The organism is Campylobacter sp. IFREMER_LSEM_CL2090, from assembly GCF_025771865.1.
Classification (GTDB): Bacteria; Campylobacterota; Campylobacteria; order Campylobacterales; family Campylobacteraceae; genus Campylobacter_D; species Campylobacter_D lari_D.
Genome location: NZ_JAKMRA010000001.1, coordinates 57,672 through 115,342, shown reverse-complemented (window position 1 = coordinate 115,342; position 57,671 = coordinate 57,672). Strand labels below are relative to the sequence as shown.

General features: G+C 29.4%; 63 protein-coding genes, 1 pseudogene and 1 riboswitch (2 of these 65 cut by a window edge). Of the genes and pseudogenes, 16 read left to right on the top strand and 48 right to left on the bottom strand.

Annotation, left to right across the window (positions count from 1 at the left end; genetic code table 11):
- The 3 genes in view from L8V85_RS00600 to L8V85_RS00590 are tightly spaced (at most 16 nt apart) and all read right to left on the bottom strand, a layout consistent with a single transcriptional unit that may run on beyond the window.
- A protein-coding gene (locus tag L8V85_RS00600) for a Na+/H+ antiporter NhaC family protein (RefSeq protein WP_263737227.1) crosses the window boundary here: on the bottom strand, positions 1–94 show its 5' end (the start). It extends 1,619 nt beyond the left edge of the window; only the first 94 of its 1,713 coding nucleotides appear in the window; it begins with the start codon at positions 92–94; the stop codon falls past the left edge of the window.
- 16 nt (positions 95–110) lie between these two features.
- Entirely contained in the window at positions 111–857 is a 747-nt protein-coding gene (locus tag L8V85_RS00595; protein ID WP_263669812.1) for an SDR family NAD(P)-dependent oxidoreductase, read from the bottom strand.
- Positions 854–2,101 carry an ankyrin repeat domain-containing protein gene (locus tag L8V85_RS00590; RefSeq protein ID WP_412175240.1) on the bottom strand — a complete coding sequence of 416 codons (1,248 nt, stop codon included), beginning with the start codon at positions 2,099–2,101 and terminating at the stop codon, positions 854–856. The genes L8V85_RS00595 and L8V85_RS00590 overlap by 4 nt, the downstream gene beginning before the upstream one ends.
- Positions 2,102–2,209: 108 nt before the next feature.
- Here L8V85_RS00590 and L8V85_RS00585 point away from each other — a divergent pair, with 108 nt between their 5' ends.
- Positions 2,210–2,662, top strand: a complete 453-nt coding sequence (locus L8V85_RS00585; RefSeq protein WP_263660973.1) for a methylated-DNA--[protein]-cysteine S-methyltransferase — start codon at positions 2,210–2,212, stop codon at positions 2,660–2,662.
- Between the two features lies 1 nt (position 2,663).
- Complete coding sequence (locus L8V85_RS00580) at positions 2,664–3,542, top strand: EamA family transporter (RefSeq protein WP_263669813.1); 879 nt, start codon at positions 2,664–2,666, stop codon at positions 3,540–3,542.
- On the opposite strand, the gene truA is transcribed toward L8V85_RS00580, so the two are convergent.
- From truA to glmU, 7 genes are read right to left on the bottom strand one after another with little or no spacing between them, the layout of a single operon-like run.
- Positions 3,496–4,230 carry a tRNA pseudouridine(38-40) synthase TruA gene (gene truA, locus L8V85_RS00575; RefSeq protein WP_263737226.1) on the bottom strand — a complete coding sequence of 245 codons (735 nt, stop codon included), beginning with the start codon at positions 4,228–4,230 and terminating at the stop codon, positions 3,496–3,498. The two genes, L8V85_RS00580 and truA, sit on opposite strands and share 47 nt — an antisense overlap.
- On the bottom strand, positions 4,230–5,255 hold the full coding sequence (locus L8V85_RS00570) for an LptF/LptG family permease (protein ID WP_263737225.1): 1,026 nt from the start codon (positions 5,253–5,255) through the stop codon (positions 4,230–4,232). Before L8V85_RS00570 ends, truA begins: the two co-directional genes overlap by 1 nt.
- Positions 5,252–6,001, bottom strand: coding sequence for a prepilin peptidase (locus tag L8V85_RS00565; RefSeq protein ID WP_263737224.1), 750 nt, complete (start codon positions 5,999–6,001; stop codon positions 5,252–5,254). The genes L8V85_RS00570 and L8V85_RS00565 overlap by 4 nt, the downstream gene beginning before the upstream one ends.
- Positions 5,998–6,666 carry a polyprenyl diphosphate synthase gene (gene uppS / locus L8V85_RS00560; RefSeq protein ID WP_263660975.1) on the bottom strand — a complete coding sequence of 223 codons (669 nt, stop codon included), beginning with the start codon at positions 6,664–6,666 and terminating at the stop codon, positions 5,998–6,000. Before uppS ends, L8V85_RS00565 begins: the two co-directional genes overlap by 4 nt.
- A gap of 1 nt (position 6,667) precedes the next feature.
- Positions 6,668–7,288, bottom strand: coding sequence for a hypothetical protein (locus L8V85_RS00555; RefSeq protein ID WP_047208387.1), 621 nt, complete (start codon positions 7,286–7,288; stop codon positions 6,668–6,670).
- Complete coding sequence (gene coaBC, locus L8V85_RS00550; RefSeq protein WP_263737223.1) at positions 7,285–8,448, bottom strand: bifunctional phosphopantothenoylcysteine decarboxylase/phosphopantothenate--cysteine ligase CoaBC; 1,164 nt, start codon at positions 8,446–8,448, stop codon at positions 7,285–7,287. Before coaBC ends, L8V85_RS00555 begins: the two co-directional genes overlap by 4 nt.
- The gene (glmU, locus tag L8V85_RS00545) at positions 8,445–9,737 is read right to left on the bottom strand and encodes a bifunctional UDP-N-acetylglucosamine diphosphorylase/glucosamine-1-phosphate N-acetyltransferase GlmU (protein ID WP_263737222.1); all 1,293 of its coding nucleotides are present in this window, start codon (positions 9,735–9,737) and stop codon (positions 8,445–8,447) included. Before glmU ends, coaBC begins: the two co-directional genes overlap by 4 nt.
- A 162-nt stretch (positions 9,738–9,899) precedes the next feature.
- Here glmU and L8V85_RS00540 point away from each other — a divergent pair, with 162 nt between their 5' ends.
- From L8V85_RS00540 to L8V85_RS00520, 5 genes are all read left to right on the top strand, one after another.
- A complete protein-coding gene (locus L8V85_RS00540; protein ID WP_263737221.1) occupies positions 9,900–12,236 on the top strand; it encodes an autotransporter outer membrane beta-barrel domain-containing protein in 2,337 nt (778 codons plus the stop codon).
- 144 nt (positions 12,237–12,380) lie between these two features.
- Entirely contained in the window at positions 12,381–13,115 is a 735-nt protein-coding gene (fliP, locus tag L8V85_RS00535; RefSeq protein ID WP_133318758.1) for a flagellar type III secretion system pore protein FliP, read from the top strand.
- A gap of 65 nt (positions 13,116–13,180) precedes the next feature.
- Positions 13,181–14,929 carry a bifunctional anthranilate synthase component I family protein/class IV aminotransferase gene (locus tag L8V85_RS00530; protein ID WP_263737220.1) on the top strand — a complete coding sequence of 583 codons (1,749 nt, stop codon included), beginning with the start codon at positions 13,181–13,183 and terminating at the stop codon, positions 14,927–14,929.
- The gene (locus L8V85_RS00525; protein WP_263737219.1) at positions 14,926–15,492 is read left to right on the top strand and encodes an anthranilate synthase component II; all 567 of its coding nucleotides are present in this window, start codon (positions 14,926–14,928) and stop codon (positions 15,490–15,492) included. Before L8V85_RS00530 ends, L8V85_RS00525 begins: the two co-directional genes overlap by 4 nt.
- Before the next feature lie 94 nt (positions 15,493–15,586).
- Entirely contained in the window at positions 15,587–17,899 is a 2,313-nt protein-coding gene (locus L8V85_RS00520; RefSeq protein WP_263737218.1) for an autotransporter outer membrane beta-barrel domain-containing protein, read from the top strand.
- Between the two features lie 52 nt (positions 17,900–17,951).
- Here the strand turns inward: L8V85_RS00520 and L8V85_RS00515 are convergent, their stop codons facing one another.
- From L8V85_RS00515 to L8V85_RS00430, 18 genes are all read right to left on the bottom strand, one after another.
- Entirely contained in the window at positions 17,952–18,281 is a 330-nt protein-coding gene (locus L8V85_RS00515) for a Spx/MgsR family RNA polymerase-binding regulatory protein (protein ID WP_263665222.1), read from the bottom strand.
- Positions 18,275–19,615 carry a class II 3-deoxy-7-phosphoheptulonate synthase gene (locus L8V85_RS00510; protein WP_263737217.1) on the bottom strand — a complete coding sequence of 447 codons (1,341 nt, stop codon included), beginning with the start codon at positions 19,613–19,615 and terminating at the stop codon, positions 18,275–18,277. Before L8V85_RS00510 ends, L8V85_RS00515 begins: the two co-directional genes overlap by 7 nt.
- A 53-nt stretch (positions 19,616–19,668) precedes the next feature.
- Positions 19,669–20,022, bottom strand: a complete 354-nt coding sequence (locus L8V85_RS00505) for a cupin domain-containing protein (RefSeq protein WP_263737216.1) — start codon at positions 20,020–20,022, stop codon at positions 19,669–19,671.
- Position 20,023: 1 nt separating this feature from the next.
- On the bottom strand, positions 20,024–20,380 hold the full coding sequence (gene rplS / locus L8V85_RS00500; RefSeq protein WP_012661698.1) for a 50S ribosomal protein L19: 357 nt from the start codon (positions 20,378–20,380) through the stop codon (positions 20,024–20,026).
- Positions 20,381–20,391: 11 nt separating this feature from the next.
- Positions 20,392–21,096, bottom strand: a complete 705-nt coding sequence (gene trmD, locus L8V85_RS00495) for a tRNA (guanosine(37)-N1)-methyltransferase TrmD (protein ID WP_263660985.1) — start codon at positions 21,094–21,096, stop codon at positions 20,392–20,394.
- The gene (gene rimM, locus L8V85_RS00490) at positions 21,093–21,617 is read right to left on the bottom strand and encodes a ribosome maturation factor RimM (protein WP_133318751.1); all 525 of its coding nucleotides are present in this window, start codon (positions 21,615–21,617) and stop codon (positions 21,093–21,095) included. The genes trmD and rimM overlap by 4 nt, the downstream gene beginning before the upstream one ends.
- A complete protein-coding gene (locus tag L8V85_RS00485) occupies positions 21,607–21,852 on the bottom strand; it encodes a KH domain-containing protein (RefSeq protein ID WP_043019956.1) in 246 nt (81 codons plus the stop codon). Before L8V85_RS00485 ends, rimM begins: the two co-directional genes overlap by 11 nt.
- A 2-nt stretch (positions 21,853–21,854) precedes the next feature.
- Complete coding sequence (rpsP, locus tag L8V85_RS00480) at positions 21,855–22,082, bottom strand: 30S ribosomal protein S16 (protein ID WP_012661702.1); 228 nt, start codon at positions 22,080–22,082, stop codon at positions 21,855–21,857.
- Between the two features lie 71 nt (positions 22,083–22,153).
- Positions 22,154–23,491: a signal recognition particle protein gene (ffh, locus tag L8V85_RS00475; protein WP_220566836.1), complete on the bottom strand. Its 1,338-nt coding sequence runs from the start codon at positions 23,489–23,491 to the stop codon at positions 22,154–22,156.
- A gap of 64 nt (positions 23,492–23,555) precedes the next feature.
- Entirely contained in the window at positions 23,556–24,308 is a 753-nt protein-coding gene (locus L8V85_RS00470; protein ID WP_263737215.1) for a pseudouridine synthase family protein, read from the bottom strand.
- Positions 24,289–25,473, bottom strand: a complete 1,185-nt coding sequence (waaA, locus tag L8V85_RS00465; RefSeq protein WP_263737214.1) for a lipid IV(A) 3-deoxy-D-manno-octulosonic acid transferase — start codon at positions 25,471–25,473, stop codon at positions 24,289–24,291. Before waaA ends, L8V85_RS00470 begins: the two co-directional genes overlap by 20 nt.
- Positions 25,470–26,189, bottom strand: a complete 720-nt coding sequence (locus L8V85_RS00460) for a zinc ribbon domain-containing protein (RefSeq protein ID WP_258107572.1) — start codon at positions 26,187–26,189, stop codon at positions 25,470–25,472. The genes waaA and L8V85_RS00460 overlap by 4 nt, the downstream gene beginning before the upstream one ends.
- An 11-nt stretch (positions 26,190–26,200) precedes the next feature.
- Positions 26,201–26,926 (bottom strand): Nif3-like dinuclear metal center hexameric protein, encoded by a 726-nt coding sequence (locus tag L8V85_RS00455; protein ID WP_258107573.1) that lies wholly within the window; start codon positions 26,924–26,926, stop codon positions 26,201–26,203.
- Positions 26,916–27,776 carry a glycine--tRNA ligase subunit alpha gene (gene glyQ / locus L8V85_RS00450; protein WP_258107574.1) on the bottom strand — a complete coding sequence of 287 codons (861 nt, stop codon included), beginning with the start codon at positions 27,774–27,776 and terminating at the stop codon, positions 26,916–26,918. The genes L8V85_RS00455 and glyQ overlap by 11 nt, the downstream gene beginning before the upstream one ends.
- Entirely contained in the window at positions 27,773–28,279 is a 507-nt protein-coding gene (locus tag L8V85_RS00445; protein ID WP_220566839.1) for a DUF3972 domain-containing protein, read from the bottom strand. The genes glyQ and L8V85_RS00445 overlap by 4 nt, the downstream gene beginning before the upstream one ends.
- Positions 28,280–28,288: 9 nt before the next feature.
- The gene (purE, locus tag L8V85_RS00440; protein ID WP_133318743.1) at positions 28,289–28,783 is read right to left on the bottom strand and encodes a 5-(carboxyamino)imidazole ribonucleotide mutase; all 495 of its coding nucleotides are present in this window, start codon (positions 28,781–28,783) and stop codon (positions 28,289–28,291) included.
- Positions 28,780–30,036, bottom strand: a complete 1,257-nt coding sequence (locus tag L8V85_RS00435) for a peptidase U32 family protein (protein WP_263660113.1) — start codon at positions 30,034–30,036, stop codon at positions 28,780–28,782. Before L8V85_RS00435 ends, purE begins: the two co-directional genes overlap by 4 nt.
- Positions 30,033–30,740 (bottom strand): protein phosphatase CheZ, encoded by a 708-nt coding sequence (locus tag L8V85_RS00430; protein WP_263659057.1) that lies wholly within the window; start codon positions 30,738–30,740, stop codon positions 30,033–30,035. Before L8V85_RS00430 ends, L8V85_RS00435 begins: the two co-directional genes overlap by 4 nt.
- A gap of 215 nt (positions 30,741–30,955) precedes the next feature.
- On the opposite strand from L8V85_RS00430, the gene glnA reads away from it, so the two are divergent.
- Complete coding sequence (glnA, locus tag L8V85_RS00425) at positions 30,956–32,386, top strand: type I glutamate--ammonia ligase (protein ID WP_263659056.1); 1,431 nt, start codon at positions 30,956–30,958, stop codon at positions 32,384–32,386.
- Between the two features lie 24 nt (positions 32,387–32,410).
- Here glnA and purU read toward each other — a convergent pair whose 3' ends face one another.
- The 14 genes from purU to L8V85_RS00355 all read right to left on the bottom strand — a co-directional run bounded on the left by purU (position 32,411) and on the right by L8V85_RS00355 (position 44,270).
- On the bottom strand, positions 32,411–33,238 hold the full coding sequence (purU, locus tag L8V85_RS00420) for a formyltetrahydrofolate deformylase (RefSeq protein ID WP_133318739.1): 828 nt from the start codon (positions 33,236–33,238) through the stop codon (positions 32,411–32,413).
- Positions 33,239–33,240: 2 nt separating this feature from the next.
- The gene (locus L8V85_RS00415) at positions 33,241–34,344 is read right to left on the bottom strand and encodes a CCA tRNA nucleotidyltransferase (RefSeq protein ID WP_263737213.1); all 1,104 of its coding nucleotides are present in this window, start codon (positions 34,342–34,344) and stop codon (positions 33,241–33,243) included.
- The gene (gene ciaD / locus L8V85_RS00410) at positions 34,313–34,750 is read right to left on the bottom strand and encodes an effector protein CiaD (RefSeq protein ID WP_263660994.1); all 438 of its coding nucleotides are present in this window, start codon (positions 34,748–34,750) and stop codon (positions 34,313–34,315) included. Before ciaD ends, L8V85_RS00415 begins: the two co-directional genes overlap by 32 nt.
- Complete coding sequence (locus tag L8V85_RS00405) at positions 34,747–34,995, bottom strand: hypothetical protein (protein ID WP_087691144.1); 249 nt, start codon at positions 34,993–34,995, stop codon at positions 34,747–34,749. Before L8V85_RS00405 ends, ciaD begins: the two co-directional genes overlap by 4 nt.
- A 61-nt stretch (positions 34,996–35,056) precedes the next feature.
- Positions 35,057–36,229: an MFS transporter gene (locus tag L8V85_RS00400; protein ID WP_263737212.1), complete on the bottom strand. Its 1,173-nt coding sequence runs from the start codon at positions 36,227–36,229 to the stop codon at positions 35,057–35,059.
- A 2-nt stretch (positions 36,230–36,231) separates the two neighbouring features.
- Positions 36,232–36,399 carry a hypothetical protein gene (locus L8V85_RS00395; RefSeq protein WP_087699327.1) on the bottom strand — a complete coding sequence of 56 codons (168 nt, stop codon included), beginning with the start codon at positions 36,397–36,399 and terminating at the stop codon, positions 36,232–36,234.
- 2 nt (positions 36,400–36,401) lie between these two features.
- Entirely contained in the window at positions 36,402–36,737 is a 336-nt protein-coding gene (locus L8V85_RS00390) for a chaperone NapD (RefSeq protein WP_263737211.1), read from the bottom strand.
- Positions 36,724–37,650, bottom strand: coding sequence for a WD40 repeat domain-containing protein (locus L8V85_RS00385; RefSeq protein ID WP_263737210.1), 927 nt, complete (start codon positions 37,648–37,650; stop codon positions 36,724–36,726). The genes L8V85_RS00390 and L8V85_RS00385 overlap by 14 nt, the downstream gene beginning before the upstream one ends.
- Positions 37,651–37,654: 4 nt before the next feature.
- The gene (locus L8V85_RS00380) at positions 37,655–38,173 is read right to left on the bottom strand and encodes a nitrate reductase cytochrome c-type subunit (RefSeq protein ID WP_133318733.1); all 519 of its coding nucleotides are present in this window, start codon (positions 38,171–38,173) and stop codon (positions 37,655–37,657) included.
- Complete coding sequence (gene napH, locus L8V85_RS00375; protein ID WP_133318732.1) at positions 38,163–38,954, bottom strand: quinol dehydrogenase ferredoxin subunit NapH; 792 nt, start codon at positions 38,952–38,954, stop codon at positions 38,163–38,165. Before napH ends, L8V85_RS00380 begins: the two co-directional genes overlap by 11 nt.
- Positions 38,951–39,700, bottom strand: coding sequence for a ferredoxin-type protein NapG (gene napG, locus L8V85_RS00370; protein WP_263737209.1), 750 nt, complete (start codon positions 39,698–39,700; stop codon positions 38,951–38,953). The genes napH and napG overlap by 4 nt, the downstream gene beginning before the upstream one ends.
- Positions 39,701–39,702: 2 nt before the next feature.
- Positions 39,703–42,477 carry a periplasmic nitrate reductase subunit alpha gene (gene napA, locus L8V85_RS00365; RefSeq protein WP_263737208.1) on the bottom strand — a complete coding sequence of 925 codons (2,775 nt, stop codon included), beginning with the start codon at positions 42,475–42,477 and terminating at the stop codon, positions 39,703–39,705.
- A 168-nt stretch (positions 42,478–42,645) separates the two neighbouring features.
- The gene (gene flgG, locus L8V85_RS00360; RefSeq protein ID WP_133318729.1) at positions 42,646–43,440 is read right to left on the bottom strand and encodes a flagellar basal-body rod protein FlgG; all 795 of its coding nucleotides are present in this window, start codon (positions 43,438–43,440) and stop codon (positions 42,646–42,648) included.
- 17 nt (positions 43,441–43,457) lie between these two features.
- A complete protein-coding gene (locus L8V85_RS00355) occupies positions 43,458–44,270 on the bottom strand; it encodes a flagellar hook-basal body protein (protein WP_133318728.1) in 813 nt (270 codons plus the stop codon).
- Between the two features lie 134 nt (positions 44,271–44,404).
- Here L8V85_RS00355 and rpoD point away from each other — a divergent pair, with 134 nt between their 5' ends.
- A complete protein-coding gene (rpoD, locus tag L8V85_RS00350; protein WP_263737207.1) occupies positions 44,405–46,282 on the top strand; it encodes an RNA polymerase sigma factor RpoD in 1,878 nt (625 codons plus the stop codon).
- 21 nt (positions 46,283–46,303) lie between these two features.
- On the opposite strand, the gene L8V85_RS00345 is transcribed toward rpoD, so the two are convergent.
- Positions 46,304–48,397, bottom strand: coding sequence for an RNA degradosome polyphosphate kinase (locus tag L8V85_RS00345; protein WP_263664387.1), 2,094 nt, complete (start codon positions 48,395–48,397; stop codon positions 46,304–46,306).
- A 227-nt stretch (positions 48,398–48,624) separates the two neighbouring features.
- Here L8V85_RS00345 and nrfH point away from each other — a divergent pair, with 227 nt between their 5' ends.
- Together nrfH and L8V85_RS00335 are read left to right on the top strand one after the other, a co-directional pair.
- On the top strand, positions 48,625–49,119 hold the full coding sequence (gene nrfH / locus L8V85_RS00340) for a cytochrome c nitrite reductase small subunit (protein WP_039618639.1): 495 nt from the start codon (positions 48,625–48,627) through the stop codon (positions 49,117–49,119).
- 16 nt (positions 49,120–49,135) lie between these two features.
- Entirely contained in the window at positions 49,136–50,953 is a 1,818-nt protein-coding gene (locus tag L8V85_RS00335) for an ammonia-forming cytochrome c nitrite reductase subunit c552 (RefSeq protein WP_263737206.1), read from the top strand.
- 27 nt (positions 50,954–50,980) lie between these two features.
- Here L8V85_RS00335 and thiC read toward each other — a convergent pair whose 3' ends face one another.
- From thiC to rpe, 3 genes are all read right to left on the bottom strand, one after another.
- On the bottom strand, positions 50,981–52,279 hold the full coding sequence (thiC, locus tag L8V85_RS00330) for a phosphomethylpyrimidine synthase ThiC (protein WP_263737205.1): 1,299 nt from the start codon (positions 52,277–52,279) through the stop codon (positions 50,981–50,983).
- 43 nt (positions 52,280–52,322) lie between these two features.
- A riboswitch (TPP riboswitch) is annotated at positions 52,323–52,427 on the bottom strand.
- Between the two features lie 32 nt (positions 52,428–52,459).
- Positions 52,460–53,224 (bottom strand): 3'-5' exonuclease, encoded by a 765-nt coding sequence (locus L8V85_RS00325; RefSeq protein ID WP_220566853.1) that lies wholly within the window; start codon positions 53,222–53,224, stop codon positions 52,460–52,462.
- Positions 53,221–53,868 (bottom strand): ribulose-phosphate 3-epimerase, encoded by a 648-nt coding sequence (gene rpe, locus L8V85_RS00320; protein WP_263737204.1) that lies wholly within the window; start codon positions 53,866–53,868, stop codon positions 53,221–53,223. Before rpe ends, L8V85_RS00325 begins: the two co-directional genes overlap by 4 nt.
- A 142-nt stretch (positions 53,869–54,010) precedes the next feature.
- On the opposite strand from rpe, the gene rpmB reads away from it, so the two are divergent.
- From rpmB to L8V85_RS08390, 5 genes and pseudogenes are all read left to right on the top strand, one after another.
- Positions 54,011–54,205, top strand: coding sequence for a 50S ribosomal protein L28 (gene rpmB / locus L8V85_RS00315; protein ID WP_012661734.1), 195 nt, complete (start codon positions 54,011–54,013; stop codon positions 54,203–54,205).
- 25 nt (positions 54,206–54,230) lie between these two features.
- Positions 54,231–55,358, top strand: a complete 1,128-nt coding sequence (locus L8V85_RS00310) for a potassium channel family protein (protein ID WP_220566855.1) — start codon at positions 54,231–54,233, stop codon at positions 55,356–55,358.
- Between the two features lie 52 nt (positions 55,359–55,410).
- Positions 55,411–55,626 (top strand): YdcH family protein, encoded by a 216-nt coding sequence (locus L8V85_RS00305; RefSeq protein WP_133318720.1) that lies wholly within the window; start codon positions 55,411–55,413, stop codon positions 55,624–55,626.
- A gap of 431 nt (positions 55,627–56,057) precedes the next feature.
- Positions 56,058–56,342: pseudogene (locus L8V85_RS08395) on the top strand (methyl-accepting chemotaxis protein); the annotation flags it as partial.
- Positions 56,328–56,789, top strand: a complete 462-nt coding sequence (locus L8V85_RS08390) for a CZB domain-containing protein (protein WP_412175241.1) — start codon at positions 56,328–56,330, stop codon at positions 56,787–56,789. The pseudogene L8V85_RS08395 and the gene L8V85_RS08390, both read left to right, overlap by 15 nt.
- A gap of 12 nt (positions 56,790–56,801) precedes the next feature.
- Here L8V85_RS08390 and L8V85_RS00295 read toward each other — a convergent pair whose 3' ends face one another.
- Positions 56,802–57,371, bottom strand: coding sequence for an NUDIX domain-containing protein (locus tag L8V85_RS00295; RefSeq protein ID WP_133318718.1), 570 nt, complete (start codon positions 57,369–57,371; stop codon positions 56,802–56,804).
- 119 nt (positions 57,372–57,490) lie between these two features.
- Positions 57,491–57,671, bottom strand: partial view of a chaperonin GroEL gene (gene groL / locus L8V85_RS00290; RefSeq protein WP_070256698.1) — the 3' portion only. The gene runs 1,457 nt beyond the window's last position; the window shows 181 of its 1,638 coding nt (coding positions 1,458–1,638); its start codon lies beyond the right edge, outside the window; it ends in the stop codon at positions 57,491–57,493.

Here is a 57,671-nt window from a genome sequence, read left to right as displayed (position 1 = left end):
GTGGTAAAAGCGTCCAAGCTCCAAAAAGTTCTGCATTTACTTGTGCATCAGCAAATAACAACAAAGGAGCTAATAATAAATAAAAAATTTTCATAATTATCCTTAAGTTTTTATATTTTTTCGCTAAAAGTTCCTGCCCATGTTTGAGTCACAGGCATAAGCTCTATTTCGTTAATATTAATATGCTCAGGTAAGCTAATGATAAAAGTAATAATTTTTGCTATATCTTCAGCTTTGATATATTTAGTATTTTCATAAACCTCATCAGCTTTTTTAATATCACCTTTAAATCTCACTTCACTAAATTCAGTTTTACAAAGCCCTGGAGCAATATTTGTTACTTTTATATTACTTCCGCGCAAATCCGTTCTTAAAGCTTTGGAAAATTGTGCCACAAAAGCCTTAGTTCCACAATAAACATTACCTCCATAATAAGGCACATTAGCTGCAATTGAGCCAAGATTAATTATGTGGGCATTTTTTGCTTTTCTAAGTAAAGGTAAAGCAGCTCTTGCTACATATAAAAAGCCTTTGATATTAGTATCTACCATGGCTTCAATATCTTCAATATCCAAAGAATCAAATTCATTTAAACCTAAAGCAAGACCTGCGTTGTTAATAAGCAAAGAAATATTGCCAAAATCTTGAGGTAAATTTTCAATTGATGCAAAAACTGCTTGTTTATCTCTAACATCAAGTTCTATGGGATAAATTTTATCCCCATAAAGCTCTTGTAGTTTTTCTAATCTATCTTTGCGTCTTGCTATAGCTATAACTTTATAATCAAGTTCTATTAAAGCTTTTAAACTCTCTAGTCCAAAACCTGAACTTACTCCAGTTATTAAAGCAGTTTTCATGGTTGTGTCTCTTCATATAGCATCAAATTCTCATTTTCCTTTAAACCAAGTTTTTTTAGATATTTAATATTTTGTTCTTTTTTTGCAATTATGGCAAAATCAAGAGCGTTAAATCCCAAATCATCAATTTCTTTATAATTTGCTTTGTAATCTATAAGTAGCTTAAGCATTTTTACATCTGCATAGTTTGCTCCATGCATAAAAATATTTTTAGAAGTATGCTCAAGTGCACATAAAGTAATGAAATATGGCGTATTACTTCCCATACTAGCAATAGAAAGTTTTTCATTATCGTTAATGTATTTTTGATTTACATTAGCTCCATTTTCTAATAAAACTTTTGCAACCTTATAATTGTTGTATTCAACTGCATAAAACAAAGGTGTTTTTCCAAAAGAATTTCTATAATCAACAATAGCCCCATTTTCTAATAAAAGCTTGACATTATCTGCACTATCTAATGCAAAAAACAAAGCAGACTCATAACCTTCATTTATTTTTACACCTAATTTTATAAACTCACTTATAATTTGACTTTCTCTATTGTTTAACAAAGCAGATTTAAAACCATTATTTAATTCTAAATTGCTAATTTTTTTAGAATAAATATATTCTTTTATTTGTTCTAAAGAGTTGTTTTTATTAGCCAAAAATTTTTCAAAGTCCGAAATATCTTTAAAGATTTTAGTCTCGCCAACTGCCCAATTTAAAAATTCATTCAAAGCATTACTAGCAAAGTAAATAGCACTTGCTTTATCTAGATTAAATTCGTTTTGAAAATATTTTGTTAAAGGATTAATCGCATTATTATATTCTTTCCAAAATTCCTTAAAGAGCTTAAAATTTCCTATACTTTGATAAGCCCAAAATCTAAAATAAGCTTTTAATTTTGCAAATTTTTCTTCAAGTATTATAGGATCTTGTAAAGTTTTTTGATAAACTTGCGGATCAAGCGCAATTTCTAATAATTTAAAATCAAATTTTCTCAAATCGCTAAAATATTCCCCTCCCATGCAGGCACTATTACTTCCTCTAATTTCATTAGCAAGCTCATATAATCTTTTTGTAATTTGACTATTTTTTAAAGAAAAATCGCAATTTAAATCTACTTGAGCAAAATCTTGAGAAACTTGTGGTTTAAACTCTTTAAAAAAATCCATCTTATTTTCTTTGACATACCCACAAGTGTAATCTAAAGCTAATGCATTTAAACTTATAATCAAACTAAATAATAAAATCCTCAAATATTTTCCTTTGATATAAATTAAATCACTATTTTAACTAAATTTTTGCTTTAATAACAATTAATTAATTTAAAATTCATACAATGATTATTTTAAAATGAGGAAAAAATGTATCAAAGTTTTTACAAAGCTAGTTTTGCTTATATTCTTTTGCAGAGCAATGAAAATAAACTTATCAATGTTGATTTTATAACATATAAGCCCAATTTTACTAAAGATAAACACACTATTTTAGAACAAGCCTTAGAAGAGTTAGACCTTTATTTTAATAAAAAACTTTTTTTCTTTAATACACCCCTAGCTCTTCAGGGGAGCGAATTTGAGCAAAAAGTATATAAAGCTTTAATTAAAATTCCCTATGGACAAACTAAAACTTATCAAGAAATTGCTTCTTTTGTCAATCATCCAAAAGCTTTTAGAGCGGTAGGTAATGCAAATTCTAAAAACAAACTTGCAATTTTTATACCTTGTCATAGAGTGGTAGCTAAAAATCACTTAGGCGGATACAATGGTGGTTTATTTATCAAAGAAGCTTTACTTAAATTAGAAGGTGTGCTTTAAAATGCCAAGTTTATTACTAGCAAGTTTTATTTGGGCTTTTTCTTTTCCATTAATTGGGCATTTTATAACCTTAGAAATGGATAGTTTTTTTGCTGCATTTGCAAAAGTTTTTTTGTCTTTATTAGTATTTTTACCTTTTTTAAATTTTAAGCTGAATTTGCATTTAAAACTAAAACTCATAAGCATTGGAGCTTTACAACTTGGTGTGATGAATTTATTTTATTATCATTCTTTTTTATATTTAAGTGTAAGCGAAGTGGCACTTTTTACGATTTTTACACCTTTTTATGTTGTACTTTTTTATGGGCTTTTTTCAAAAAATCTTAGATATTTATATTTTATAAGTATTTTTATATGTATTGTAGGTGCTTTTGTAGTTAAATTTGATAATATTAACTCTAATTTTTTATATGGCTTTTTACTTATTCAAGGAGCTAATTTAGTATTTGGCACTGGACAAAGTTTTTATAAAATTTTATTAGAAAAAAATACAAATTTAAATCAAAAAGAAGCTTTCGCTTATTTTTATTTAGGCGCAACCAGTATAACCTTACCTGCTTTTTTATTTTTTGGAGATTATAATAATTTACCATCCAATTTAAGTTCTTGGATAGCTTTGATTTATCTTGGGACTATTGCTTCAGGACTTGGATATTTTTTATGGAACAAAGGCTCCACTGAAGTAGATAGCGGGGTTTTAGCTTTGATGAATAATGCCATTATACCTATAAGTATTTTTATCAATATGAGTATTTTTGGAGTAGATGTAGAGCTACTACCTTTTTGTATAGGGACCTTGATCATTCTTTTTTCATTTTTTATACATAAAAAAATCATGCATTATTATAATAAGAAATCTTACTCAAATACAAACCACTAGCAGGAGCTAAAAATCTACAATGAGCTTTTTTGGCATTGATTTGATCTAAAAGCTCATTTTTGCTCATTTTTCCTTCTAATACTTTTAAAATACTTGCCATCATCATTCTAATTTGAGATCTTAAAAAACCATTTGCTTCAAAATAAAACACAGTGTAATTTTTATAAGCATAAACTCTAGTTTTATACATTTTTCTTATACTTGTTTTATTATCAGAGCCTTCTTTTTGAAAGAGTTTAAAATCATGCTCTCCTTCAAATAAAAAAGCAATTTCCTTGGCTAATTTAATATTTATTTTTGGATAAAAATGCACATATGAGGCTAAAAAGGGATTATATTTTTCATGACTTATAATATAGCGATATGCTCTTTTTTGCACATCAAAACGCACTTGGAAATTTTCTTGCATTCTTTGGATATGCTTTATATGTATAAATGGGTGTGTAAAATGATTGATTTTATTTTTTAAATATACAAAATCTTTAAAATGTTCTCCTACTTTTACACAAGCGACTGCATTAAATGCATGCACACCTTTATCAGTTCTTGAAGCAAATAAAGGTTTTTCATAAATACCCAAATGCGACAAGGCCTGCGCTAAGGTATCTTGGACACTAAGCTTATGTGGTTGGGTGGCTGAACCTTGAAATTTAGAACCATCATAAGAAAAAGTTAATTTTAAAAGCATTAATACTTACTTGCAATTTTTGCTTTAAAATAAAACAAAGAAGTAATTAAAAAGCTTGAAAAAATCACAGCAATAGCTACATAAGGAGGATTATAAAAACTAATCAAAAGCATAAAATAAGCAAAAATAATCACAAAAATTCCAAAATAAGCAAAACCTTTTTCATAACGATAAGTTACTATACCAAAAGAGAGTGCAAAAAGCACGCTAGCTAAAGGAAATAAAGCTATAAGAATATAAATAACAAATTCTTTTGCTTTTTCTTTATTGCTTGTTACATCAGACCAATACCCATAAAAACTTTGAGTATTTAATTCTTTAGAAGAAAGTTTGCTTTTAATTAATAAATTTTTAAAACTAGAAATATGCCAATCTTCTTCTTTAATCTCATAAGCTTTTCCTTCATCTAGTTTAAAAGTAATAACACCATCATTTGTTTCTAACTTTCCTTCTTTGGCTAAAATCACTTGTTCTTTATCTTGTGGGTTTTTCTTTGGATGATACATTATGATATTTTTATAAGTTTCATCAGAATTTTTGGCATCGATAAAAACAAGCCATTCTCCATATCTTTGTCCAAATTCCCCTGTTTTTATACTTACTTTAGCACTAATTTTTTTATAATCTACAAAATTATCAAAAAGTTCAAAAGATATAGGTATAAAAACCAAAACCACCACAAGCATAAAAGCACTTACCAAAGCTGCAATTTTTGCAAAAAAACTTGCTATCATGCTTGGAGCTATACTCAAAGCAAATAACACTGTGCTTTCATTTTCCCTAGAAAGCCTATAAAAGGCCAAAGTCAAAGCTATGAAAAAAGATATGGGTAGAGTAAAAATTAATATCTTTGGTAAAAGAAAAATATATAATTTGATTAATTCAAAAAAAGTAATTTCAATATAAGCAGTAATTTTAGCAAGTTGTATAAAAAAAATAATCGAAACAATAATAAATAAAGTAAAAAATAAAGATAACATTGTACTTAAAAACTGATTAAGCAAATACTTATAAACTAGTTTCATAATATACTTTCTATACTTAGATTAATCAAAATTCCACAAAATAAAAAAGGAATCATAGGCATTTGATAATCTTTCTTGGCTATTTTTATAAACATCAAAAGACTTAAAAAACTTGCAATAAATAAAATCAAAAAGCCTTTTTCATAGCCAAAAATTCCAAAAATCAAAGCTATTATTATAACATCACCTTCCCCTAAACTTTCTAAAATTTCATCTCTTTTTTTAAAATTTTTAATAAAATTAATCACACTTTTTAGTATAAAAATTAACCCCGCTCCAAAACACACTCTAAATAAAAAGCTATCTTGAAAATCCTCTAAATTTAAACCATTTTGCAAAAAATCAAAACAAAAAGCTAAAATAAATAAAATCCAAAGCCAAAGCTCACTCACTGCTTTTAGATAATAATCCATCCAAGAAAGTGCTAATAATACAACTAGCATACAAGCAAAAATTAAAATTTGAAAAACATCTTCGATTAAATAAAAAGCAAAGACAAACAAACACGCACAAATAAATTCATTAAAAGGATAAATCAAAGAAATTCTTTCCTTACAAAAAGCACATTTGCCTTTTAAAAATACAAAAGATAGCAAAGGAAAAAGATGATAAAATTTCAAAGTTTTAAAACACTTAGGGCATTTTGATCTTGGGCTTATTATGCTTTCTTTATTAATCGTTCTTAAAATCAAAACATTGACAAAAGAACCCACACAAAACCCTAGTAATAAAAATAAAAATATCATTTACCAAAGGTTCTTTTGCGTTTTTTAAACTCAGTAATGATATTTGTGATTTCTTTTTTAGTAAGTGCAGGAAATAAGGTTTGACTAAAATAAATTTCTGCATAACTTGATTGCCATAATAAAAAATTTGAAATTCTTTTAGCACTCCCTACCCTTAAAAACAAATCCACATCTTCACTTAAGTCAAGATTTGCTTGTATATTTGCTTCATTAATTTCAAGATTTTTTTCAATCACCTTTTTAACCGCTCTAACTATTTCATCCTTGCCTCCGTAAGAAATAGCTAAATTTACGCATAATTTTGTGTAATTTTTAGTTTGTTCTTGAAAATTTTGTATTTTTTTTAAGGTTAATTCATCTAAAAGACTTAAATTTCCTATGGCTTTAAAACGCACTTCATTGGCTATAAATTTATTTAAAGATTCATCAAGATATTTATTTAACAGCTTAAAAAGAAACTCCACTTCTTCTTTTGGTCTTTGCCAATTTTCTGTACTAAAAGCATAAAGGGTTAGATTTTGAATTTTTTCATCTATACATACTTCTATAATTTTTTCAACAACTTTAGCACCTTGACTATAACCAATTTTTTCTAAAAGTCCATTTTTTCTAGCCCATCTTCTATTGCCATCCATTACTACAGCAAGATGCTTTAACTCATTCATTCTATCCCTTTATATCCATCAATCTTTTAAAAACAAACATAGGATTGAGCGTATTAACTACTTCAAATTTAAAATACTCGTTTAAAAAATGTGCTACTTTGGCAAAAGGTGTTTGTATGCGTGTGATTTTACCATTATCAATTATAATTTTTAAAGCACCAAAAATTTCAAAATACAAATACACCTCTAAAATATTTCCATTTTTCTTAGCTTCAAACAAAGCTCTATTTCCCTCATAAACAAAAGGTATATGATAAATTCCTTCAAAAAACGCAAAAAACATTTCCTTATAAATTTCAAACTCATATGCGCTTTTGCTTTCCATAAGTCTTTGGATAATGAATTTTTTATACCAAGCTTTTTCATCACCTTCTTGCAAAAGCTTTTCTATAAGTTCAGTCCCTTCTTCAAAAAGTCTAATTTTAGGCTTTTTCAAAAGATTTTTAAAAGAAATCACGCCTTTGTCTTCATAAACTTCAGCTAAATACTCCTCCCCTACTTCAAGCTCTATCATACTTTTTGTTTCAAGCTTTTTAGTGTTTAAAAGCAATACATAGCGATTATATGCGCGTTTTTCTAAAATTTGCATTCTTACAGGTAAGGTTGAGTTGATGATATTCACCAAAGCTTCCTTAATTCTTGTGCTAAAATAAAACCAAGTTTTTCTTTACTTTGTTTAGAACTTTGAGAGATACTATCTTTAGTGATAAAACAAATGCTATTTTCATCACTTCCAAAGTTCATTTGCTCATTTAAGACATTTAAACACACCATATCTAAATTTTTACCAACTAAAGATTTTTTAGCATTTTCTAAAGCATTTTGCTCATCAAATTCCATTTTAAAGCCTATTTTTTTGCCTTTAAAATCTAAATTTTTTAAGATGTCTTCATTCAGCTTTAATTTTAAATCAAGTCCGTTTAAATGCTCATTTTTCTTAATCTTACCCTTATAAGCCTCAAGAGTAAAATCACTCACAGCAGCAGCCATAATTAAAGCATCAAAATCTTTGTATTTTTGCAATTTTTCTTTTAGTTCTAAAGAAGATTCAAATTTTTCTAATTTATAAGGTGTTTTAAACTCTATTGAGCTAACTAACACTACTTTAGCACCTAAAAAATACAAGGCATCAGCAATTGCCTTTGCCATTTTTCCACTTGAAAAATTACTAATACATCTTACATCATCAATTTTTTCTTTAGTCCCGCCACCGCTTACAATAAAACTTTTATCTTTAAAAAAATCTTCTTGCATTAGACTTCTTTTTAAAGCATTTATAATACTATCAAGCTCAGCCAAAGCTCCCAAGCCTTCATCTTTACAAGCTAGAGTTTTAACTATAGGATCAATGATAATATAACCTTGCTCTTTTAAATTTTTTAAAGAATTTTGAGTACTAAAATGCAAATACATGTTTGTATTTGCAGCGGGTGCGATTAAAAATGGTTTATTTTTATCTACTGCTATTAAAGTTTGAATAAATAAATTATCTGCTATACCATAGTTTAATTTATTGATAGAGTTTATACTAGCAGGCGCAAAAAGCACACAATCACAAGTCTTGCTAAAGGCTATATGATTATTAGTATTTTGCCAACTTTCATTATCTTCACATAAGATTTCATCTGCTAAAGCTTCAAAGCTAAGCTTAGTGCCAAATTTTAAAACTCCCAAACTTAGCAAAACTTTAACCCTAAAACCTTCTTTTTTTAATAAAGAAATCAGCTCATAAGCTTTATAAAAGGCTATGCTTCCACTTACTGCTAGTAAGATTGTTTTCATTTTTTACCTAGTTTTTTATAATAAAAATCTTCTATGATTTGTACTTTTGCCCTATTGATATGTAAAGAACCTTTTTCTACATTCTTACACACGGTGCTTCCTGCTGCGATGATTACTTCATCTTTTATCTCAACCGGAGCGATAAATTGCGTATCTGAACCCACAAAAACATTTTTACCTATTTTGGTCTTATGCTTTTTAACCCCATCATAATTACAAGTGATAGTACCACAACCTATATTAGTTCCCTCATCTATCTCACAATCACCCAAATAACTCAAATGTCCTGCTTTAACTCCATTTAATAAAGCATTTTTACATTCTACGAAATTTCCTATATGGGTATTTTTAAGCTGACATTTTGGACGCAAATGCGCTAAAGGTCCTACATCACTATTTTCTACTATACTATCTTCAATCACACTTGAACTTTTAATGATAGAATTAATGATTTTTGATTTTCCTTCTATACGCACATTTTCATATACTTCACACTCGCCTACAAACTCAACCTCATCTGAAATAAAAGTCGTCGCAGGCATGTGAAAAATCACTCCTTGCTTCATCCATTCTTTTTTAATCGCTTCTTGCATAAGATCTTGAGCTAAGCAAAGCTCAATTTTATCATTTACCCCCATAAAATCTTGCTCATTTACAAATACCGCATCGATTTCATAGCCCTTTTCTTTTGCTAAATAAACCGCATCGGTTAAATAATACTCTTTAGCTTTATTATCATTTTTTATCAAAGGCAATACTTCTTTTAAGATTTGTGCTTTTATAGCATAAACGCCACTATTACAAATGTTTATAGCAAGTTCTTCTTTGCTTGCATCTTTTGTTTCTACTATTTTTTGAATTTTATTTTCTTTTAATACTATTCTTCCATAACTTTTTGGATCTTTTGCCTCAAAAACTGCCACATTAAAATCACTCTCATTTAAAGCTATTTTTTCTAAATCATCTGCTTTAACCAAAGGCATATCGCCACATAAAATCAACACTTTTTCATGCTTACTCTCATAACCCCTTAAAGCCCCTGCAGTACCTGGAAAATTTTGCAAGTCTTGTTCTAAAAAGCGTGTATTTGGAAAATACTCTAAAACAACTTGTTCAACCTTTTCTTTTTGATGAGAAAGCACCACACATACATCATCACTAATTTTATATGCTTGTTTTAAAATATGTAAAATCATTGCTTTTGAGCAAATTTTTTGAAGCACTTTTGGATTTTGTGATTTCATACGCGTGCCAAGTCCAGCAGCCAAAATAAGCACAGAAATTTTCATAATTTACCTTTGTTTTAAAAATTATTGCTTATTTTAACAAGCTAAAGTAAAAATTCTTACTAGTTGTTATTTGTTTTTTACAGATTTTCATTTACTTTAAACTTAAATTTATGGGGGGGGGTATAATGCTTTTTTCAATTTAAATTTACAAGGAGTAATCAAATGAAACTTTCTTATTACACAAGTAAAGTTTTAATGGGAGTTAGCATTAGTGCTTTATTAAGCAGCGCCGCTTTAGCTCAAGAGATAAATCATGGAAATTTTTCTGATTTTTTTAACTATAAAGATGGAATTTGGAGTTTAGATTCTAAAGAAAATATAGAATTAAAAATAAGTCCTTCAGATATTCAATCATACTATGGTGGAGAAAATAATGATAAACCTATAAATGAATTTAACATCAAAACAAGTGGCGTTTTAACCATAGGATCTGATTCAGACTGGATAGATGTAGGTAGCACTTCAACTAATGAAGCAAAATATGATTTATATAGTGTTAATTTAGAAGCAAAAGAAATCATTTTAAATTCTGATAGAGCTACCTTAGAAGCAAATAAAGCTTTTAATATAAAAGGAAATGTTACACTTAATGGTAGCTCACCTATAACAAATGATAATATAAGCAACGAAGAACTTGATAGACCTAGTTTAGATGTATGGAATGGATATGGCGAAAAAGATGGCTATATGAGCATACAGGGAAATTTAAATGTAAATAATTCTTTTATTGGTATATTTGATGCAAATAAAAAAGGTGGCTTAATCTCTGTAGATGGAGATGTAAATATAAAAGATTCAGCTATAGGCATAAGCACAAATAGTGTTTCAAATTTAGGTATAAACAACTATGTAGCTATAAAAACTACAGGTAGTTTTAACCAAGATATAGATAAAAACTTAGTAACGGCACTATATACTAAAGATATAACAAGCATGCTTGAAACAAGCAATTTACTACCAAAAAATGTATTTTTTGAAGATACTGATTTGGCTCAATTTACAGATTATAAACTTAGTGTTTCTAATGATGGCAAAAGTCTTTTAATTAGCGGTGGTGCTAATGAAAATGTAAGAGATTTATCAAAAATATTAAAATCTGAAATTGATATTAGAAAAGAAGCCTTAGATACTTTTGAGAATATAAAAAAGAATATAAAATATGATGAAGAATATAATAAAAATTCCTACCAAAAACCAGGATATATTGGCGATGATGCTATGCTTGAAGCCATAGCACAAGCAGAAAAAGAACTACAGGACCAAATTAAAAAATTAGAACAACAAATCCAAGATATACAAGATAATGGTGGAAAATTTGATGGTAGTGATTTAGTTGAAAATATGAAAGATGTTAGCTTAGAAAATAAAAATTTAGCTGTAAATATGCTAAATAGTATTTTAGATTCTAAACTTAGCAATGATGCTATCGCAACACTCACTCTAGATACCACAGGAAAAAATCTAAACACACTTACCACAAATACAAAAGCAAGTGCAAAAGCTATAGTAAATAATGCTCAAAATTCTTCTGTTAATTCATCTATAGGTGTAGCAAATGACCTAGCAATTGGAACAAGAATAGCAAAACTTTCAAATCCTTATCAAGATAAAGCTTTAGTAGAAAAATTTGCTACAACCCATATAGCAGCACTAGCAAGCGATGTTTATAATTATTATGGAAATTCTTCATTTAATAATAGCTTTTGGGGTAATGTTTTTGGTGGTGCAAATATCATAGATGGAGATAGTGGTGCTTTATATGGATTTACACTAGGTGCTGATAGAAAAATCAATGATAATGCTTTGCTTGGTTTTTACTTTACTTATGCTGATTCAACTATCAAAGATGGAGTTATGGAACAAAAATCAGATAACTATCAATTTGGTATTTATTCTTTAATTAATCCAAACGATCAATGGGAAATTAATCTAAGAGCTTACGGGCAAATTTCTCCAACAGATCAAAGTGTTGTAATGTTAAATGATTCTAATAAGGCTGATTTTGATAGTAAATTCTTTGGTTTAAGTGCTAATGCCGGTAGAATTTTTAATCCAAATTCATCATCATTATTCATCAAGCCTTTTGCTGGTATAAATTACTACTACGCACACACTCCAAGTTATAAAGAAAGTGGTATGTTTGCAAAAGATGTTCAAAGTATGACAAATAATTCCATATCTTTAGAACTTGGTGCTGAATTTAGAAAATATATGAGCGAAACATCGTATTTATTTATCACTCCAAAAATAGAACAATATGTAATGAATAATGGAGATGATTATGTAGCTGGATTTGTTGGATCAAATTCAAATTTTATCATCAAAGGTAATGATAAGAAAAAAACTTATGGACAAATCATCATAGGTGGAAATGTAGATATTAGTGAGCAATTTAGCCTAAATGCAGGTATTGGAGCTAAACAAATACTAGCTGGTAAAACAGATGGTAAAAATGAAACTTATGTAAGTGGTCAAGTAGGTTTTAAATACAAATTCTAAAAAAATATTTTTTGAGAAACTCCTAAATGCTAGAGTTTTTCACTCTAGCATTTTAAAAATAAACCATTAATTCAATCATATAAATTGCATTTTTAAGAGTAAAATTGCTAAAATAATGCTTTTAATTTTAACCAAGGAAATATTTTGAGGGTTTTACTAGTTTTATTTTTATCAAGCCTAGCTCTTTTTGGCGCTGAAGCAACTATACCAACTGTAAATTTAAGCCTTAGTGCCCCAAATAGCCCTCAACAGCTCGTAACAACTTTAAATATAATTATAGTTTTAACTATACTAGCACTTGCTCCAACTATCATCTTTGTAATGACTTCATTTTTAAGACTTATAGTAGTTTTTTCTTTTCTAAGAACTGCTCTTGGCACACAAACCATGCCTCCAAATACTATCTTAGCGACACTAGCTTTGATTTTAACTTTTTTTATTATGGAACCTGTTGCTACAAAATCATACAATGAAGGCATAAAACCCTATATTGCTGAACAAATAGGCTATGAAGAAGCCTTTGCTAAAGGCGTTAAACCTTTTAAAGATTTCATGTTAAAAAATACCAGAGAAAAAGACTTAGCACTTTTTTATAGGATCAGAAATTTAGAAAATCCAAAAACCATAGATGATGTTCCTTTAACGGTTTTAGTGCCTGCTTTTATGATAAGTGAACTCAAAACTGCTTTTGAAATAGGCTTTTTACTTTTCTTACCATTTTTAGTTATTGATATGGTAGTAAGCTCAGTGCTAATGGCTATGGGTATGATGATGTTACCACCTGTTATGATTTCCATGCCTTTTAAATTGCTTATTTTTGTTTTGGTAGATGGATGGAATTTGCTTATACAAAATCTCGTCAAAAGCTTTTTAACTTAGCAATTTAGAGCAAAAATATGTGTATTATTAGCTTTATTTGTATTTTTCCAAATCAAAGATTTTAAATGGCATTTGCTATATTTGGAAAATACCTTTATGATGATCTTGCCTTCACTCTTAAAGCTCACACTCAAAAAGAAAGTAAAAAAGCTTTTAAAATCATAGAAAAATATAAAAATCAATATTATTTTTTAGGCTATATTCAATATGAATTCTATAAATATCTAGAAAATAAAAATTATAAAAGCAAAGAGCCTTTTTTATATTTTTTTGCTTTTAAATCAAAAAAAATCTTTACAAACGAAGAAAAAAATTTAGACTTTTATCCAAGTTTTTCATCCAATTTAAACCAAGAAAAGTATTTTGAAAACTTTGACAAAATCAAAGAAGCCATAGCTAAAGGTCAAAGTTATCAAGTTAATCTTACTCAAGAACTACATTTACAATCAAATCTTAATGTATATGAGAGTTTTTTAAGCCTTTATCCTAAACAAAATACCCCCTATAAAGCTTATATGAAAAATGAATTTTTAGAATTGGCTTCATTTTCACCTGAACTTTTTTTTAAAATCAAAAATAAAAAAATCATCACAAAACCCATGAAAGGCACAATCAAACGCTCAAATAATCCAAAAGAAGATGAAAATCTAAAAAACTTTTTAAAATGCGATGAAAAAACTATTAGCGAAAATGTAATGATAGTTGATTTATTACGCAATGATATTTCAAAACTCATCAAAAAACATTCTTTAAAATGCAAACTTTTTAAGGTTAAAACCTACCCTACCTTACACCAACTCATTTCAAAAATAAGTGGGAAATTAAAACAAGAAAATGATTATTTTAAAATTTTCAAAGCCCTTTTTCCATGTGGATCTATCACGGGTGCACCCAAAATAGAAACTATTAAACTCATAGAAAATTTAGAGCAAAGAAAACGCGGGATTTATTGTGGAGCAATAGGTTTAATCCATAAAGATAAAGCAAAATTTAGCGTAGCCATACGCACTTTAGAGAAAAAAAATAATGATGATTTTTTAAGATATGGTGTAGGAAGCGGACTTGTGTGGGACTCACAAAAACAAGATGAATTTGAAGAATTAAAACTAAAAAGTAAAATTTTAAAACCTAACTTTTATTTATTTGAAACAATGTATTATAAAAATCATTCTATTTTATTTTTCAAAGAACATTTGACAAGAATTTTAAACTCAGCTAATTTTTTTGGCTTTGATACTCAAAGATTAAAACATGATTTTAAAAATATACTAGAGAGTAAAGATAAAAAATTCCATTTTAAATCTTTACAAAATTTTAACAATTTTGTTTTCAATCATCATCATTTTTTTACAAAAAGTAATTTTACTCAAAAATGCTCAAAGGCTATTAAATTAAAACTTTTTAAAAATGGCCTTTATGAGTTTGATTTTAGCAATATACAAGAAAATTCAAGCAAAAAACTACTCATAAGTAAAGACATCATAAAAGTAAATCTTTTAACACACCATAAAACTTCTCTGCGTAGTTTATATGAAGCAAATTCTTATCTATGGAAAGAAAATATTTGCTATGACATAGTTTTTTTTGATGAAAAAGGCATACTTTGTGAGGGTTCAAGAAGTAACATTATTATAAATTTAAATGATGAGTATTTTACCCCTTATGCTAAAAACTGCCTAAATGGTATTTATAGACAAACACTCTTAAAACACAAGCTCATCAAAGAAAAAGATATCACTAAAGATGAGCTTTTAAATGCTAAAGAAATTTATGCTATTAATTCTTTAAGAGGCTTAAAAAAGGTATTTTTGTGAAAGTTTTGATTATAGATAATTATGATTCTTTTACCTACACCATAGCCTTTTATTTAAAAGAATTAAACATTGCTTATAAAATTATTAAAAACGATAAATTCAAAAATCCAAAAAAGCTTAAAAAATATGATTTTACTCATCTTTTAATCTCCCCTGGACCAAATTCTCCAAAAGAATCAAAGTTAAGTTTAAAAGCTATAAAATATTTTAAAAAAGATAAAAAAATTCTTGGAATTTGTCTAGGACACCAATGTATAGCACATGTTTTTGGTGGTAAAATTTCTAAACTTCCAAACCCAACTCATGGTAAGGTAAAAACTATAAAATTTAAACCAAACCCACTTTTTAAAAATCTTAAACAAAATTTTAAAATTTGTTTATATCACTCTCTTTATGTTAATCATATAGGTGAAAAATGTGAAATTTTAGCCCATAGTGAAGATAATATCATCATGGCTTTAAAACATAAAAAATACGATATTTATGGAGTTCAATTCCACCCTGAAGCCATACTGAGTCAAAATGGCAAAAAGCTACTTAAAAACTTTCTTACTTTACAATAATCTAATATTTATATTTTTTTCATTTACTTTAAACTTAAATTTATGGGGGGGGGTATAATGCTTTTTTCAATTTAAATTTACAAGGAGTAATCAAATGAAACTTTCTTATTACACAAGTAAAGTTTTAATGGGAGTTAGCATTAGTGCTTTATTAAGCGGTGCTGCTTTAGCTCAAAATATTGACATACAATATACAGGTTTTGATCAAAATAATGCTAAGAATTATTTTAATGAAGAAACCAATGGAAATTTTACATTAAAAAATGAATACACCAATAATGATTTAACATTAAATATTAAAATATGGGATATTCCAAATGAATTATTAGAAAAAAACTCTCAATTATATGATAAAGCTGGTGTTAAAATTGACTTGGGAAATAACGATCTTACAATCAACAACATAGATATGCATTCTAACACTTCTACAGATGAAGATAAAGCTGCTTATATAGGAAATTTCAATATTAGTGCAAAAAATATTTATGCAAATGATATTATTTTTCAAGCATTACATAAAGAATCTGTTATCAATGGAAATATCTATTTACAGGGAAGTAAAGATGTTGATATAAAAAATATAGCTGGTGCTCATGATGATAGACGAGGTTCTACTATTTTAATAGGAAATGGTATAGCTGGAACAAGTGGCTCCTTAAGTATAAATGGAGATCTAAATGCAGATAAGACTGGTTTTGTTTATCAAAGTGATAATAGAAATCAAGTAGCTATAAAGGTTAATGGCAATGTTAATATCACAAATTCTATTTTTTCTGTGGGAACATCTAGCTTTAGCAATCTAAAATTAGATAACTTTACCTTTATACAAGCAGACAACTTCAATAAAAACATCATAGAAAATCAAATAACAGCTAGCCTTGGTAAAGATATTTATAGTGTTTTAGAAAATAAAGAAAAACTTGAAATAGATGAAACACTTGTGCATATATTAGATTTAAGTAAATTTGTTAATTACAACCTTTCTATTTCAAATGATGGAAAACATCTTTTAGTAAATGGAGGAGCCGATGATAATATAAACAATAACAAAATGATTTTAGAATCTGAAAAAGAATATTTATCTTATTTCAAAGAAAGACTAAAAGAAGAATTAGAAAGTGATAAATGTAATAATGATATAAAAAAATGTGAAAATATTTATAACGCACTTAATGAAATTAAAAATAAAATACAAAATATTAATGAAATTATAGCAAGCAATAGCAATGTTGGAAGTGGAGAAATCTCTAATGATGATTACATTAAAAACGATTCTAGTGTTTCAGCTTCTAACAAAGACTTTGTTTCTAAAATTTTAGATGGACTTATACTCGGTAAAGATTTAAATGCAATAGGTAGTATTAAATTTGATAAAGTCGGGGAACAAGTAGCAAATGATATAAAAGATTCAGCTAAATCTATCTCAAATGTAAATCAAGCCTCATCAGGTATAAACTCAACTATCAATGTATCAAATGATGTATCTATAGGTTCTCGTGTAGCTATGTTAAATAATCCTTATGGAAATTACGCTACAAAATTATCTCAAATAAGATTTGCTACTAATGATTATAGAGGAAATTATGTTGATAATTATAATAACAGCATTTGGGGTAATGTAATAGGCGGTGCAAACATCATAGATGGAGATAGTGGTGCTTTATATGGAGCCACTATAGGTATGGATAGAAAAGTCAATGATGATGTTATTATTGGTGCTTATTTTACTTATGCAAACGCTGAAATAAAAGATAATCTTTTAACCCAAAAATCAGATAATTTCCAATTTGGTGCTTATTCTAATATCCATATAAGTCCAAAGGTAGAAGTTAGTGTTAAGGCTTATGCTCAAATTTCTCCAACAGATCAAGATATTGTAAATAGAGGATTTAACACTACAAATAGTGCTGACTTTAATAGAAAATTCCTTGGTTTGAGTGCTAACATGGGATATATTTTTGATTTTAGTAATAATACCTTATTTATCAAACCTTTTGCCGGAGCAAACTACTACTATGCACATACCCCAAGCTATAAAGAAAATGGAATTGCAGGAAAAGATGTCAATAGCGCTAGTAATAATTCTATTTCTTTAGAACTCGGTGCTGAATTTAGAAAATATATGAGCGAAACATCATATTTATTTATCACTCCAAAAATAGAACAATATGTAATGAATAATGGAGATGATTATGTAGCAAGTTTAAATGGAGTAGCACTACCTAGCGTAAAAAGTGATGATAAGAAAAAAACTTATGGACAAATCATCATAGGTGGAAATGTAGATATTAGTGAGCAATTTAGCCTAAATGCAGGTATTGGAGCTAAACAAATACTAGCTGGTAAAACAGATGGTAAAAATGAAACTTATGTAAGTGGTCAAGTAGGTTTTAAATACAAATTCTAAAAAAATATTTTTTGAGAAACTCCTAAATGCTAGAGTTTTTCACTCTAGCATTTTAAAAACTCTCATATTCTTTAGCTATAAAAACTTCATCATCTTTTACAATTAATGGGCGTTTTATAAGCGTTGGATTTTGCAAAATCATCACTTTAATTTCATCTTGGTTTAAATTTTGAAGTTTTTCTTTATTTAACCCTAATTTTCTAGCACTCATACCCGCTGCATTTACAAGCTCTAAAACACTCCTTTTACTAAGCCAAAAATTTAAAGTTTCTTCATCTAGCTTTTTAATATCTAAAAATTCAAATTCAATTTGCTTAGAATTTAAATAATCCATGGCCTTTTTAACACTATTACAATTTTTAATACCATAAAATTTTAACATTTTCTTGCCTTTTTAACTAAGTCTGCTATGATAAATGCTAATTCTAAAGCTTGGTCAGCATTTAATCTTGGATCACATTGTGTTTCATAGCGTTTAGAAAGTTCTTCTTGAGTGATATTTAAAGAGCCTCCTACACATTCTGTTACATTTTGCCCTGTCATTTCCAAATGTACCCCACCAGGATACACTCCTTCACTCATAGCTATCTCAAAAAACGCACGCACTTCTTGAATAATTTTATCAAATTCTCTTGTTTTAAAATTACCTGATTTAACCGTATTTGCATGCATAGGATCTATGCTATAAAGTATATTAAACCCTTCTTGTTTTAACTCTTTAAATAATTTTGGCAAGGCATTTTCTATCTTATCACATCCCATACGGATGATGAAATTTAATCTTCCTGCTTCATTATGTGGATTTAAAATACTTACTAGCTTTTTTATCTCACCTAAATCATAATTAGCACTAAGCTTAACACCGAGTGGATTTTTTACTCCACTTAAAAAATGCACATGTGCTTCATCTGCTTTTCTAGTACGCTCGCCTATCCAAAGCATATGTGCTGAACAATCATAAATTTCCCCGCTTAAACTATCTACTCTAGTTAAAGCTTCCTCATAAGGCAAAAGCAAGGCTTCATGAGAAGTATAAAAGGCTGTTTGAGAAAGATTTGGGGTATCAGTGATACCACAAGCTTGCATAAAAGCTAAAGCTTGAGTGATTTTTTCACTAAGTTCATTATATTTTTTCCCAAGCTCTGCTTTTTTTAAAAAACCCAAATTCCACTTATGCACTACTCTTAAATCTGCTAAACCACCTCTTGAAAAAGCTCTTAATAAATTTAAAGTTGTAGCACTTTGATAATACGCTTCTAGCATTCTTTTAGGATCGGCTATTCTTGATTTTTCATTAAATTCAAAACCATTAATAATATCCCCACGATAACTTGGAAGTGTTACTCCATCTACTTCTTCAAAATCACTACTTCTTGGCTTTGCAAATTGTCCTGCAACACGCCCTACTTTAACAATAGGACAAGATCCTGCAAAAGTAAGTACTATGGCCATTTGAAGCATAACTTTAAACATATCTCTTATATTATCAGCACCAAAATTTACAAAACTCTCTGCACAATCTCCTCCTTGGAGTAAAAATGCTTGAGAATTTACAACCTTAGCAAGGGATTTTTTTAACTTATCTACCTCACCTGCAAAAACAAGTGGTGGTAATTTTTCTAATTTTTTAACAACATCTTGTAATTCATTTTCATCAGGATATTGCGGCTGTTGCTGAATTTTATAATTTTTCCAAGAATCTTTAGTCCATTTCATAGCTTAACTTCCTAATTTTAAGTAAGCTAAAATTATACAAAATGAGACTTAAATTAAGATTTCAAAACACTCTCAACGCGTTCAAGGCTATCTTGTTTATATAGAGTTAAACGCACTATAGAATCTTCTAGTGCTAAAAGATTATGAATTTCATTAGCTTTTAAACTAATGCTATCTAAAGATTTAAGTAGAATTTGCTGATTTAAAACTCCAAAATCAATAGTGCCTTTTAATACTTGTATAGTAATATCAAAAGGTGCTTTATGATCTTTCATAAAGCTATCCTTTGACATATTTATGCATATTTCCTTAGCATAAGCATTTTCTATTTTTTTAGATATATTTATGCCATTTTCAATTTCTTGTTCCCAAGAAATTACTTCATGCATTTGAGTTCTAAATTTCATTTTATTTTTTAAGTTCTTTAATACGAGCAGCCTTACCTCTTCTATCTCTTAAATAGAATAATCTAGCACGGCGTACACGACCTCTTCTTAATACTGTAATACTTTCTAAACTTTCACTATAAATAGGGAAAATTCTTTCAACACCTACATTATTAGCGCCTATTTTACGCACAATGAAAGTTTCATCTACACCATTTCCTCTACGCGCTATACAAATACCTTCAAAATTTTGAATTCTTGTTTTATCGCCTTCTTTAATGCGAATAGCAAGTCTTAAAGTATCTCCAGCACGAAATTCTGGAACATTTTTACCTTCAATTTGTTTTTGCTCAAATTGCTCAATGTATTTATTTTTCATAACGATATTCCTTAAAATTTGCGTTCATGCTTTTGATACAAATCAGGACGAAAATATTTCGTTTTGCAAGACGCCAAAGTAGTTTTTAAAGCTGTAATTTTAGCGTGATTTCCCTTTAAAAACTCTGAAGGAACATAAAATTTTTTATTTTCCTTTTCAAAAACAAATGGCTTAGAAAATGATGGTGCTTCTAATAAATCATTTTCAAAACTTTCTTCACTTAAACTTTCACTATTTCCAAGAACATCTTGAATATTTCTACTAATAGCATCACACATCACCAAAGATGCTAACTCTCCACCTGTAAGTATAAAATCTCCTATAGAAAACACTTCATTAGCAAATTCTTCCACAATACGCTCATCTAAACCCTCATATCTACTACATACAAAACAAATATGCTCTTTGATGCTTAATCTTTTAGCATCTATTTGCTTAAAAGTTTTAGCACATGGCAAAAGAAAAATAAAATGCGTATTTTTATCTTGGCTTTTAATATGCGTTAAACAATCATATAAAGGCTGAGCTTGTAATAAAAGTCCCGCACCACCGCCTATTTTATAATCATCTACTTTTAGATGTTTATTTGTAGTAAAATTTCTAGGATTAACAAAATCAAATTCTAAAATTCCTTTTTCTTTTGCCCTTGCCAAAATAGAAGTTTTAAAATAAGGCTCAATAAGCTCTGGGAATAAACTTACAAAAGTATATTTCATGAATTTTCTAAAATATCTAAAGCAGATTGTGTGAATATTTTTTTATTTTCTATATCAACTTTTTGAATATATTTATCAACATAAGGAATATAAAAGTTTTTAACCTTTGTCTGTAGTTTTTCATCGCATTTTATACAGAATAAAAATCCAGCTCCATTTTCTAAAATATCTTCAACTATACCTAATTTTTGTTCATTTTCAAAAATTTCACAGCCTATAATATCAAAATAAAAATACTCATCTTTTTTTAACTTACAAGTTTCTTTTGTAGTTTTTATGCTTTGAAATAGTGTAATATTAGTTAGTTTTTTTGCAGATTCTAAATTCTCAAAATCTTCAAATAAAACCAAAGATCTTGTTTTATCGAAAGCTTTTATGGTGTAAATTTTTTGATTACCATCAAAAAATTTAGCACCTGCTTTAAACTGCTCATAAAAATCACTTAAATTATGTAATTTTACATAACCTTTCAAACCAACACTTTTCCCAAGTTTAGCAACTTGGACCAAATCATTCTTCAATAGCTTTTACCGTTATACGATATGAAGTTGCATCTTTAACTTTATAAGCCATAATAACTGTTTTTATTGCGTTGATTAATTTCCCGTTTTTTCCGATCAACTTACCAGTATCAGTTGGATCAACATAAATGATAATTTCAGCAAAATTGTTTTCTAAATTTTGTTTTTGTATATCAACTTTTTCAGGAAAATCAACAATTAATTTTGCGTATTCTCTTAAAAAATTTTCAACCATTTTTATTTGCTTGTAATAGCTGCTACTCTATCGCTTAATTTAGCACCTACGCTCTTCCAATAAGCTAAACGCTCAGCATCAAATTTTACTACTTCAGGTTCAACCATAGGATTATAATATCCAATGCTTTCTATCCAACTACCATCGCGTCTTTTTCTACTATCAGTTACAACTATACGATAAAATGGTCTTTTTTTGCGTCCCATTTTTGTAAGTCTGATTACTGTCATTTTAATACTCCTAAAAAAATTAAAATTTTGTTATAGATATTTTAACTCATATATCCATAAAAAAGCTTTAATTATTGCGGTCTTTTAGCTTGCTGCAACATATTCATAAAATTTTCCATTCCTTTTTTATTTGAAAATTTTTTTGCCAACTTAGCTGCATTACTAAATTGTTTTAAAAAGCGATTTACTTCCATTTGAGATAAACCAGCACCCTCTGCAATACGACGCTTTCTTGCGTTGTTTAACAAATCAGGATTTTCTCTTTCTTTTGGCGTCATTGATGAAATCATTGCTTTAATATGAATAATTTCTTTAGAATTATCCAAATCAATATCTTTAATATTTGCTGCCATAGATGATAAACCAGGTATCATACCAATGATTGATTTCATACTACCAAGTTTTTTAACACTTTCCATTTGATTTAAAAAGTCATTGAAATTAAATTCACCTTTTTTGATTTTTTTATTAAGTTTTTTTGCTTCTTTTTCATCTATAATAGCGGCAGTTTTTTCAGCCAAAGTCGCCAAATCACCCTCACCCATGATACGATTAACAATCCTATCAGGGATAAATACTTCTAAATCAGCTACTTTCTCACCAACACCAATAAATCTTAAAGGCACACCAATTTGTTTAGCTATACCTAGAGCAACACCACCTTTAGTATCTGCATCAAATTTACTTAAAATAACCCCAGTGATTTCTAAAGCTTCATTAAAGCTACTTGCTGTTTTAACTCCATCTTGACCACTCATAGCATCAGCTACATAAAATACTTCATCAGGATTTAAAATAGCTTTTACTTCTTTAAGCTCATTCATCAAAGCTATATCAATTGCCAGACGACCGGCAGTATCTACAAGCAAAACATCATACATAGAATTTTTTGCTTTTTCCAAAGCTTGTTTAGCTACATTTAAAGGATTGCTTTCATTTTCTATAAAAAATAAATCAAGCTCATTAGCTTGAGTGAGTTGTCTTAATTGCTCTACCGCAGCTAATCTTTGCAAATCACATGCAGCAATTAATACTTTTTTATTTCTTAGTTTTAAGTAATTAGCAATTTTTACCGTAGTAGTAGTTTTACCACCACCTTGCAAACCGCACATCAAAACAACCGTAGGTGGCTTACTAGCAAATACAAAACCTTGATTTTTACCTTTAACACTAAGAATTTCTTCTAAATTTTTCTTAATTGAGTCTAAAAATTGCTTTTGGCCTATGCCATTAGTTTTTACATCATTTTCTACCAAAGTGAGTAATTCTTTCGTAACTTTATGATGTACATCTGCTTTTAAAAGGGCTTTTTTTAAAGTGTCAAGAGCATTTTTTAAAGCTTTTTCATCATCAACAAAACGAAGTTTATTAACCGCGGATTTAAATGACTCACTAACTATTTCAAACACTTTATTTTCCCTTTATTAAAATTTTAAAAAGCTAAATTATAAACCCTTTTAGCTTTAAACGCCTTTAAAAATTTAAATTTTTTATTTCAAAACCATAAGCATTAAAACTCTCATCAAGTAAAGCTTTAAATTGATAATCAAAAATATGCGTTTCATAAGAATGCAAATACATTCTAGAAGAGCTATTTTTTACATATTTTTCATCGCCAATAATACCATGTTTTATATGATTTAAATGCACTCTGATTTGATGTGTTCTACCTGTTTTAATGACTGCTTTTATTAAAGTTTTTTTTGCATTTACCATTAAAGGTATAACCTGAGTATGAGCTTCTAAGCCAAATTTATCGATTTTACTAAAAGCTCCGGATTTATTTTTTATAGTAGTTATTTTTTCACAAATTTCAAGTTCTTCAGCAATTACTCCATCGACAATAGCTAAATAGCTTTTATAAACATTTTGTTTTTTATACTCTTGAATGCATTTTAGTCTAAATTCCTCATCTTTGCTTAAAAGCAAAACTCCACTTGTTTCTTTATCAAGCCTGTTAATTAATTTAGCATTATAAACACCTTCTAAATTCTCGCTAATTTCCCCATAAGGCTTATTTAAGGCTATGATTTTATCATCTTCAAAAAGTATTTTTGCTTTTTTTATTTTTTGTACGACAAATCTTGTTTTTGAGCTCATCAAAGCTCTAGCTATAACAACCTTTTTTCCCATAGCAAAAACACAACCTTTATCAATCAAATCCTTTGCTGCATTATTAGAAATTTTTTCTTGCAGTGCAAGCAATTTATAAGCTTTTTCTTGCATCTAAACCTTCTTTTATACTTAATATAACTTCATTTAAATCATTTTGCTCTTTGACTCGTGCTTGTGATAATTTTTGCTTTAAAAAATCATTTATATCTTTTACACTCTCACAAATATACAAATCATCAACTTCTTGATATAAACTTTCTTGATTAAAATAATATTTCCCCGAGATAATAACATTATTCCATCTAGCCGCTTCTATAGGATTATGCCCACCTATATTATTTACAAAAGAGCCACACAAAAAAACCACATCACTAATCTTATAAAAACTTTCTAGCTCACCCAAAGCATCTAGCAATAAACACTTAGTCTTAAAAAAATTTGCAAAATCATTTTCGCTTAAAGTAAAGTCTGAAAATTTTTGCATATTATAATAATTTTTTTGACAAAAATCTTTTAAAATCCCCTCAACCTCGCCAAAACGCTCCGGATGTCTTGGAGCGATAATTAATCTATCGTTTTCTTCTAGTTTAATCTCATTAAGCAATAATCGTTCTTCATTTTCATGCGTACTAGCAAATATAATAACCCTAGCCTTAGGTTTTGAATAATTTTTCACTTGTTCTTGTTTTATATATGCTTTGATATTTTTATATGCTACAACATTTTTAGCACCCAAGCATTCTAATCTTTCTTTGTCTTTTTGACTTTGTGCAAACACAACATCAATATATTTAAAAATTAAACGATAAAAAAAGCTAAAACGCTTGTAGTTTTTTAAAGATCTATCGCTAATCCTAGCATTTAATAAAATAACTTTTGCATTATAAAATTTAGCCATCAATACAAGCATAAGCCAAAGCTCTGCTTCAAAAATAATCAAAACTTTGCAAGGTTTCATCCAAAATGGTATAAAAATTTCAAATGGTAAAAAATTTACTTTTTTAGAATGTCTTAAAGCTTCATTAAATCCAGTTTGCGTGATAGTTGAAATTTTACAAGTTGGAAAAAGTTTTATTAAGGGAACAATGCTTTTAATCTCCCCAAAGGAGCAAGCATGAAAATATATATCTCCTTGTTCTTGTTTTAAGTTTTTGTAAAGAAAAAATCTAGATTTTAGAGATACTTTATATTTTTCTTTACAAAAACTTAAAATCAACAAAAAAGGAACTGCGATTACATATATAATCACAGCAAAAATGTAATAAAAAAAAATCAATTTTGATTTTCTTCTTTTTCTTTATATAAAATTCTTCCGCAATGCGGACAAGTTACGATTTCATCACCTTTTAAAACTGCTAAATAAGTTTTATCATAAATTCTCATAAAACAGCCATAACAAGCATGTTTTTTCACAGGAACTACAGCACTATTTCCCGCCCATTTTCTAATTTTCTCATAAAAAGTTAAAACTTTTTGATTTATTTCGCCAACCAGCTTTACTTTTTTATCATAAATCTCTAATCTTTCTTTTTCAATATCAACTAATACAACTTTTGTTTGAGCATCTATTTGATCCACTTCATTTTCAAGTTCAGTTCTCTTAGTTTGCAATTCTTGTATAAATTTTTCTTTGTTTTCTAAAATTTTATCTAATCTTTCTATCTCTTCATTTGCTGCATCAAGTTGCTCTTTAGCTATATCTTCTTCGATTTTTAAAGCATTTGCTTCTTTTTCAGTTTTCACTGCAGCACTTTTTTTGGCTATTTCTTTAATTTTCACACCAAATTCTGCAATATGGTTATTGTTTTGTATTTTTTGATTTTCTATATCTTTAATATCTTTTTCAAAACCTGCAATTTCTTCTTCAGTTTTATCAAGCAAATTACGCTTTTCTTTTAAATCCTTTGTAGCTTCTTCTACTTTATTTGCAAAACCATCTAACTCTTTATCAATTTGCGATAAAGCTATAAGTTGTTCTAAATATTTATTCATTGATTTTTTCCTTAAAAATATTGAAATGGATTTTTTGAAACTGATATTATAACTTCTAAATGAAATTTTTGCAAATCTTTTGCTAAAATTTCACCAAAGTATGACTCACTTTCATAGTGACCTATATCAATCAAATTGAGTTTATTATGATAACTTTCTAAGGCCTGATGATACTTAAAATCCCCACTTAAAAAACAATCTGCTTTTACACTAGAAATCAAATCTCCACCACTGCCTGTACATATTGCTAAAGTTTTTATTTTTTCTTGATGAGCATTAACAACCCTAATATGATTAAGCTTTAAACACTTTTTAACATGATCAACTAATGTATCTAATTGAAAATCTACATCACAATAGATCAAAAATTCATTTTGTTCTTTGATCTTAAAACCCAAAATTTCGCTAGTAAAATAAGTATTTAAATGACTTAAATCAAAATTTGTATGCATAGCAATCAAGGCTATATTTTTTTGTATCATTTTTGTAAGAAGATTTTGCGGATAAAGCACTCCACTTAAATTCTTCAAACCTTTAAAAATTAAAGGATGATGAACTATAAAAAGTGAATTTTCGCTTGCATTTTCAATTAAATGCATATCTACATCAAGCGCAAGATAAATCTTATTTATGTCTTGATCGAAATTTCCAAGCAATAAACCACTATTGTCCCATGAACTTTGCGTATTAAATGGACTAATAGTATCTAAATAATCATAAATTTCTTTAATTTTCATCTAAACTTTCTTTATATACTAAAGCACAATTTTTAGATAATTCTCTAATTTTAAGCATAAAATCTTGTCTTTGAGTTACTGAAATAGCTCCTCTTGCATCAAGCAAGTTAAAAGTATGTGCTGCTAACATACAATAATCATATGCCGGTAAAGCAAGTTTTGCATCTAATGCATTTTTACACTCATTGTAAGCATTTTCAAATTGTACATTTAAAGTTTTTACATCACTTACTTCAAAATTATATTTACTAAATTCAAACTCACCTTGCTTATGAACATCTTTATAGGTAATTTTTTCGCCGTTAAATTCATTCCAAACTATGTCATATACATTATCTACATCTTGTAAATACATTGCAAGTCTTTCCAAGCCATAAGTAATTTCAGCACTAACTAAATCTACGCTTATACCACCAACTTGTTGAAAATAAGTAAATTGTGTAACTTCCATACCATCAAGCCAAACTTCCCAGCCCAAACCCCAAGCACCTAAACTTGGACTTTCCCAATTATCTTCAACAAAACGAATATCATGTGATTTCAAATCAAAGCCTAAATTTTCTAAACTTTTTAAATATAATTCTTGGATATTATCAGGACTTGGTTTAATTAAAACTTGAAATTGATAATAAGCACCCAACCTATTAGGATTTTCACCATATCTTCCATCAGTTGGTCTTCTACTTGGTGCTACATAAGCAGCCGCCCAAGGTTTTTTACCTAAACTTCTTAAAAAAGTTGCCGGGTGAAATGTCCCTGCACCTGCTGGAAAATCATAAGGTTGCATAATAGCACAACCTTGCTTTTGCCAAAATTCTTGTAAATTTAAAATCATTTGAGAAAAAGTCATTTTTCTTCCTTTAATTCTTCAGACTTCTCAGGCGAATTTGCATATAATTCCACTGTTTTATTCCACATCATTTTATATTTTCTTTTTAGAAATTCAACTTCATTACGCGCATATTTAAGTTGCTCGTTAAGATTTTCTATAGTTTTTCTATCCTCATCATAAAGCTCTTGCATAGAATAAAGAGCATCTTTTAAAAATTTATTTTCACCCTTTAAAGCTTCTAAGGTTTCATCCTTAGCATCAAGAACTTTTTCATGTAAATTTAAAATAGTCCCTATAGTTTTTTCTACAAAACTTTCTCCTGCCAAGGTCATAGAATTTACCATAGCAGGTTGCTTTGAACTTGAAGGAACTACGCTAAAAGTACCTTGATTAGCTTCTATATAAATTTTACCTTCTTCTTCTTTGAAATTTAAAGCACCATTTGCCATCATTCCTTTTACAACATCTTCGGATAAATGAACTAACTGACAAAATTCTTTTAATTCCAAGTAAGTTTGCATATACGCTCCTTAAAGAAAAACTTCAATTGTATTAGAATCTTGGATTAATTTTTCTTGTTGTTTTTGTCTATCTTCTAATAATTTTTGCGCTAAAGACTCATCTTCTATTGCTAAAATTTGCACTGCCAAATAAGCTGCATTAATAGCCCCTGCTTTACCTATAGCCACAGTTGCTACAGGAATTCCACTTGGCATTTGCACAGTAGAAAATAAAGAATCCATACTAGCTAAATTACTTCCTGGCATAGGTATACCTAAAACAGGTTTTGTTGTATGTGCTGCAACAGCTCCTGCTAAATGAGCTGCCATACCCGCTGCAGCAATAAATACTTTTGCACCTTTTTCTTCAGCATTTTTGATGTATTCTTGGGTTCTTTGAGGACTTCTATGAGCTGAAGTGATCAAGACTTCATATTTTACATCAAATTTTTCCAAAATTCCTAAAGCTTCTTTTACTATATCATAATCACTCTTACTTCCCATCAATATGGAAACAAATTTCATTCAACACTCCTTCTTAAAAAGCTAAATTCTGGAAGTTTAAATGGCAAAGTAATTTCATTTTCATTACCACTATGAATTTCACTAAATTCTTTATTGTTTTTTGCTAATAATTGTTTAAACACTATGAATTTTTTTCCTTCATTTTCATATACTAAACCTAGTTTATTTTCCCCTAATTCTATATTAGAATCAACCGGAGCTAGAATTTCATATTCTTTGTTTAATTCTATCCTACCCTTACATTTAAAAAATTCACCATCTTCGCTAATAGCATGCACTTGATGGGTTCCTTCTTCTATACTTGTATTATGATTTATTGAATCGGTTTTTTCATAAGCTCTTGAAACTAAATATCCATCTGTAAAACCTCTGTGTTTTAAAGTATGAATTTCTTTTTCATACTTAGCCGCATCAAAAGTATTTTGCAATACATCTTGCACTGCCATTTTATAAGTTCTTGTAGTCAAAGCTACATAATACTCACTTTTCGTTCTTCCTTCTATTTTAAAAGCATGAATGCAATCTTCTTGCATAATTTTTTGAATATACGAGCTTAAATTTAAATCTTTAGAATTAAACACATGCGTGCCATTCTCATCTTCTTCAAGTCTAAAAAGTGTATTAGTTTCTGGGTTCTTTGCATAAAGTTCATAGTTAAATCTACAATCATTTGCGCATGATCCACGATTACTCATGCGTCCACTTTGCACTGAGCTTATCAAACATCTGCCAGAATACGCAAAACACATAGAACCATGGACAAAACTTTCAAGTTCTATGTCACAATTATTTTTCAAATCTTTTGCATCTTTTAAACCAAGTTCCCTTGCTATAACAACACGCTTAGCTCCCATATCTTTATAAACTTGAGCGTCTAAGTAATTTAAAATATTAGCTTGAGTTGATACATGAAGATTGATTTCAGGTGCAAGCTCTTTAACCAAACGCATAGCACCCACAGAAGCTACTATAAAAGCATCAGGTTTCATTTCTTTTAGTTTTAAAATATGCCTTTTCAAACCTTCAATTTGTGAGCTAAAATGAAATCCATTAATCGTTACATAAATTTTTTTTCCTTTTGCATGCGTGTACTCAATAGCTTCTTTAAAAGTTTCATAATTAAAATCTCTAGCAGTTCTTGCTCTTAATGAAAAATTACTCACTCCTGCATAAACAGCATCAGCTCCATAAGCTAAAGCTATTTTTAATTTTGTAAAATTACCTGCAGGAGCTACTATTTCAGGAATAATCATTTTTTTCCTAAACTTGCGATTAATGCCTCAATATCATCATTACTTACAACATCTGCAGTTGTATCTCCTTCGATATGCACAGCAGATCCCACGCGTTTTTCATCATCAATTTTACCTTCAAACAAACTACTCATATATCTACTTAAAGCTCTCATAACATTAATAACACGCTCAATTTTTTGACGATGAATATCTTGATATTGCATAGCATCCATTGCCATCATAACTTCATCTTGTCCAGTTTGCAAACAACCTGTAATCTCATCTATGATATTTTTAGCATTGTTATTTATTTCAATAGCTTCTTTAAAGCTTACCACATTAGGAAATTTTGCATTTAATTTTTCAAAAATTTCTATATTTTTATTTAAAGCATCACTGATTACACAAAGATCACTCTCAGAATTTGCAAAAAAGTCGTTAATAGCTTCTAATTTTTCCATCATCTCTGTGGCTTTTATTTCACTATCTCTTGTAACATCATCAAGTTGATGTACAACTTTATGTTCTTTACTAGGTGGCGGTGGTGGCCAAGCCATATCCGCTCTTGCTTTATAATCACCATTAATCATATCATTAACAATTTGCTTATTTTTTTCCTCATCTTCATAATCTGTATCTGGTTTTTCTTCTGTTTCTTCTACAGAATCAAGATCTAAGTCTTCAGTGCCATTCATTAAAGCATCTAATTCTTCTTGAGTCATTGTTACACCTTTTTTAATAAAAAAACTAATGCGAGATTATATTACAAAAAAATATAAATCAACATTAATTTTACCAATTAATTATTTTTTTACGCAAAATAATCTTTTTTTTAATTTGATTATAAAAAAAATATTAATTTAAACTTAATTTAAAAAAAATATACTACAATCTATAAAATAAATTAAAAAACCCAAAAAATAAAAAGGAGAAAAAAATGGGTAAATTTGTAAATAACATTGATGAGTTTTTTAGTTATTGTCAAGAACATGAAGTTTTATTTGTTGATTTTAGATTTACTGATATGATAGGCACTTGGCATCACATCACTTATAATATAAAAGCAATTGATGATAAAACCTTTGAAAACGGAATTCCTTTTGACGCAAGCTCTTTGCATGGTTGGCAGCCTATAGAAAAATCAGATATGATTTTAAAACCTGATGTGGAAAGTGCGTTTTTAGATCCTTTTACAGCTGATCCTACTATCATAGTAATTTGCGATGTATATGATATTTACAAAGATCAAATGTATGAAAAATGTCCAAGAAGTATTGCTAAAAAAGCAATGCAACACTTAAACACAAGCAATATCGCTGATACTGCTTATTTTGGTCCTGAAAATGAATTTTTTATTTTTGATAATGTAAAAATAGTTGATTCTTCTCACTGTGCAAAATATGAAGTAGATACTGAAGAAGGTGAATGGAATGATAATAAAGATTTTACAGATAGTTACAATAGTGGACATCGCCCAAGAAATAAAGGTGGATATTTTCCTGTAAGTCCTATTGATTCTAGTGTGGATATTAGAGCTGAAATGGTACAAGTTTTAGAAAGAGTTGGTTTAAAAACTTTCGTACATCATCATGAAGTAGCACAAGGACAAGCTGAAATTGGTGTAGAATTTGGAAATTTAGTTGAAGCTGCTGATAATGTACAAATTTATAAATATGTAGTTAAAATGGTAGCACATTTAAATGGAAAAACAGCGACCTTTATGCCAAAACCACTCTATGGAGATAATGGAAGTGGTATGCATGTGCATATGAGCCTTTGGAAAGATGGAGTAAATTTATTTTATGATAAAGAAGGATATGGAAAATTAAGTGAATATGCGATTAATTACATCGGTGGAATTTTAGCTAATGCAAGAAGTGTTGCTGCATTTACCAATCCTAGTTCAAATTCTTATAAAAGAATAGTTCCAGGTTTTGAAGCACCTTGCATACTAACTTATTCTTGCCAAAATCGCTCTGCAAGTTGTCGCGTGCCTTATGGTATTAATGAAAAAAGCGCAAGAGTTGAAATAAGATTTCCTGATAGCACTTCCAATCCTTACCTAGCTTTTACAAGCTTGCTTATGGCAGGACTTGATGGTATTAAAAATAAAACCATACCGGTAGGTCCTATGGATGAAAATTTATTTGCACTAACCCTAGATGAGATTAGAGAAAAAGGTATAGAGCAATTACCTCACACTTTAAGAGGATCTTTGGAAGCACTCATTAGAAAAAATGCCTTCTTAAAGCCTGTTATGAGTGATGTATTTATTGATGATTATCAACATATGAAATTTGAAACCCAAGTATGGCCTGTAGAAGCTAGACCAACTGCATATGAGTTTAAAACTTGCTATTCATGCTAATCTTGATGCTTTTTAGCATCAAGATTAAAATACTATTGTTTTATTATCATATATAAAAATCCTATCATCAAACACTAAATCCAAGGCCTTAGAAAAAACATTTTTTTCTACATTACGCCCTGCTTGTTGCATAGCTTGCCAAGAATATTCATGAGTAACCGGTATAACATCTTGGGTAATAATTGGCCCCTCATCTAAATTATTATTTACAAAATGTGCTGTTGCACCTATAATCTTTACCCCTCTTTCATAAGCTTGCTTATAAGGATTAGCTCCTATAAATGCAGGTAAAAAAGAATGATGGATATTAATAATCTTCCCCTCAAAATTCTCTACAAAAGATGGAGATAATATTCTCATATATTTTGCTAAAACAATATAATCAAACTCATATTGTTTTAAACACTCTAGTAGTTTTTTTTCATGCTCTTGTCTGCTTAAATCCTGTGCTAAAATAGTATGAAAAGGTATGTTAAATTTATCCACTAAAGGTTTTAATACATCATAATTTGCAATAACTGCCTTAATATTTGCATTAAATTCTCCACTAAATTGACGGATAAGTAACTCACCTAAACAATGAGTTTCTTTAGTAGCTAAAACAATAATATCTTTTTTTCTTTTTGAGGTAATTTCAATTTGTGCATTATCAGGAAGCATAGCTTCAAGCGTTCCTTTAAAAGCTTTTATATCAAGCTCACCTTCTAAATGCGCCCTAAAGAAAAAACGATTTTCTCCAACAAATTCATCATTTTTTATAATATTGATTCTATATTTAAAAATAACATCTGAAATTCTATAAATCAATCCTTTTTCATCGCTGCATGAAATTTTTAAAATATACTCATTCATTTTTACTCCTTTATATAGTTTTTTAATTCTTGTAATTTTCTTTTTTCAAGTTCAATTCCAAGTTCTTTCCCACTAAATCCTTCCTTTAGTAAGTCATTGGCGCTAATTTTACTTTCAAAAGCATGATGGTATAAATTTATTTTTTTTGCTTGTGTTATACGCTCATTATTCCAAAGCCCAAGCCATTTGCAAAGTGGTATTTTTAAAGCAATTTTAGCTAAATTAAAATCATCAATTTTACCTAAAATAAATTCTTGTTCACATTTTTTTAAAAGCTCTTTTTTTAATTTTGTTTTTTTAAAAAATTCCTCTTTACTTATATGAAAAAAATTCAAATACAAATACAAAAACAAAGCCTCATCACAAATTAACTTTTGGCTATACTCTAAAAGTCTCTCAAATTCTTTATTACAACTTTGATAAAAAAAGATTTTTTCTTCTAAATTTAAAATTTTAAAATACTCATAAGCTTTATTTAGTCTTGAAGTTTTAAAAATTTTATAAAGTTCATTATTAATACGCTCTTTAGATAAATCGCTTATATCCATAGTTTGCATTAATTTTAAACTTTCTTTTGCAATTGTTAAATCAAACCTACATGCAAAAGAAATTCCACGAAGTACTCTTAAACTATCTTCAATAAAACTTTTATCATCAATATGTCTTATAATCTTTGCTTGCAAATCTTGCAAACCATTAAAAAAATCCAAAAATTCAAAATCAAAAATATTTACCATCAATGCATTAATGGTAAAATCTCTTCTTCTTGCTCCTTCTTGCTCATTATTACAAACTTTAACTTCAAAACCTCTATGGCCTGTAGAAATTTTATTTTCATAGCGTGCTAGAGCTAAATCAAATTTTTTATATTTATACACAAAAAAACTTCTTCCTACTCCATTTGCACCAAGTTTTTGCATAAGCTCATCAAAAAGTATAGGCTCAATATCATAAATTTCTATATCATAATCATCACTAGATAAATCTAAAAAAGAATTCCTTACACAACCACCTACTAAATAAACCCTTTGTGTGTAAGGCTTAAGTACATTTTTAATTCTTAAAAAATCTTGGTCATTTTTTAAGTCTATCTTCAATCTTTGCAAGTAAAAACTCTAAAAAAGTAATGGTCATATCTAGTCTTTTTTCCATATGCTCATCTTTGGTATTTTTTAATCCTTCAAATAAAACCAAAATACGCTCTCTAAGATTTTTCAAGAAAAATTCTTCATTATTTATAATGCTTTCTTCTTTTTCTTCTAAAGCTTCAACCTTAATAGCGACATTTTGTTTATCATCTTTTACTTTTACTTCTAAATCATCTAGTTCTTGGATTAGCTCTTGTGTAACCTTACTAATTTCTTCTTTGATTTTTTTCTCTTGAGTATTAACATTTTTTTCTTGAGTAATTTCTTCTACCATAGGGGCAAATTCATCGTTTTTATTTTTTTTATTATCTAACTCTGAATTAACTTCACTAATAGCCATTTTTGCTAAATCTTCTATATTCATAGTTTTATCAACCACCTTTTAAATTCATTAATTTCTTCTTCACTTTTCATATTGACAAAAAAATCAAGCATATCATAATTTAAATCTTCATGATTAGAACGCAAGCCACTCAAACGCCTTATAGCATCAATGGCATTTTTATTTTGTGGATCTTGTTTTAATATATTTTTATAAATCTCCAAAGCCTCATCTTTTAAGCCTTGTGCTTCATAAATAGAAGCCTCTGTTACTGTATATCGCATTATTAACTCACAAAAATAAAATCCTAAAATTCTAACAAAAAAGGCTTTAATTTATTTTTAATTTTCACTTAATCACAGGAGCCTTATATGCCAAAAATACAAAAATGTTAAGTATTATAGCTACTATAATAAGCATAATAAAGCCTGAAGTGAAATTTCTAAAATTATCATGAAGCATACCTATAATCCAAGGTGATTGAGCAGCTATTAAATACCCTATACCTTGTGACATAGCAGAAAGTTTAGCCGCTATGATAGAATTTGAGCTTTTGATAGCAATAAATAATAGCGAAATTGTAAAAACTCCACTAGAAGCAAAACCTAAAAAAATAGCCGCTAAAAACAAAATCGCTTTTACTTTAAAAAGAAAAATCATCATAAAACTTAAAAAATACAAAAACCCTAACATCACTATAGCAAAACTTTTAGCACGAGATCTAAGCTTTCCTAAAATGATAGGTAGTAAAAATGCCACAGGCATTCCTATGATTTGAGATAATAATAAAGCATTAGAACCAAAGTCAATTCCAAAGCCCTTTTCACTAATCATCACACTAAGCCATGCAAAAAGACTATAAGATAAAAAACTTTGTAATCCCATTACAATAGTAACTTTCCAGGCTGTTAAGTTTAAAAAGATATTCACTTTATTAATATTTTTCTTTTTAGGGCGTAATAATCTTTTATTTTTCAAATGTGGAAAATAAAAAATCAAAGCAATTAAAGCCAATATAGCCCAAAAAAACATAGCTTGAGGTACATCAAAAAATTTAAGCAAAGGAAGCGATAAGGCCACGCCAGCAATTGAAGATAAGCCTATAATTGATCCATATAAACCCATTATCTTATAAGTATTTTTAGAAAATTTTTCTTTTACAAAAGAAGGTAATAAAACATTAGCTATTGCAATGCCTGCTCCTATCAAAAAAACCCCAGAAAATAAACCTATAGTTCCTCCATAACTTCTAATAACTTCTCCAAAGACAATCAAAATTAAGGCAAAAAACAAAGCTTTAATTTGTGAAAAATACGCTACAAAAAACGATATAAGACCAAAAGCTATTAAAGGTAAGGTTGTTAGCATACCTGCTAAAGTAGAATTAATATTGTAATATTCTTGAATATGTTCTATCATAGGACCTATGGAAGTTATAGGTGCTCTTAAATTTAAAGCAAGAGTAATCACAACTAAAATATTAATCCAAAAGAATTTTTTATATGAAATTTGTGTGTACATGATTATTTTTGATTTAATATATTTTCAAGATATCTTTGTTTATCAGAATCGGTGTTTTTTTGCACTACTTGTTTTTTTTCTTTTACAACTTCATTCTCTTTGGAAAAATAAAAGTGATCAATGATAAAAATAGAAGAAATAATCACAATTAAAGGAATTAAAAAAATCATAATCAATACTTTCTAAAAACATTACCATAGTATTCTAAATTATCTTTTTTTAAATTTTCATCAAAAGTATTTGCCTCAAAATTTGCTTTTAAAATTTTTTCTCTTTCTTCATCCAAATCTTGATACGAAAATACCATATTAATACTTATCACCCCATCAAGCTGTTCTAATTGTCTATATGCTTTTAACTCATCATCTAAATTTTCACTTTCTATTACCACTATAATTTTTTTTTCTTGAGCTAATTCCACACTACAACATGGTGTTTGTTGAATTTGTTCTTTAAGTTTTTCTAATTTTTCCTCTTTAGTTAAAATCAATACACTAGAAAGATTCATCTATACTCCAAAATATAATTTTATCTTCATAACCAGCACTAATAAATTCATACTCGTTTAAAAATATAAGATATTCTAGCAAAAAATCTTTATTTTGGAATTTTTTTATTGTTTTTAAATTTTTAGTATCTATAAGCTCTATAATATTTTTTTCATTATCTCCAAAAACCGCTATAGAACCACTTTTATTTAGACTACAAGCATATATTAAAAAGTCTCTTTCTATGCTTTTTTCTTGATCATTTCGCACTATGCCTAATTTTCTATCAGTGCTACAACTTGTAATAATTGCATTTTTAAAATCAAGTTGATAAATATTATCTTTATGAAGATTTTTATAACTTTTTATTTTTTGCCACTTTTTCACATCAAAAAGTACTATTTCACCACTTTCAAAACCTGCTACTAATTGAGTTTTTGCCTCATTTAAAACCACATCACTTAAACTTGAGTTAGAGAAAGTAAAATTTTTTATAATATTTTTTGTTTTTAAATCAAAAAGCTCTATATTAGAACCTAGCAAGGCTAATAAAATAGTATCATCATCTAAAAACAAAGCTTTTTTTACTCCATCACTTAAAAGCTTATAGTTGTAAAGTTGTTTATTTTTATAAATACTAAGCCTTTTACTGCCAAAATCACCTTCACTTAAAATCAAAATAGCCCCATTTAAGTAATCAATACTATAAATTCTAGGGCTAAGATTTTCTTCGTAAAAATTTTTAATCTTATCAAGTTGAGTGATTTTTTGCATTTTTTTGTCTTTAATAAAATACTGATTTAATTCTCCATTATCAAGTCCTATAAGTAAACTACTATCAACAAGTTTTAAGGCATTTAAATTTGAATCAAGTTTAAGCTCATAACTAAATACATATACACTCATTAGTAAGATTAAAAATATTTTTTTCATAGTTTTATTTTACGCCTTCATTTAAAACATCTAAAAGATTAGATTTTTTCTTTAGTTCCTCATTTTTAAATTTAGCTTCAAAACTATTTCCTACTAAAGGTTTTGCATCGCTTTGTGGTACATGGCATTGTGTACAATTAAACCTTGCATCACTTATCATATCTTTAGTAGATTTGTTTTTTCTTAAGTCAAAATAATGGCTACTTGGAAGCGGAGTGGCTCCAACATCTTTAGCTATAGCTTTATCATGACAGCTTAAACAAATATTATTATCCTTAGTAATTGGAAGCATATCCTCTAAAGTATGTGGAATTAATGGCGGAGCATTTTCAAATGATCTCTCAATTAAAACAGATTCTCCAGCCATTGCTTGAGAATACTTTGCATCCAATAACTCTACATTTTCACTTTCTAAACTTGTTTTTCTTAAACCTATATCTTTTGAATCAACACTTTTAACAGCAAGTCCGCAAGCACTTATTAAAACAGCTGCTGCTAAGGATAAAAAGATTTTATTTTTCATTTTCTCTCCTTAAATTTATTATACTAAAACCTAAAGCATCATCACCGCAAACATCAACACATTTTCCACATCTTATACACTCACCTGATTTTACATCTTGATTTTCTTTACCTATCATCCAAAGCACTTGCTTTTCAGGACATATCCCAAGGCATTTATAACACTTAGTACATTTTTGTAAGTTATATCTTACTTTTAGTAATGAAAAATGCGAACTTAAAGCCCAAAAAGCTCCTAAAGGACAAAAATGCGAGCAAGTAAATCTTGGACTAAAAAATGTATCTATACAAAAAACAATCAAAGCTACAAAAAGCCAAGAAATACCGCCGAAAATAATTCCTCTTTGGATTATTCCTATATAAGAAAATTCCTCAAAAACAGGAAAGGAAAAAAGAAAAGAAAAAATCAAAACAAAAGCCAAAACATAATAACGCAAATTTTTATTTACATTAAAAATCCTTGCTTGATTAAAACCTAATTTACTTCTAATAAAATAAGCAAAATCAGTAATGATATTTACAGGACAAACCCAAGCACAAAACGCTCTTCCAGCAAAAATAGCATAAAATAAAAATACTATCAAAGCACCACTTAAAGCCATTAAATCTACTTGCAAACTTGCTAAAGCAAGTTGAATAAACGCAAAAGGATCACTTAGCGGCACCGAAGAAAATAAAACCGAAGAGCTTAAATTTCCTTTTAATATAAAATTAAATACACCAAAAGAAAAAAAAGTTAAGATAGACAATTGCACTATTCTTCTTAAAATAAGATATTTCATAACAATTCTCCATCATTAAGATAATCTTTAGCCTTGTTTTTATTGAAATTTTTATTTGTGTTTACATCTTGCAAGCGTTTTTCATCTTTTTCATCCCAACCTTTGATGTAATTATCCCCAGCTTTTCCTAAGACAAATTCTCTAGGTAAAACCCTAATAGCTGCTTTTTGTGTTATACAGGCTTTTTCACAAATCCCACATCCAACACACACTTCATGATCTACCACAGGTAGTAAAAATGCATGCTTTGCAGTTCTTTCATTGCGTTTTGTTTCAAGTTTTAATGCTTTATCTATTAAAGGACAAGCCCTATAGCAAGCATCACATTGAATTCCCCAATAAGCAACACAACTTGCACTATCAATTATAGCTATACCCATTTTTGTTTTATAAATTCCATCATTTTGCTCTAGATATTTATAATCTAGAGCATTTGTAGGACAATCTCTTATACAAGGTATATCCTCACATAACCTGCAAGGATTTTCTCTTGCCACAAAAAAAGGTGTACCATTTTTAGCACTATTTTCTAAATTTGCTAGTTTTAAAACATCATAAGGGCAAGCTTTTACACAAAGTCCGCATCGTATACATTTTGACAAAAACTCTTTTTCATCATCTGCTCCAGGAGGTCTTAAAAAATACTCCTGATTTGAGCTAAATGCTAAACTTGCTAAAAATGCACTTCCGCTTCCTATACATAAAAGCTTGAAAGCAAAGGCTAAAAATTCTCTTCTATTTTTCATTTTTATGCTTTAGTAATTTTTACGGCACATTTTTTGAAATCTGTTTGATTAGACAATGGACAAGTTGCATCTAGTGTAACTTTATTTATATACACATTCTCATCAAACCAAGGCACATACACAAGCCCTTTAGAAGGTTTATTTCTACCACGAAAATCTACTCTAGCTTTTACTTTACCACGGCGTGATTCTACCCATACAATATCGCCTTGATTAATTTTCATTGCCCTAGCATCATCTTCATTCATATAACAAAGCGCTTCAGGTACTGCACGGAAAAGCTCAGGAACTCTCATAGTCATAGTTCCACTATGCCAATGCTCTAAAACCCTACCAGTACATAACCAGAATGGATATTCTTTGTTCGGTCTTTCAGGTGCTTTCATAAATGGTCTAAAGAAAATTTTCACTTTATTTTTTAAGCTATATTTTTCTTTAGTTTGTGGAGCCAGTAAATCTCCTTTTGGTAATTCTTTAGCAAAACCTCCATAAAATGCAAAGTCTGAATTTGGAGCAGCTTTTTTAGCATAATAATCAAATTTAGTATTAAATCTCCATTGGGTTTCTTTACCATTTACTACAGGCCATCTTAAACCTCTTACTTTATGATAAGTATCAAAATCAGCTAAATCATGTCCATGACCCAAGCCAAATTTGCGGTATTCTTCCCATAGATATTTTTGTACAAAAAATCCATATCCATTAAATTCTTTACCATCACTACCTATAACTTTTCTCTCATCACCAAATACTTCAGAATTATCAAATCCTTTTGCAATATTATCTTTAGCTTTGAAAGATTTTGCTTCTTTATTAGCAAATAATACATCATATAAAGTATCATCTTCGCTATAACCCATAGCTTTAGCTTCTTCTAAAACACTTGGCAGAGTAAGTTTATCATTTACCTTAGTTTCACCCCAAACTTCTTTTAATTTAAAGCGTTTTGAAAATTCCATGATTTGCCAAGTATCACTCATAGCTTCACCTACAGGCAATACTTGTTGTTTCCAATGTTGAGTTCTTCTTTCAGCATTACCATAAGCACCCCATTTTTCATAAATCATAGCACTTGGTAAAATTAAATCTGCCACCTTAGCACTAATTCCTGGGTAACAATCACTCACAACGATAAAATTATCCATTTCTCTAGCCGCTGCTATCCAGTGATTTGCATTAGCTGTATTTTGCCAAGGATTATTTACTTGCACCCAAGCAAATTTGATATTTCCATCTTCTAAATCTCTCATGATTTTTAAGTATGGAGCACCTGGTTTAGGATTGATTGTTTTTGCCGGAACTTTCCAAATTTTTTCGCTAATTTCTCTGTGTTTAGGATTTGCAACGACCATATCAGCAGGTAAACGATGCGAAAAAGTCCCTACTTCTCTTGCAGTTCCACAAGCACTTGGTTGCCCTGTCAATGAAAACGCACCGCTACCTGGCTTAGCTTGTTTACCAAGTAAGAAATGTACCATATAAGCTTGTTCATTCACCCAAGTACCTCTTGTGTGTTGATTAAAGCCCATAGTCCAAAAACTTACAACTTTTCTATTTTTTTCTATATATAAATTTGCTAATTCTTGAAGTTTTTTCTTAAATTCTTCAATGCTTTCATCTTCATTACCTTTAGCAACTTTAGCAACATAATCAAGCGTATAAGGCTCTAATGCTTTTTTGAAATCTTCAAATGAAATTTCCCAATGCGCATCAGGAGCACTTTGGTGTTTCATTTCAAATTTATCACCTGTTTTTACTCCTAAATAAGCCAAAGATACCGCTTCTTCTTCATCTACAATAATAGCATTTTGTTTTGCTACTGTATCTTTCTCACTTGCTTTAAATTTAGGATGGTTTGGATTATTTCTCATTCCATAACCAATATCAGCATAGCCTGTTGTAAAGATACAATGTTTTTCAATAAATTCTTTATCCATAGCTTCAGGATGATTATAAACAATCTCTCTAGCGATATAATTCCAAATAGCTAAATCAGTATTTGGCTTGAAGATGATTTCAGTATCTGCTATATGAGAAGTTCTATTAGAAAAAGTAGATAAATTTACAATTTTGACTTTATCTAAATTACTTAATTTTCTATCACTTACCCTTGACCATAAAATCGGATGCATTTCTGCCATATTTGCACCCCAAGTAATAATAGTATCAGTAAGCTCTATATCATCATAACAACCAGAAGGCTCATCAACTCCAAAAGTTTGCATAAAACCAACAACCGCACTAGCCATACAATGGCGTGCATTTGGGTCTATATTGTTTGATCTAAAACCAGCTTTTACTAATTTTGCAGCAGCATATCCTTCTTGTATAGTATATTGACCACTTGCAAAAATTCCAATTCCTTCAACACCTTTTTCTTTGTAAGCTTTTTTAAATTGTTTTTCCATTTCATCAAAGGCTCTTTGCCAAGAAACTTGTTGAAATTTTCCATTTTTATCAAACTCACCTTTTGCATTTACGCGAAGTAAAGGTGTTACTAAGCGATCTTCTCCATACATAATTTTTGCATTAAAATAACCTTTAATACAATTTAATCCACGATTTACAGGAGCTGCTGGATCTCCTTTTACAGCAACAATTTTACCATCTAAACTTGCAACTAAAATTCCACAGCCTGTACCACAAAATCTACAAACAGCCTTATCCCAACGCCATTTATTCTCAGTATTAGCAAGTACACTACTTGGAACACTAAGACCTGCAACACCACAAGCACTAGCAATAGCGGTGTTTTTAATGAAGTCTCTTCTGTTCATTATATCCCTCGTTATTGTTTATTCAATGTATTTTAATACATCTAAAAAATATTACTACATTAATGATAAAATTTAAATTATAAAAAAGAATATTTTATAAGTATTTATAAATAGGAGTTTTTTAGTATATTTTTAAATATTTTTACATATTATAAACGCTAGTTAATTCTAGCGTTTTAATTGATTTACAATTCCAAGCATATCATCACTTGTAGTGATTGCTTTTGAGCCTGCTTCGTAAGCTCTTTGTCCTGTAATAAGATCAGTCATTTCCTCTACAAGTTGAACATTACTAAGCTCCACAAAGCCGTGTTTGATGACAGAAAAACCGTTCTCGCCCGCTATACCTGCAATAGGCGCCCCACTTGCATCAGTTTCTACTAAAAGGTTATCCCCTAAAGCATGTAAACCTGCAGGATTGATAAAATTTACAAGTTCAATTTGTCCTATTTGAGTTTCAGCTGTATTTCCTGGCTGCATTACTGAAACTGTTCCATCGCTTGCAACATTTATAGCAATGGCATCTTCAGGTATAGTCATTTCCGGTAAAAGTCTATAACCATCTGAATTTACTATGTTTCCTTCAGCATCTTTAGTAAATTGACCATTTCTAGTATAAGCTATAGTTCCATCAGGCATTTGAATTTGGAAAAAGCCATTATTACCAGCAATTGCCATATCAAGACCTGAAGTTGATGTTTGTTTTAAACTACCTTCACTAAAAATTTTACTTACAGCTGTTACTCTTGCTCCAAGCCCTACTTCAATGCCGCTTGGATGTTTTGTGGTGCTTGAGGTTGAAGTTCCTGCATATTTCATCGTTTGATACATCAAATCTGCAAATTCTGCACGCGATTTTTTATAACCTACTGTATTAACATTTGAAATATTATTTGAAGTCACATCAATTTGTGTTTGTTGCGATACCATCCCTGATGCTGCTGTGTATAATGATCTTAACATTTTATCTATCCTTAGTTTTATTTAGTACTTGCTAATTTATTAATAGCTTCTTGATTTAAATCATCCATATGAGATGTCATAACTTTTTGATACATCTCAACCATTCTATTTGCCTCAATTAACCCTACCATTTCTGTAACTGGATTAACATTTGATCCTTGAGTAAAACCTTGCTTAATGGCATTTGAATTTGGTAAATCTCTAATCTTGTTTAAATTATCAATTTTATACATATTATCGCCATCTTTTTGTAAATCTCTTAAATCATCAACTTGTGCTACAAATAATCTTGCAATATTTTGATTAGCTGCACTGATGATTCCATTTTTATCCACATTAATAAAAGAAGTGGAATCTCCTATGCGTATGCCATCATTTTCGGGATTATTAAAATAATCACTACTTAAAACTCTGTATCCTTGACGATTTACCAAATAACCCTCATCATCAAGTTGGAAATTTCCATCTTGACTTAATCTTATTTCACCATTATTTGTTTTAATCAAGTAAAAAGTATCTTCGCGAGTAAGAGCTAAATCCAAAGGATTATGCGTCATTTTCATAGAACCTACACTAAAATTTGTATAGACATGATTAACCTGCGGAACTCTATCTATAGTTGTATTAACAAATCTTGCAGCATCTCTTGTGTGATTTTGTATAGGTAACTCATCTTGAGTTTCTTTAAAAATCCTTTTAAAATCTGCAATAACAACATTATCTCTTTTATAGCCACTTGTATTTACATTTGCTAGATTGTTAGTTACAACATCTAAGCGATTAAATTGCGTAACCATAGCACCGGTGGCTTGATAATACCCATTTTGCATTATTTTTCCTAACTAAAATCTTAATTTTTCACTAACAAAGCAAAAGTCGTTCCAAAATATTTTTATTTGTTTTTAATTAATTTTTAGGCATAATATTTAGTTTTACACTCATTACTTAAATACAAGGGGTATCCATGGCTAATGAAACTAATGTTTTAGAAGAACTTTTCAAAGAAAATTCTAAAGATTATATCACATATGAAAAACTTGTCAAGTATTTTGCAAAGCTTCCAAACGCAACAAGTGCAAAAAAAATCCGTGATCTAATGGATAAATATAAAGTAGAATTAATCTCTTCAGCTGAAATTGCCAAAAAAAGAAATTTAGAAGAAGCAAAAAAGCTACAAGAGGAAAAACAAAAATTACAAGATACAAGTTTGGAAAATGAATTTGATTTAGCCAATGAAAATGATTTACTTGAGTGGAGCAGGTCAGACTCTCCTGTAAGAATGTATTTAAGAGAAATGGGACAAATTGCTCTTTTAAACAAAGATGAAGAAATTGAAATTTCTAAAAAGATTGAGCTAGGTGAAGACATTATCATCGATGCTTTTTGTTCTGTGCCTTATTTGATTGATTTTATACTTGATTATAAAGAACCTTTAATTAATAGAGAAAGAAGAGTGAAAGAGCTTTTTAAAAGCTTTGAGGATGATGATAAAAGCGATGATGATAAAAGCGATGAAGAAATAGATTCTGAAGAAGAAAACGAAAATGAGGAAAATGAAAATTCTAATGAAAAAAAACCTAAAAAAATAAATAAAAAAGAAGATGAAAGAACTCTAAAAGTCATAGAAAGCTTTAAAGCATTAGAAAAAGCAAAAAAAGAATGGTTAAAAACTATATCTACTATTAATGCAGAAAAAAATGATGATGAACTATTAGATAAACTCATAATTGCTTTTAAGAAAAATATACTAAAAGAAAAACTAATGGATCTAGGTCCAACATCAAAACTTATTTCTGAAATAGTAAAATCTATGGAAACAGCATTAAAAAGTGATGAGGAATTTGATAAAGAATTAAAACGCTTAGAGTATCGCTTACCAATGTTTTCAGAAGAATTAAAACAAAGACACCAAGATATTTTAAAAGATATTACCAAACTTAGCAAAGAAGAAATAGCCGAGCGTGCTTTAGAAACTACCATGGTAAGCACTTATATGGAGATTAAAAAACTCATTCAAACTAAAGAAGCTAGTCAAAATTCTTTTGATTTAGAAAAAGATCAGTTAAAAGAAATTCTAGAGCAAATCAAACGCGGTAAAAAAATATCTGATGAGGCTAAAACTAGAATGGCAAAATCAAATTTACGCTTAGTTGTAAGCATTGCCAAAAGATATACTAACCGCGGATTACCATTTTTAGATTTAATCCAAGAAGGCAACATAGGCTTAATGAAAGCGGTAGATAAATTTGAATACAAACGCGGTTATAAGTTTTCAACCTATGCAACTTGGTGGATTAGACAAGCTATTTCAAGAGCAATTGCCGATCAAGCAAGAACTATAAGAATTCCTATTCATATGATAGAAACTATCAATCAAATCAATAAAATCATTCGCGAATATTTGCAAAAAGAAGGTAAAGAACCGGATGTAAGTATTATTGCAAAAGAAGTAGGACTTAGTATAGATAAAGTAAAACAAGTTATTAAAATTACTAAAGAACCAATTTCCCTAGAAGCACCTATTAGCAACGAGGATGATGGTAAATTTGGAGATTTTGTAGAAGATAGAACCTCAATTTCACCTATGGATCACATCTTAAAAGATGATTTAAAAGAACAGATTGATGAAGTTTTAGATCAGCTTAATGATAGAGAAAAGGCTGTTATTAGAATGCGTTTTGGCTTAATGGATGATGAAAGTGATAGAACTTTAGAAGAAATCGGTAAAGAATTAAATGTCACAAGAGAAAGAGTAAGACAAATAGAAAGCTCAGCTATAAAAAAACTTAAACACCCAAAAGTTGGTAGAAAACTTAAAAACTACATAGAAGGTTGGAAATAATCCTTGCTAAAAAAGCAAGGATTAGCTATCTCTAAAAAGCTTCGTTGCTAAGTGCGTCGCCCTGCTGTGATCAGTATCTTTTTTCAAGGTATTAAAAATTCTACTAATATACTCTTCTAAAGTTTGTTGAGAATTGTTGATTTTTTCTGTCTCATTTAAAATAACCTTACGATATCTTCCCTCGTTGTCTAACTCATAAGCTAAATCATTGTCGCTTAATTGTAGTTTTAAAATTTGAGCCAATTTTGCACGAGAATGCTCATCAAAAATAGGAGTCATTAATTCTAGTCTTCTTTCTAAATTCCTTGGCATCCAATCAGCGCTTGAAATAAAATAATTTGGTGTTGTATGTTTAAAATATAAAATTCTAGCATGCTCTAAATATTTTCCCACTATACTTCTAACTCTTATATTTTCACTATATCCTTTTACTCCAGGTCTTAAACAACAAATTCCACGCACAATAAGATCTATTTTAACACCTTTGTTTGAAGCCTCATATAAAGCTTTAATCACATCACCATCTACCAAAGCATTCATTTTGGCTATGATTACCCCATCTTTTCCATAGCTTGCTTCAGTAGCTATCATATCTAAAATTCTTTCTTTGATTTGCTTTGGACTCATTGATAAAGTCTTTAAACGACGACTTTTGCTATATCCTGAAAGTATGTGAAAAAAAGTTGTAGTATCTTGAGAATATTCTTCTTTTGAAGTAAAATAACTCACATCAGTATAAATTTTAGCTGAACTTGCATTGTAATTACCCGTACTTAAATGATTATAAATTTTTAATTTATCCCCTTCTTTTCTAATCACTTGAGCTACTTTTGCATGCACTTTAAAACCAGTGATTCCATATACCACATGAGCCCCTGCATTTTCTAATGATTTTGCCCAATGCAAGTTATTTTCCTCATCAAAACGCGCTTTTAATTCTACCATTACAGTAACTTGTTTGCCATCGCTTGCTGCATCAATTAAAGCTTGAACTATGTTTGAATTTTTTTCTACTCTATAAAGAGTCATTCTTATAGAAACAACCTTAGGATCTTTACTTGCCTCTTTGATAAATTGATATACAGGCTCAAAACTCTCATAAGGCTGTATAGCCAAAATATCTTGTTTATCTATTGCACTAAATATAGATACATTATCCCCAAAAGGTGGTAAAATTTTTGGTGTATACATAGGATTTAGCAAATGTGTAAATTCTTTGTTGGAAATGATTTGCCATAATGAAGCTAAATTTAAAAGTATATTATACTCATAAATATCTTTATGAAAAATATTCATATGAGAACTTAAAAATTCAATCAACTGCTCATCTGCGCCTTTTTCTATTTGCAAGCGTATAAAAGCACCTTTTCTACGAAGTTTTAAACCCTGCTCTAAAATCAACATAAAATCATCAGCTTCTTCTTCTTCTATTTCCATATCTGCATTTCTAGTTACTCTAAAAGCAGCAGAAGATAAGAGCTTATAGCCAGGAAAAATATGCTCAGTATGATAGCGTACTATACTTTCTATAGGCACATAAATATTAGAACTTACTTGATAAAATCTTGGTAAAACCCTAGGTATGCGTATCATGCCAAATTTTAAAAGTTCAGGGTGCATAGGATCACAAAGTTTTACCGCTAAAGAAAACGAAAGGTTGTTTAAATGCGGAAAAGGATGAGTTGCATCAACTGCAATAGGCACTATCACAGGAAAAATATTAGAAAAAAAATGCTCATTACATTGCTGTTTTAAATCCTCATCAAGTTCTTCGTATGAGCGAATAAATAAATTTTCTTTTTCTAAATCTTGGGTAATTTTAGTAAAATACTGCTCTACTACATATTTTTCTTCATGTAGATAATTTCTAATAGCTTTAAGTTGCGCAAGAGGAGTCATTTCATCATTGCTTGTTGTGCTTATTCCTGCCACAAAAAGTTGTTTTAATCCAGCCACTCTTATCATATAAAACTCATCTAAATTTGTACAGTATATAGCAATAAATTTAAGTTTTTCAAGCAAAGGAAGATCTTTAGAGCATTGATCTAAAACACGAGAATTAAACGCAAGCCAAGAAAGTTCTCTGTTAATATACATTGATGGTTGAATTTGCATGATATACCTACCTTTATTTCTAGATATTTATATTTTAGTATTTCTTTCATTAAAATTTATTTTATTTGTATAATAGTAAATATAATTATATAAAAAAATAACACTTTTTTTATCTTATTAAAAAAATAATAAATGATTAATAAATATATATTTACTTTTTTACCTTTATGGTGTTATATAATTATACACAAGTTCTTGTAACTTAAACTTCATTCAAAGGAGAGACTTTGAAAAAAGCAAACTCAAAACTTTTTGCTGTTTTCCTCTTCTTACTTGTAATTTTAGCAGGAGTTGGAATGTATACTTTCCATAATGCTAAGGGCACTTCTTATTTTAGCGATGCTAGTGAAAGCTGTAATAATTGCCATATTATGAACGAGGTTTATAATGATTATTTAAAAGCTTCGCACTCTAAAGAAGTTGATGGTAAACCAAGAGCAACCTGTAATGATTGCCATTTGCCACATAGCTTTTTTGAAAAATGGATTGCTAAAGCTCAAAGTGGCTTAGGACATGCTTATGCATTTACTTTCAAACTAGATTCTTTACCTACACATTTGAGTGCAAATGCAAAAAGTAAAGAAATAGTCCAAAATAACTGTATAGAATGTCACAAAGAAATTGCGAGTAACACTATCAACCCTACCCTAGATCCACATAAAGATAATGCTTTAAGTTGTGTATCTTGCCACCAAGGTGTTGGTCACAAGAGAGGATTTTAAATGAAAGGAGTATTTAATGAATAACAAAGGCATTTTATATAGTGCTATAAGTGCTACTATAGTAGCTATTGCAGGTGTATTATGGCTTAATCAGGACATTACAGCTAAAACAAATGATTCAGTAGGCGGGATCATTTCACAAGAAATTGTAAAACTTGGTGATGAAAATCCTACTTTTGATTACTGGGGAAAGAACTTTCCTGATTATTTAGACATGCACACAGCAGTAGAAAAACAAACACCTAATGCAACAGAATTTGGTGGAAATTTAGCTTATTCAAAGCTTATTCGCTATCCACAACTAACTGTTCTTTGGGCAGGTTATCCATTTAGCATTGATGCAAATGAAGAAAGAGGACACTTTTGGGTTCAAGTAGATCAAATGGATACAGCTAGAAATAATAAAGATTTCTTAAATGCACATGGTTTTACAGGATTTGGCGGTCAACCAACAGCTTGTATGAACTGCCATAGCGGATGGACTCCATGGCTTTTAAACAACACTGCAAAAGGCGATTGGGTAGCATTTAACTCTGCAAAATATTGGACTATGGTTAAAACTATCCCAGCTGTAAATGGAGCTAAAGAAAACTCACCTGAACACAGCGGACCTCATGGTGGAAAAAGAATGGGTGTAACATGCGCAGATTGCCATAACCCAACAGATATGAGTTTAAGACTTACAAGACCAGCTTTAATTAAAGCATTAATTTCAAGAGGTTATGAAGCAGACGAAAAACAAGGTGTTAAAGCTTCAAGAAGCGAAATGAGAACTTTAGTATGCTCTCAATGTCATGTTGAATACTACTTCAAACCAACAGGCACTAAAGTGAAAACTATAGGCGAAAGTATTGCTAATGATAGTTCTAAAAAATGGTGGAATGGCACTCAAAAAACTTATGATGAGTTTGATTCTTGGAGAGATGGTAACAAGCCAGTTGAAATCGAAGTTGATGGTATAGAGCTAGCATTTCCATGGAGTGAGTGGAAAAAAGGCGAGCCATTTAGAATAGAAATGATTGATGATTATTATGAAAAAAATAGAGAAAATTTTCCAAGTGATTGGGTTCATAAAATCACAAAAGCACCAATGATTAAAATTCAACACCCAGAAAGCGAACTTTATAGTGGTGGAGTACATGCTGCAAATGGTGTAAGTTGTGCAGATTGTCATATGCCTTATATTAGAAAAGGTGCAAAAAAAGTTACTAACCACAATATTACTTCACCTTTAGTTAATATTAACTCAGCTTGTAAAACTTGTCACACTCAAAGCGAAAGCTATCTAGCTAAACAAGTAAAAGATATTCAAAATTCAGTAGCCCATGATTTAAGAACAGCTGAATATTCTTTAGTAAGCTTGATTAAAGATATAGAAACTATTCGTGCAGAACTTGGAAAAATGCCTAAATTTCAAACTGATGGCAAAGCAGATGATGCTAAAATTTCGACTGAATTAAAAGAAGTATTAGAACTACATAGAAAATCTCAAATTAGAGCAGACTTTGTAGGTGCTGAAAACTCAACAGGTTTCCACAATCCTAGAGAAGCTTCAAGAATGCTTTTACAATCAGTTGATATGTCAAGACAAGGACAAACTAAGCTAGCAGAAATTGCAGCCAAAAATGGCATTAAAGATTTCAAAACTTCAAATTTAGGTTTTGAAGATATTCAAAAATTAAATCCAGGTGAAATTCACTATAAAGTAGATCTAAATGGTAATAAAGCAGGTGATCGCTACTATAAACACCAAGAAGTAAATGGTAATCCACCAGCAAAACTTCTTGAAGATGATAAAAATCTAAAACCTTATAATTATAAAGTAATAGATTAATCAAAATAAACCCTCGCAATCGAGGGTTTATTCTTTTATCAAACTTACATCCTCACCTTTTAAAATTTTATTCATAGTGTTCATAGCACACATTTTTCCACACATTGAACAAGAATTAAGTTCTTCAGGCTTTCTTTCATTAAACATTTTCTTAGCCTTTTCTCCATCAATTGCTAATTTAAACATTTTTTCCCAATCAATATCTTGTCTTGCTTTACTCATTTCATCATCTATTTTTCTTTCTTTGGGAAGCTTGGCTATATCTCCTGCATGAGCTGCTATTTTAGTTGCTACTATACCATCTCTTACATCTTCTAAATTTGGAAGTCTTAAATGTTCAGCAGGAGTTACATAACAAAGTATATCAGCGCCAGCTGCTGCTGCAACTGCTCCACCAATTGCTCCACTTATATGATCATATCCTGCACCTATATCAGTAACCAATGGTCCTAAAACATAAAATGGAGCTCCATTGCAAATTCTTTTTTCAAGTTGCATATTAGCTTCTATTTCGTTAATAGCCATATGACCAGGTCCTTCTATCATTACTTGTACATCTTGAGCCCATGCTCTTTTAGTTAATAACGAAAGTTCGATAAGTTCAGCAATTTGAGCTCCATCACTTGCATCATGAGTACAACCAGGTCTTAGTGCATCACCCAAAGAAAGTGTCACATCAAATTCCTTACATATAGCAAGCAAATCATCATAATATTCATAGAATGGATTTTCAGCATCATTCATTTGCATCCAAGCATAAAGAACTGAACCTCCTCTTGAAACTATATTAGTAATCCTATCACACTCTTTAAAAACCCTAGCAGCACGAGAATTTATCCCTGCGTGAATTGTCATAAAATCCACTCCACTTTTAGCATGATGATATACTACATCTAAAAAATCTTTTGCTTTAATATCTTTTAAATCTTTTTCTAAAAAACCTACCGCATCATAAACAGGCACAGTACCTATCATAGCTTTTGAAGTAACAATTAGCTCATCTCTAAAACGACTAGTTTTACCATAATTACTAAGATCCATAATAGCTTCTATATTAAATTTGTGAGCCAATTCTACCTTTTTCATCTCTTCACTATAATCTACACAATCATTTGAAACACCTAAATTTACATTTACCTTTGTTTTAAGTCCATAACCGATACCATTTGGATCTAATGCTTTATGGTTGATATTTGCAGGAATGATGATTTTTCCACATGCTATATTTTCAAGTAAAAAACCTTCACTTACTTGTTCTTTTTGTGCAACAATTTGCATTTGCTTTGTGAAAATTCCTTCTTTTGCATAAGACATTTGAGTTTTCATTTGAATTTATCCTTGAAATAATTTTGGATAAATGAAGGGTATGTGAGTAGTTGATAAATTATCCCAACGCTAGTATTACCTAGTTCTGGTGCGGTCTAAGCTTTTAGCTTACTCTCAGCCTGTATCACAAGCTCCCGTCATTTATGCAAAAGAAGTATAGCAATAAATACAAAACAAAGTTTATTTTTTTGTTTGATTTTTAGCTTGCTTGCTAAAATGTAACAATTCTTCAGTAGTTTTAATGTAAAAAGGAATTTTTTTAAGACAGTATTTCAAAATTTCACTTGCGGCCAAAGCATCGCTTAAAGCTCTATGATGCTTACTTTCAATACACAAAAACTCTTTTAGAGCATCAAGGCCGTATTTGGGACTTTCAATGCATTTTTTAGCTAAATCAATAGTACATAATCTTCTATTTAAAAGTACTCCAAAATCATTTTCATACATAGCTTTAGATATAAAATGATAATCAAAACGCACATTGTGTGCTACAAAAATGCTATCTTTTAAAAATAACTTAAAATCATTTAACACAGCTTTCAAAGAAGGAGCATTTTCTACCATATCTAAACTAATCCCAGTTAATTCTGTAATATTTTCAGGTATGCTTTCTACTTTTACAAAACTCTCAAATCTATCAATTTCTTTATAATTTTGAATTTTTACAGCACCTATTTCTAAAATTTGACCACTTTTTATCCCGCCAGTACTTTCAATATCTACAACACAAAATATCTCATCTTTTATTTTTGTATTTTTACTTTTTAAACACAAACAATTTTGTGCATTAAGCTCTACCCCTAGTCCTAAAAGCTCAAAAATATATAAATCAAAATCATAGTGGTTTAATTCTTCTATTTTTGCAAGTTCTCTTAAAACCCAAGGAAAGGGTTTATTTTCTTTGCTTAGTTTGATGATTAAATCATCGATTTGTTGTTGGCTCAAAATTCAAGCTTTAAAGAATTAATTGCTGTTTTTTTATCTTGCGAAGAAAAAATATAACTACCCGCGACCAAAATATCAGCTCCTGCTTCATCCAAATCAGGTGCATTTAAGCCATTTACCCCACCATCAACCTCTATAAAAACTTTAAGATTTTTCCTATCTATCATTTCTCTCAACTGGCGAATTTTATTATACACCAAAGGTAAAAAACTTTGCCCGCCAAAGCCTGGATTAACACTCATTAAAAGCACCATATCTACAAATTCTAAAATATATTCTATGCTTGAAACTGGAGTATGTGGATTTAATACAATAGCAGGATGAATGCCGTTTTTTCTTATATACTCACACACCCTAATAGGATGGTTTTCAGCTTCTAAATGAAAACTAATAAATTTTGGTTTTATAGGTATAAATAAATCTACAAAACTACTAACATTATGCACCATTAAATGCACATCTAAAGGTACTGAAGTAATTTTTGAAATATTTTCAATCACACAAGGACCAAAAGTAAGATTTGGCACAAAATGTCCATCCATCACATCAATGTGCAACAAATCAGCTCCCGCTTGAGATACTTCTTTAATCTCATTTTCTAAGTTTAAAAAATTTGCAGACAATAAACTTGGCGCTACATACATTATATATCTCCAATAAAATAAAAAATAATTTTATCATACTTATTATCAAATTTTCTTTATGTATTTTTAATAATATTTGATTTTTTTAAGCTTGCTTTAGATATAATGCTAAAAATTATTTTTATTTCATAAGGAAAAATTTATGTCAAGAATTTGCCAAATTACAGGAAAAGGACCTATGGTAGGTAACAATGTTAGCCATGCTAACAACAAAACTAAAAGACGCTTTTTGCCAAATTTAAGAACAGTTCGTATTACTTTAGAAGATGGAACTACTAGAAAAGTTAGAGTTGCTGCTTCAACTTTAAGAACACTTAAAAAACAGAGTAGCAAATAATCCTTAATATAAACGAGGAATTATTATGTCTTTTTTGAAAAAGCTACAAAAATTCCTCAATTGGTCCCCCTCTCCAAAACCTTCAATCAACCTCAATGACGAGCTTTACGAGCAGCTTAGATTTTTAAGAATCCCTCTTATTGCTGTCGTAATAATGACACTAATTGGAGCTTTTGGTTATATGCTTACAAGTAATTATAATCTCAATGATGCTATTTACCAAGCTGGTATGACATTTACCACTTTAGGCTACACTGAAGTCAATCCCATACCAACAGCGGGTAGAATTTTTACCGTTATATATGTGTTATTAACTTTTACAATATTTACTTTTTGCATGGGTTTAGTGATAGAAATAGTAAAAAAAGGAATCTTGTCTAAAATAATCAAGGAGAGAAGAATGCTTCATAAAGTTGCAAGATTAAAAAATCATTTTGTAATATGCTATCACAATGATTTTACCATAGAACTAGCACAGCAATTCAAAGAAAATCACATTCCTTTTGTTGTTGTTGATGAAATAGAAAATTTTAGCGAGATAGCTGAAAAATACAATTATCCTTATTATATAGAAAGTGCTCCACATACAAATATAGCCTTTTTAAAGACCAATCTTTCTAGCGCAAAAGGTGTAATTACTCTTAGCAATAACATAGCAGATAATATAGCCATCATTGCTTCAGTGAGATTGTTTGAAAAAGAATTACAAAGAATCAATCCTTATTTTATACTAGCTAGCTCAAGCAATGAAGACGAAACTGAAAAACTAAAAAAACTTGGAGCAAATTCCATAGTTTCTGCTACAAAATTGGTCGCACAAAGACTTAGTGCTATGTCAGCAAGACCTGATATGGAAAATTTATTAGAAAATTATCTTTACAAAAAAAATAGCCCTATTGATTTAGAAGAGGTTAAAATTCCTGACGAGTCATGGGTGAGATTTAAAAGACTAAAAGAAATCCATTTAAGAGATATGGCAAATGTTAGCATAGTAGGAATTTTGGAAAATAAAAAATTTACCCCTATGCCAAGAGGAGACACTTTAATAGGCACTGGTGCAAAATTGTTAATCGTTGGTACAGCAGATAGTATAAAAATAGCTAAAAAGATTATTAAAAATAAACAAAAACCTGACGAGTTAAAATACATTTAACTTATTTAAGCTATAATCAATAACAATAAAATTTCAAAAAAAGGAGGCTTACATGCTACATGAATTTAGGGATTTAATCACCGAGTTAAAAGGCAAGGATATGCATTTTGATAAGTTGTTTGAAGAGCACAACAAACTTGATCACAAAATCAAAGATGCAGAAGAAGGTAGAATTCATCTAGATAGCTTAGAAATAGCAAATCTAAAGAAAGAAAAGTTAAAATTAAAGGATGAATTAAATACTTATTTATCAAATTATAAAAAATAATTTCTACCGATTTTTTTAACTTTTAAGGATTAAATATGTTTGGGAAAAAAAGTCAATTATCACAAGACTTTGAAAATTTACAAAATAAAATCAAAGAACTAGAAGAAGAAAACAAAAGACTTCTTTCAGAAAAACAAGAATTAATTAAAAATTATGAAAAACAACTTCAAGGAAATTGCGGAAAAACTGAACTTGAAACAAATCTTTTGGAAATGCTATTAAATGGTGTTTTAAAAGGTATTGCAAATGTTCAAAGTGATATGCAGGAAAATGTTAATAAAGCGGAAATGATTTCTCAATATTCTGATTCCTCTTTAAAAGATATGCAAGAGTTAAATTCAATAACCCACTCTATCATATCTTCACTTCAAAGCATTATAGAATCAGCTAATCGCTCAAGAGATACAGCGGGAAATTTACACCGCAGTGTTGATGAGATCACTAATGTTATTAACTTAATCAAAGATGTATCCGATCAAACCAATCTTTTAGCACTAAATGCCGCAATCGAAGCTGCTAGAGCAGGAGAACACGGCAGAGGCTTTGCTGTTGTTGCTGATGAAGTAAGAAAACTTGCTGAAAAAACACAAAAAGCAACTTCTGAAGTAGAATTAAATATTAACCTATTAAAACAAAATGCTGATGAGATGTATGGACAAAGCGAACAAGTAGAAAAAGTATCATTAGAATCTAATGAGCATATAGTAAAATTCTCCAGTAATTTTGCTCAATTAATTTCTAATGCAAATTCAACTAGTTCTCACGCTAAAAGCATTACCTCTGAAATATTCATATCACTAGCAAAACTAGATCATATTGCATTTAAATTAAATGGATATAATGAAATTATTCATGCTTCAGGAAAAACTTTATCTGATCACTTAAGTTGCAGACTTGCAAAATGGATTGCTGGTATTGGCAAGGAAAGATTTTCTGGCGGAAGAGCTTTTGGTAAGTTAAATTTACCACATCAAAAAGTACATGAAAATATGAACCAAGCCGTTGCTTTAGCACATAATGAAGATACAAGTGATAAACTAGTACAAAATCAAATTTTAGATAAATGCTCTAATGCTGAAAAGGCTTCTGAAGATTTATTTGAAATCTTTAAAGAAATGCTTGATGAAAAAGATCTAAATATTGAAAATAAAGAGGAAAAATAAAAAGAGGTAAGATTAATTCTTACCCTTAAACCATAAATACGCATACTCAAGTAAAGGAGTTTTTATAGGATTTTCTTTAGAAAACTTTTCAAAATCTTTTCTTTTTATCCATACTGCTTGGATATCCTCCCCCTCAATTCCACCACCATTACCAATTTTATCATCTTCATTAATTTCAGCAAAAAATAAAAATTGTCTACTAACACCTGAACCAAAACCTGTATAAAATTCCCCTATTTTTTCTACAACCTTAGGAGCATAACCCAATTCTTCTATACATTCTTCTTTAGCTATTTCTTCCAAACTCAAATCTTTATCAACAAGCCCTGAACAAAGTTCTATACTAAACCCCATCTCGTTTAAATTTAAGTTATTGCGTTTTTGATAATCCCATAAAGGAATTCTAAATTGCTTTACAAAAACAAAAGAATCTTTTTGAGTATGATATAAAAAAACAGAAACACTATCTAATGCTTCTATAAAATCCCAAGTATATTTTTTGTTATCTTTACCTATATAAGTATATCTTTTAGGTTTAATATATTTTGAGTTAGAAAATTGCTCTTCTTGTAAATTTTTCATGTAAAATCCTTATAATTTTACATCTATTATAACAAAATAAAACGAGTATGAAAAAATATAAAAGAATTTAAAAGAGTTGCTATAAAAAGCAACTCCAAAAAGAAGTAAAAAAGATGGTATTACATCATACCACCCATACCGCCCATACCGCCCATACCACTCATATCAGGCATAGCAGGTTTATCTTCTTTAATTTCGCTAATTGTAGCTTCAGTTGTTAAAAGCATACTAGCTACTGATACCGCATTAAGTAAGGCTACTCTTTCTACTTTAACAGGATCGATAATACCGCTTTCAAGC

Excerpts from the sequence above, each read along its gene's own strand:
- L8V85_RS00485 (WP_043019956.1), bottom strand. The coding sequence starts at position 21,852 with ATGGTTGAAAATTTTTTAAGAGAATACGCAAAATTAATTGTTGATTTT.
- purE (WP_133318743.1), bottom strand. The coding sequence starts at position 28,783 with ATGAAATTTGTTTCCATATTGATGGGAAGTAAGAGTGATTATGATATA.
- napA (WP_263737208.1), bottom strand. The coding sequence starts at position 42,477 with ATGAACAGAAGAGACTTCATTAAAAACACCGCTATTGCTAGTGCTTGT.
- L8V85_RS00570 (WP_263737225.1), bottom strand. The coding sequence starts at position 5,255 with ATGAAACTAGTTTATAAGTATTTGCTTAATCAGTTTTTAAGTACAATG.
- rpsP (WP_012661702.1), bottom strand. The coding sequence starts at position 22,082 with ATGACAGTAATCAGACTTACAAAAATGGGACGCAAAAAAAGACCATTT.
- L8V85_RS00355 (WP_133318728.1), bottom strand. The coding sequence starts at position 44,270 with ATGCAAAATGGGTATTATCAAGCCACCGGTGCTATGGTTACGCAATTT.
- L8V85_RS00520 (WP_263737218.1), top strand. The coding sequence starts at position 15,587 with ATGAAACTTTCTTATTACACAAGTAAAGTTTTAATGGGAGTTAGCATT.
- thiC (WP_263737205.1), bottom strand. The coding sequence starts at position 52,279 with ATGAAAACTCAAATGTCTTATGCAAAAGAAGGAATTTTCACAAAGCAA.
- L8V85_RS00580 (WP_263669813.1), top strand. The coding sequence starts at position 2,664 with ATGCCAAGTTTATTACTAGCAAGTTTTATTTGGGCTTTTTCTTTTCCA.
- L8V85_RS00335 (WP_263737206.1), top strand. The coding sequence starts at position 49,136 with ATGAATAACAAAGGCATTTTATATAGTGCTATAAGTGCTACTATAGTA.
- L8V85_RS00345 (WP_263664387.1), bottom strand. The coding sequence starts at position 48,397 with ATGCAAATTCAACCATCAATGTATATTAACAGAGAACTTTCTTGGCTT.
- L8V85_RS00470 (WP_263737215.1), bottom strand. The coding sequence starts at position 24,308 with ATGCAAGAAAAAGCTTATAAATTGCTTGCACTGCAAGAAAAAATTTCT.
- L8V85_RS00460 (WP_258107572.1), bottom strand. The coding sequence starts at position 26,189 with ATGAATAAATATTTAGAACAACTTATAGCTTTATCGCAAATTGATAAA.
- L8V85_RS00585 (WP_263660973.1), top strand. The coding sequence starts at position 2,210 with ATGTATCAAAGTTTTTACAAAGCTAGTTTTGCTTATATTCTTTTGCAG.
- L8V85_RS00430 (WP_263659057.1), bottom strand. The coding sequence starts at position 30,740 with ATGACTCAAGAAGAATTAGATGCTTTAATGAATGGCACTGAAGACTTA.
- L8V85_RS00435 (WP_263660113.1), bottom strand. The coding sequence starts at position 30,036 with ATGATTATTCCTGAAATAGTAGCTCCTGCAGGTAATTTTACAAAATTA.
- L8V85_RS00295 (WP_133318718.1), bottom strand. The coding sequence starts at position 57,371 with ATGAAAAATTTACAAGAAGAGCAATTTTCTAACTCAAAATATATTAAA.
- L8V85_RS00595 (WP_263669812.1), bottom strand. The coding sequence starts at position 857 with ATGAAAACTGCTTTAATAACTGGAGTAAGTTCAGGTTTTGGACTAGAG.
- purU (WP_133318739.1), bottom strand. The coding sequence starts at position 33,238 with ATGAATGAGTATATTTTAAAAATTTCATGCAGCGATGAAAAAGGATTG.
- L8V85_RS00530 (WP_263737220.1), top strand. The coding sequence starts at position 13,181 with ATGGCATTTGCTATATTTGGAAAATACCTTTATGATGATCTTGCCTTC.
- glnA (WP_263659056.1), top strand. The coding sequence starts at position 30,956 with ATGGGTAAATTTGTAAATAACATTGATGAGTTTTTTAGTTATTGTCAA.
- rplS (WP_012661698.1), bottom strand. The coding sequence starts at position 20,380 with ATGAAAAATAAATACATTGAGCAATTTGAGCAAAAACAAATTGAAGGT.
- L8V85_RS00540 (WP_263737221.1), top strand. The coding sequence starts at position 9,900 with ATGAAACTTTCTTATTACACAAGTAAAGTTTTAATGGGAGTTAGCATT.
- L8V85_RS00385 (WP_263737210.1), bottom strand. The coding sequence starts at position 37,650 with ATGAAAAAAATATTTTTAATCTTACTAATGAGTGTATATGTATTTAGT.
- napG (WP_263737209.1), bottom strand. The coding sequence starts at position 39,700 with ATGAAAAATAGAAGAGAATTTTTAGCCTTTGCTTTCAAGCTTTTATGT.
- glyQ (WP_258107574.1), bottom strand. The coding sequence starts at position 27,776 with ATGACTTTTTCTCAAATGATTTTAAATTTACAAGAATTTTGGCAAAAG.
- uppS (WP_263660975.1), bottom strand. The coding sequence starts at position 6,666 with ATGAATGAGTTAAAGCATCTTGCTGTAGTAATGGATGGCAATAGAAGA.
- flgG (WP_133318729.1), bottom strand. The coding sequence starts at position 43,440 with ATGTTAAGATCATTATACACAGCAGCATCAGGGATGGTATCGCAACAA.
- napH (WP_133318732.1), bottom strand. The coding sequence starts at position 38,954 with ATGAAATATCTTATTTTAAGAAGAATAGTGCAATTGTCTATCTTAACT.
- L8V85_RS00445 (WP_220566839.1), bottom strand. The coding sequence starts at position 28,279 with ATGCAAACTTACTTGGAATTAAAAGAATTTTGTCAGTTAGTTCATTTA.
- trmD (WP_263660985.1), bottom strand. The coding sequence starts at position 21,096 with ATGAAATATACTTTTGTAAGTTTATTCCCAGAGCTTATTGAGCCTTAT.
- L8V85_RS00400 (WP_263737212.1), bottom strand. The coding sequence starts at position 36,229 with ATGTACACACAAATTTCATATAAAAAATTCTTTTGGATTAATATTTTA.
- L8V85_RS00515 (WP_263665222.1), bottom strand. The coding sequence starts at position 18,281 with ATGTTAAAATTTTATGGTATTAAAAATTGTAATAGTGTTAAAAAGGCC.
- L8V85_RS00395 (WP_087699327.1), bottom strand. The coding sequence starts at position 36,399 with ATGATTTTTTTAATTCCTTTAATTGTGATTATTTCTTCTATTTTTATC.
- L8V85_RS00380 (WP_133318733.1), bottom strand. The coding sequence starts at position 38,173 with ATGAAAAATAAAATCTTTTTATCCTTAGCAGCAGCTGTTTTAATAAGT.
- rpe (WP_263737204.1), bottom strand. The coding sequence starts at position 53,868 with ATGTATGTAGCGCCAAGTTTATTGTCTGCAAATTTTTTAAACTTAGAA.
- glmU (WP_263737222.1), bottom strand. The coding sequence starts at position 9,737 with ATGAAAATTTCTGTGCTTATTTTGGCTGCTGGACTTGGCACGCGTATG.
- L8V85_RS00510 (WP_263737217.1), bottom strand. The coding sequence starts at position 19,615 with ATGAAATGGACTAAAGATTCTTGGAAAAATTATAAAATTCAGCAACAG.
- L8V85_RS00390 (WP_263737211.1), bottom strand. The coding sequence starts at position 36,737 with ATGAATCTTTCTAGTGTATTGATTTTAACTAAAGAGGAAAAATTAGAA.
- truA (WP_263737226.1), bottom strand. The coding sequence starts at position 4,230 with ATGCTTTTAAAATTAACTTTTTCTTATGATGGTTCTAAATTTCAAGGT.
- L8V85_RS00505 (WP_263737216.1), bottom strand. The coding sequence starts at position 20,022 with ATGAAATTTAGAACTCAAATGCATGAAGTAATTTCTTGGGAACAAGAA.
- ciaD (WP_263660994.1), bottom strand. The coding sequence starts at position 34,750 with ATGAATATAGAAGATTTAGCAAAAATGGCTATTAGTGAAGTTAATTCA.
- coaBC (WP_263737223.1), bottom strand. The coding sequence starts at position 8,448 with ATGAAAACAATCTTACTAGCAGTAAGTGGAAGCATAGCCTTTTATAAA.
- L8V85_RS00565 (WP_263737224.1), bottom strand. The coding sequence starts at position 6,001 with ATGATATTTTTATTTTTATTACTAGGGTTTTGTGTGGGTTCTTTTGTC.
- L8V85_RS00305 (WP_133318720.1), top strand. The coding sequence starts at position 55,411 with ATGCTACATGAATTTAGGGATTTAATCACCGAGTTAAAAGGCAAGGAT.
- L8V85_RS00310 (WP_220566855.1), top strand. The coding sequence starts at position 54,231 with ATGTCTTTTTTGAAAAAGCTACAAAAATTCCTCAATTGGTCCCCCTCT.
- L8V85_RS00455 (WP_258107573.1), bottom strand. The coding sequence starts at position 26,926 with ATGAAAATTAAAGAAATTTATGATTATTTAGATACTATTAGTCCATTT.
- rpmB (WP_012661734.1), top strand. The coding sequence starts at position 54,011 with ATGTCAAGAATTTGCCAAATTACAGGAAAAGGACCTATGGTAGGTAAC.
- rpoD (WP_263737207.1), top strand. The coding sequence starts at position 44,405 with ATGGCTAATGAAACTAATGTTTTAGAAGAACTTTTCAAAGAAAATTCT.